Origin of the sequence: Streptomyces sp. Ru73 (genome assembly GCF_002920575.1) — a bacterium.
Classification (GTDB): Bacteria; Actinomycetota; Actinomycetes; order Streptomycetales; family Streptomycetaceae; genus Streptomyces.
In genome coordinates this window covers 1-40,487 of sequence record NZ_PQSQ01000074.1, presented here as the reverse complement: position 1 = coordinate 40,487, position 40,487 = coordinate 1, and the positions used below count along the sequence as shown (strand labels likewise).

Annotated in this window: 32 protein-coding genes and 4 tRNA genes; 20 read left to right on the top strand and 16 right to left on the bottom strand. The window is 72.3% G+C overall.

The features are described 5' to 3' along the window. The first annotated feature begins 551 nt into the window (after positions 1 to 551). The 12 genes from C3486_RS26490 to C3486_RS36995 all read left to right on the top strand — a co-directional run bounded on the left by C3486_RS26490 (position 552) and on the right by C3486_RS36995 (position 13,443). Positions 552 to 1,085, top strand: a complete 534-nt coding sequence (locus tag C3486_RS26490; protein WP_103835271.1) for a hypothetical protein — start codon at positions 552 to 554, stop codon at positions 1,083 to 1,085. Positions 1,086 to 1,328: 243 nt separating this feature from the next. After that, positions 1,329 to 1,934, top strand: coding sequence for a nucleoside deaminase (locus C3486_RS26485; protein WP_258053006.1), 606 nt, complete (start codon positions 1,329 to 1,331; stop codon positions 1,932 to 1,934). 341 nt (positions 1,935 to 2,275) lie between these two features. Next, a tRNA-Ser gene (locus C3486_RS26480) sits at positions 2,276 to 2,362 on the top strand. Positions 2,363 to 2,706: 344 nt separating this feature from the next. Beyond that, positions 2,707 to 2,871, top strand: a complete 165-nt coding sequence (locus tag C3486_RS37475; RefSeq protein ID WP_181138704.1) for a hypothetical protein — start codon at positions 2,707 to 2,709, stop codon at positions 2,869 to 2,871. Positions 2,872 to 3,019: 148 nt separating this feature from the next. Further along, positions 3,020 to 3,313, top strand: coding sequence for a Dabb family protein (locus tag C3486_RS26475; protein WP_030615632.1), 294 nt, complete (start codon positions 3,020 to 3,022; stop codon positions 3,311 to 3,313). Positions 3,314 to 3,845: 532 nt separating this feature from the next. Beyond that, positions 3,846 to 4,655, top strand: coding sequence for an RNA polymerase sigma factor SigF (locus C3486_RS26470; protein WP_103835270.1), 810 nt, complete (start codon positions 3,846 to 3,848; stop codon positions 4,653 to 4,655). A 212-nt stretch (positions 4,656 to 4,867) separates the two neighbouring features. Beyond that, the gene (locus tag C3486_RS26465; protein WP_103835269.1) at positions 4,868 to 5,707 is read left to right on the top strand and encodes an RNA polymerase sigma factor SigF; all 840 of its coding nucleotides are present in this window, start codon (positions 4,868 to 4,870) and stop codon (positions 5,705 to 5,707) included. Positions 5,708 to 5,833: 126 nt separating this feature from the next. Continuing rightward, entirely contained in the window at positions 5,834 to 6,619 is a 786-nt protein-coding gene (locus tag C3486_RS26460) for a hypothetical protein (RefSeq protein ID WP_103835268.1), read from the top strand. 75 nt (positions 6,620 to 6,694) lie between these two features. Beyond that, the gene (locus C3486_RS38610; protein ID WP_181138703.1) at positions 6,695 to 7,498 is read left to right on the top strand and encodes a hypothetical protein; all 804 of its coding nucleotides are present in this window, start codon (positions 6,695 to 6,697) and stop codon (positions 7,496 to 7,498) included. Further along, positions 7,495 to 8,229, top strand: coding sequence for a hypothetical protein (locus C3486_RS26450; protein ID WP_103835267.1), 735 nt, complete (start codon positions 7,495 to 7,497; stop codon positions 8,227 to 8,229). The genes C3486_RS38610 and C3486_RS26450 overlap by 4 nt, the downstream gene beginning before the upstream one ends. Then, entirely contained in the window at positions 8,229 to 13,076 is a 4,848-nt protein-coding gene (locus tag C3486_RS26445; protein WP_103835266.1) for a putative T7SS-secreted protein, read from the top strand. Before C3486_RS26450 ends, C3486_RS26445 begins: the two co-directional genes overlap by 1 nt. A gap of 7 nt (positions 13,077 to 13,083) precedes the next feature. After that, positions 13,084 to 13,443 carry a hypothetical protein gene (locus tag C3486_RS36995; protein ID WP_146075065.1) on the top strand — a complete coding sequence of 120 codons (360 nt, stop codon included), beginning with the start codon at positions 13,084 to 13,086 and terminating at the stop codon, positions 13,441 to 13,443. A 250-nt stretch (positions 13,444 to 13,693) separates the two neighbouring features. Here C3486_RS36995 and C3486_RS26440 read toward each other — a convergent pair whose 3' ends face one another. Then, complete coding sequence (locus C3486_RS26440; RefSeq protein ID WP_103835265.1) at positions 13,694 to 13,957, bottom strand: GntR family transcriptional regulator; 264 nt, start codon at positions 13,955 to 13,957, stop codon at positions 13,694 to 13,696. Positions 13,958 to 14,010: 53 nt separating this feature from the next. Beyond that, positions 14,011 to 14,274: a GntR family transcriptional regulator gene (locus C3486_RS26435; protein ID WP_181138706.1), complete on the bottom strand. Its 264-nt coding sequence runs from the start codon at positions 14,272 to 14,274 to the stop codon at positions 14,011 to 14,013. Positions 14,275 to 14,697: 423 nt separating this feature from the next. On the opposite strand from C3486_RS26435, the gene C3486_RS26425 reads away from it, so the two are divergent. Next, positions 14,698 to 14,997 carry a hypothetical protein gene (locus C3486_RS26425; RefSeq protein WP_103835263.1) on the top strand — a complete coding sequence of 100 codons (300 nt, stop codon included), beginning with the start codon at positions 14,698 to 14,700 and terminating at the stop codon, positions 14,995 to 14,997. Between the two features lie 127 nt (positions 14,998 to 15,124). Then, positions 15,125 to 15,349, top strand: a complete 225-nt coding sequence (locus C3486_RS26420) for a DUF397 domain-containing protein (protein WP_103835262.1) — start codon at positions 15,125 to 15,127, stop codon at positions 15,347 to 15,349. Positions 15,350 to 15,490: 141 nt separating this feature from the next. Here the strand turns inward: C3486_RS26420 and C3486_RS26415 are convergent, their stop codons facing one another. Then, positions 15,491 to 15,703 carry a hypothetical protein gene (locus tag C3486_RS26415; RefSeq protein ID WP_103835261.1) on the bottom strand — a complete coding sequence of 71 codons (213 nt, stop codon included), beginning with the start codon at positions 15,701 to 15,703 and terminating at the stop codon, positions 15,491 to 15,493. 325 nt (positions 15,704 to 16,028) lie between these two features. Here C3486_RS26415 and C3486_RS26410 point away from each other — a divergent pair, with 325 nt between their 5' ends. From C3486_RS26410 to C3486_RS26400, 3 genes are all read left to right on the top strand, one after another. Further along, positions 16,029 to 16,502: a MarR family winged helix-turn-helix transcriptional regulator gene (locus tag C3486_RS26410; protein ID WP_030615608.1), complete on the top strand. Its 474-nt coding sequence runs from the start codon at positions 16,029 to 16,031 to the stop codon at positions 16,500 to 16,502. An 11-nt stretch (positions 16,503 to 16,513) separates the two neighbouring features. Then, positions 16,514 to 19,135 (top strand): MFS transporter, encoded by a 2,622-nt coding sequence (locus tag C3486_RS26405; RefSeq protein ID WP_103835260.1) that lies wholly within the window; start codon positions 16,514 to 16,516, stop codon positions 19,133 to 19,135. A gap of 200 nt (positions 19,136 to 19,335) precedes the next feature. Further along, positions 19,336 to 20,172, top strand: coding sequence for a YceI family protein (locus C3486_RS26400; protein WP_103835259.1), 837 nt, complete (start codon positions 19,336 to 19,338; stop codon positions 20,170 to 20,172). Between the two features lie 221 nt (positions 20,173 to 20,393). Here C3486_RS26400 and C3486_RS26395 read toward each other — a convergent pair whose 3' ends face one another. From C3486_RS26395 to C3486_RS26355, 9 genes are all read right to left on the bottom strand, one after another. Beyond that, positions 20,394 to 21,167: a TetR/AcrR family transcriptional regulator gene (locus C3486_RS26395; protein WP_103835258.1), complete on the bottom strand. Its 774-nt coding sequence runs from the start codon at positions 21,165 to 21,167 to the stop codon at positions 20,394 to 20,396. 54 nt (positions 21,168 to 21,221) lie between these two features. Then, positions 21,222 to 22,850: an MFS transporter gene (locus tag C3486_RS26390; RefSeq protein WP_103835257.1), complete on the bottom strand. Its 1,629-nt coding sequence runs from the start codon at positions 22,848 to 22,850 to the stop codon at positions 21,222 to 21,224. Between the two features lie 134 nt (positions 22,851 to 22,984). Continuing rightward, a complete protein-coding gene (locus C3486_RS26385; protein WP_103835256.1) occupies positions 22,985 to 25,108 on the bottom strand; it encodes a glycosyltransferase family 39 protein in 2,124 nt (707 codons plus the stop codon). Then, positions 25,105 to 26,454: a bifunctional glycosyltransferase family 2/GtrA family protein gene (locus tag C3486_RS26380; RefSeq protein WP_258053004.1), complete on the bottom strand. Its 1,350-nt coding sequence runs from the start codon at positions 26,452 to 26,454 to the stop codon at positions 25,105 to 25,107. Before C3486_RS26380 ends, C3486_RS26385 begins: the two co-directional genes overlap by 4 nt. 26 nt (positions 26,455 to 26,480) lie before the next feature. After that, positions 26,481 to 28,079, bottom strand: a complete 1,599-nt coding sequence (locus tag C3486_RS26375) for a cell wall metabolism sensor histidine kinase WalK (protein ID WP_103835255.1) — start codon at positions 28,077 to 28,079, stop codon at positions 26,481 to 26,483. A 13-nt stretch (positions 28,080 to 28,092) separates the two neighbouring features. Beyond that, positions 28,093 to 28,845, bottom strand: coding sequence for a response regulator transcription factor (locus C3486_RS26370; protein ID WP_308461267.1), 753 nt, complete (start codon positions 28,843 to 28,845; stop codon positions 28,093 to 28,095). A 229-nt stretch (positions 28,846 to 29,074) separates the two neighbouring features. Then, positions 29,075 to 29,980, bottom strand: a complete 906-nt coding sequence (locus tag C3486_RS26365) for an amidohydrolase family protein (RefSeq protein WP_103835272.1) — start codon at positions 29,978 to 29,980, stop codon at positions 29,075 to 29,077. After that, complete coding sequence (locus tag C3486_RS26360) at positions 29,977 to 30,891, bottom strand: DUF2797 domain-containing protein (protein WP_103835254.1); 915 nt, start codon at positions 30,889 to 30,891, stop codon at positions 29,977 to 29,979. Before C3486_RS26360 ends, C3486_RS26365 begins: the two co-directional genes overlap by 4 nt. Before the next feature lie 13 nt (positions 30,892 to 30,904). Then, on the bottom strand, positions 30,905 to 31,951 hold the full coding sequence (locus tag C3486_RS26355; protein ID WP_103835253.1) for a GlxA family transcriptional regulator: 1,047 nt from the start codon (positions 31,949 to 31,951) through the stop codon (positions 30,905 to 30,907). Positions 31,952 to 31,995: 44 nt separating this feature from the next. On the opposite strand from C3486_RS26355, the gene C3486_RS26350 reads away from it, so the two are divergent. Further along, entirely contained in the window at positions 31,996 to 32,763 is a 768-nt protein-coding gene (locus C3486_RS26350; protein ID WP_103835252.1) for an NAD(P)H-dependent oxidoreductase, read from the top strand. Positions 32,764 to 32,821: 58 nt separating this feature from the next. Here C3486_RS26350 and C3486_RS26345 read toward each other — a convergent pair. From C3486_RS26345 to C3486_RS26335, 3 genes are all read right to left on the bottom strand, one after another. Further along, positions 32,822 to 32,894: transfer RNA gene (locus tag C3486_RS26345), tRNA-Arg, on the bottom strand. Positions 32,895 to 33,064: 170 nt separating this feature from the next. Continuing rightward, positions 33,065 to 33,137, bottom strand: a tRNA-Arg gene (locus C3486_RS26340). Between the two features lie 157 nt (positions 33,138 to 33,294). Beyond that, a tRNA-Ser gene (locus tag C3486_RS26335) sits at positions 33,295 to 33,388 on the bottom strand. 281 nt (positions 33,389 to 33,669) lie between these two features. Between C3486_RS26335 and C3486_RS26330 the strand changes: the two genes are divergently transcribed. Next, the gene (locus C3486_RS26330) at positions 33,670 to 34,140 is read left to right on the top strand and encodes an SSI family serine proteinase inhibitor (RefSeq protein WP_103835251.1); all 471 of its coding nucleotides are present in this window, start codon (positions 33,670 to 33,672) and stop codon (positions 34,138 to 34,140) included. Positions 34,141 to 34,451: 311 nt separating this feature from the next. After that, positions 34,452 to 38,690 (top strand): PAS domain-containing protein, encoded by a 4,239-nt coding sequence (locus C3486_RS26325; protein ID WP_103835250.1) that lies wholly within the window; start codon positions 34,452 to 34,454, stop codon positions 38,688 to 38,690. Between the two features lie 68 nt (positions 38,691 to 38,758). On the opposite strand, the gene C3486_RS26320 is transcribed toward C3486_RS26325, so the two are convergent. Then, positions 38,759 to 40,423 carry a long-chain fatty acid--CoA ligase gene (locus C3486_RS26320; RefSeq protein WP_103835249.1) on the bottom strand — a complete coding sequence of 555 codons (1,665 nt, stop codon included), beginning with the start codon at positions 40,421 to 40,423 and terminating at the stop codon, positions 38,759 to 38,761. Between the last annotated feature and the right edge of the window lie 64 nt (positions 40,424 to 40,487).

The following is a 40,487-nucleotide window of genomic DNA, read 5'->3' as shown; positions in this document are numbered from 1 at the left end:
GCGCAATTCCGCGCCGGGCAGCGCGGTCCCGGCGACGGGTAGCACGATTCCGCGACGCAGCCCGGCCCGCCCGGTCCCGCTGCGGGGCGCGTCGGGCGCACCCACGCGTGGCGCCTCCGGCCCCCTCCGCCTGCCTTCCGGCCGCCTCCCATCCGCCCCCGCCCGCCTTTCAGCTGCCTTCCACTCGCCTTCCACCTGCCCTCGTACCTGGCCGTTCCCCGCCCGGTACCTGCCCGGCACCTGCTCCAAAGCGCCACGCCGGGCCGCGTACGCGCCACAAATAGATCGTTCCGCGCCACCCTTCGGACGCCGCTCCGGAGTCCGTCCTCCGCCCCCTCCGGGCCGCCGTCAGGGGGCGGATCCAGCCCCCGCACGGCACCCGTACGGCCCCCGCGCGGACCGGATCTCGCAGAACCCGGGCACGACGCAGCGTCGAAGACGCCGCGCGAACGCGTTGTTTCTGCCACGATTCCGATGGGGCGGGGACACGGGGCGCTCAGGCGCCGCCCTCGCCCGGCCCGGATACGCCTCTGACCAGTGGGAGAGTCACGGTGTACTTCGCCGCACTGCTCGCGCGCACCGAAGACGGGTGGGAAGCGAGCGATACAGAGCTCGACGATGTGGAGACGCTTGCCGACCTGGCCGACCTGGCCCGGCAGGCGGCGGTCGACGACGACACGGTGGTGGCGTTCATCGAGCAGGAGGGCGCGTGGTTCGGCGTCGTCCGGGTGGACGGCGAGGACGACCCGCGCGTCTTCGTCTCGAACGCCGCCGCCGCGTCCCGCAGCTCGTACGGCGCCATGCTGACCGACGAGCTGATCGGCCGCGACGAGGAAGCCCCGGAGGACCTCGACGATCTGACCAACCTGGACGGTACGGAAGACGGTGAGCCCGAGGGCGCCGGGGACGAGGCGGAGACCGCCGCCGACGACCCGGTACCGGCGGGACCGCTCGGCGACGTCGAGCTGCTCGACGACCTCGGCGTCACCGGCAAGGACCTGCTGACGTTCGACAGCGACGGCGACGCGCTGGGCGAGATCGCCGACGCGCTGGGCTGCACGGACGTGCTGGAGGCGGTGCGGTGACGGCCGGGGAGCGGCGCACCGCCGGCCGCTCCCCGCGTCCACCCGCCGCGGGCCGGCGCGTACTCACCGCGGGACGCTCCGTCCCGCCGCGGGACCTCGTGCGCCCGCAGCAGGCTTCCGTATGACCGTTGCGGGGGCTGTGACCGTTGCGGGGGCTGCGTACGCCCGCGGCGGGGTTTTCGTATGCCCGCGGCGGGGCTGCTCCCGGGCGGTGTGCGGCGTGGCGTCGCCGACACTGTTGTCATGACCGACGCACAGCCCGCCGCGGTCCCGGCGGCCCCCGCACCCGATCCGTTGCGCGACCCGTGGGCCGCGCCCATGCGGCAGGCCCTGGCCGAGGCCGCGCTCGCCCCCGGGACCGGTGACGTCCCAGTGGGCGCCGTCGTGCTGTCCGCCGACGGCCGAGTGATCGGTACCGGCCACAACGCGCGCGAGGCCACCGGCGACCCCACGGCACACGCCGAGGTGCTCGCCCTCCGGGCCGCGGCCCGCACGCTCCAGGAGGAGGCGACGCGCGCGGCCTCTTCGGGAACGGACGATGGCGCCGCACCCGCGGACGGTGGCGCCGCACCCGCGGACGGTGGCGCCGTACGCCGGTCCACCGACTGGCGGCTGACCGGCTGCACCCTCGTGGTCACGCTCGAGCCGTGCACGATGTGCGCGGGCGCGATCGTGCTGTCCCGGGTCGACCGGGTGGTCTACGGTGCCCGGGACGAAAAGGCGGGCGCGGCCGGCTCCCTCTGGGACGTCGTACGTGACCGACGCCTCAACCACCGCCCCGAAGTGATCACCGACGTACTGGCCGACGACTGCGCGGCCCTCCTCACCGATTTCTTCCGCTCCCGCTGAACGGGGCCCCGGCGCGCCGAGCAGAACGCAGCACACGGCCGCCGCCCTTCGGGGGAGCGAGGCCCGCAGGACTGTAAGGACGGCGCTGCACCGGGCCCACGGGAGCGGGCCCCGCGGCACCCGGAGGCAGCCGCATCCGCATTACCTGGAAGGGACGGGGCCGCCGCTCTACGGATGGGACGGGGCCGCCGCTCTATGGGAGAGGCCGGGACCGCCGCTCTACGGATGGGCCGGGATCAGCGCTCCATCGACGCTCTCCGGAGGGCCGTTCCGGCCCGCTGCGCACGCGCCTCCCGGAACCGATTTCGGTGCACGGCCCCTCATGGGCTAGGCTCTGCCTCGGTAGCGTGTCCGAGCGGCCGAAGGAGCGCGCCTCGAAAGCGCGTGAGGGGGCAACTCCTCCGTGGGTTCAAATCCCACCGCTACCGCTCGCACGAAGGGCCCGACTCATCGAGTCGGGCCCTTCGTCGTATCCGGACCCCATGGCCCGCACCGCAGCCGGGAGGAGCACGGTGCGAGCCCCGCAGAGGGGGCCGGTCCCCGCCCCGCGGACTCCTGCCAGATCCGCCGGGCTCCCCTCCAGCCTGCGGCCCCGCCCCGGCCCAACGGGCCGCCGAACGGCCCCGATCGGGAGGACTTTCGTCCCCGCGGCCGCCCTGAGGTGGCTGAGGCGGCCCCGGCGCGGCTGTCTCCGTGGGGCCGGTGTGGTTAAACTCGCCCGACCGCACCGGGCGGGAACCGCCGGTCAAAGCCGTAGGGGAGACGGGGACGAATGGTGGAAACGAAGAAGATCGCGCTGTACGTGGTCGTCGTCTTCGTCCTGTACACGATCGTCACGTCCCCCACCCGGGCCGCCGATCTCGTCCAGATAGGGTTCGAGGGCATTTCGGACGCCGCCCAGGGCGTCGGCCAGTTCATGACCTCGCTGATCCAGTAGCTGACGCAGTAGCCGAGGGCAGTACCGCACTCCGCGGCCACCGTTCCCGGCGCCGGCCGCGGCGCCGCAGAAACGATCCATCGGGCGCGCCCGCCCGTAGGCCCACACTCCAGCACGCCCGTACGTACGCACTCACGGAGGCTCGCCCATGATCCGCCACCTGGTCCTGTTCAAGCTCAACGAGGGTGTCGAGCGCGACGAGCCGCGGGTCGCGGCCGGCGTGAAGGCGTTCCAGGAGCTCGGTGACCTCATTCCCGACCTGGAGTTCTGGGAGTGCGGCTGGAACGTCACCGACCGCCCGATCGCGTACGACTTCGCGATCAACTCGGCCGTCGCCGACAAGGACGCGCTGACCCGCTACCTGGAGCACCCGGCCCACCAGGCGGGCGTCCGCCAGTGGGCGGAGTTCGCCACCTGGGTGATCGCCGACTACGAGATCTGACCGCGGCCCGGAGACACCCGTCTCCCCGCCGGCCCTCGGGGCCGGCAGTGCCCCTCGCCCCCGCGGGCGAGGGGTTTCTTCATGCCTGCCCCGCGGCCGAAGCGCCCGAGGGCGCCCACGTCCCCGGCATCCGCCCGGCGCTCACCCCATCACCCCGTACAACCCCGCTCGCTTCCTCACCACCTTGCGCGCGCCCGTCACCGCCGCCTCCTCGCCGCACTCCGCTCCCGCTTTCCCACCCAACTGCCGCTCAACACGGCGTTATGCGGTGCTTGCACACAGTGCACATGTCTTGTGATGCTATGACCGCTTTTGCCGGACAAGTCCGTTATGAACGATCTCGTCCGGCGCGAGCCCGACCCGACACAGCCCGACCCGACACAGCCCGGCCCGGTGAACCCAGCCCGGTGAACCCGGTCCGGCACACCCGGCCCGACACCAAGCCCAGCCGACGACCAGCCCAGCTCCACCCGCAACCCAGCTAGACCCCCAGCCCAGTCCGACACAAGGCCCAGTCCTGCGAAGGGGAGGCGTGACCGTGACGGCCCGTACTGCACCGAAGGCGCCATCCCGCCAGAGCCGGAGTGCGGACACCCGGGCGCTCACCCAGGTCCTCTTCGCCGAGCTGGCCGGGCTGGAGCCGGGCACGCCCGAGCACGCCCGCGTACGCGACGCGCTGATCGAGGCCAACCTCCCGCTCGTCCGGTACGCCGCCGCCCGCTTCCGCAGCCGCAACGAGCCCATGGAAGACGTCGTACAGGTCGGCACCATCGGCCTGATCAACGCGATCGACCGGTTCGACCCGGACCGCGGCGTGCAGTTCCCCACCTTCGCGATGCCGACCGTCGTCGGCGAGATCAAGCGGTACTTCCGGGACAACGTGCGCACCGTCCACGTACCGCGCCGCCTGCACGAACTGTGGGTACAGGTGAACGGCGCCACCGAGGACCTGACCGTGCTGCACGGCCGGTCCCCCACCACCGCCGAGATCGCCGAGCGGCTGAAGATCGGCGAGGAGGAGGTGCTCGCGTGCCTGGAGGCCGGCCGGTCGTACCACGCGACGTCCCTCGAGGCCGCGCAGGAGGGCGACGGGCTCCCGGGGCTCCTCGACCGCCTCGGTTACGAGGATCCGGAGCTGGCCGGCGTGGAACACCGCGACCTGGTGCGCCACCTCCTGGTCCAGCTCCCGGAGCGCGAGCAGCGCATCCTCCTGCTCCGCTACTACAGCAACCTGACCCAGTCCCAGATCAGCGCGGAGCTGGGCGTGTCCCAGATGCACGTCTCCCGGCTGCTGTCCCGGAGCTTCGCCCGGTTGAGATCCGCAAACAGGATCGACGCCTAACCAGGACGGAGTACGGACCCCGCGGTCGCACCACGCCTTCCTGCAGGGATATGTCGACATGGCGCTACAGCGTGTTGCCGACATGTGACATTCTGCAGGAACCGCGTTTGCCGCGGCGCTGCCTCCGGTATTCAGGTGGAGGCTGAACTCTTCGCTCCGCAAGGGGCGGAAGAGGCGCACCGGCGACCCGACCGCGACCTCAAGGGGGTGGCATGTCCGTAGAACTGGGCAGCTCCAAGGTGCTCCCCGCACCAGCACCGCATGTGCACGACGACGACGTGCATGACGACGCCCTCAACACCCGTACGCTTTCCCGCTCCCTCTTCCTGCGGCTTGCCACGCTCGACAAGGACAGCGTGGAGCGTACGTACGTCCGCGACACGCTCATCGAACTGAACCTGCCGCTGGTGCGCTACGCAGCCGCCCGCTTCCGCAGCCGCAACGAGCCCATGGAGGACATCGTCCAGGTCGGCACGATCGGCCTGATCAAGGCGATCGACCGGTTCGACTGCGAACGCGGCGTGGAATTCCCGACGTTCGCCATGCCCACCGTCGTCGGCGAGATCAAGCGCTTCTTCCGCGACACGTCGTGGTCCGTACGCGTCCCGCGCCGCCTGCAGGAGCTGCGCCTGGCCCTCACGAAGGCCAGCGACGACCTGTCCCAGCAGCTCGACCGCTCCCCCACCGTCTCCGAACTCGCCGCCTGCCTCGGCGTGTCCGAGGAGGACGTGGTCGACGGCCTCGCGGTCGGCAACGCCTACACCGCCTCCTCCCTCGACTCCCCCTCCCCCGAGGAGGACGGCAGCGAGGGCTCCCTCGCGGACCGCCTCGGCTACGAGGACAGCGCCCTGGAGGGCGTGGAGTACCGCGAGTCCCTCAAGCCCCTGCTGGCCAAACTCCCGCCGCGGGAGCGCCAGATCATCATGCTCCGCTTCTTCGCGAACATGACGCAGTCCCAGATCGGCGAGGAGGTCGGCATCTCCCAGATGCACGTCTCCCGCCTTCTGACCCGCACCCTCGCCCAACTCCGTGACGGCCTGACCACGGACTGACGACGCGACGCCCCCCGGGCACCAGGGAAGCTCCCGGCCCGGGGCAGAACCACGCCCTCGCTCTCCCCTGCTTCTTTCCCCGTCGCACGCCTGTACACCTGACGCCCCGTCAGCAACACTGGCCCGATGCGACGGACGACAGTTGGCGCGTCGACGGGTGTGTTGCTGTTACTGGCTGCCCTGCTGGCCGCCTGCGGCGGCGGCGAGAACCAACAGGGCTACGTCGCGATGGGCCCGTCCGACACCAGCCGGGCCCCGGCCGAGCCGGTGGCGCCGACGGATGACGTCACCCTGACACCATTGGACGGCGGTGCCGGTGCCGGTGGCGGTGATACCGGCGACAGTCGCACCGGTGGCGGTGACAGAGGCACCGGTGGCGGTGGCGGTGACACGGGCCGTGACGCCGGCTCTCCGGGCTCAGCGGCCTCCCCCGGCGCGCCTGACGGCCACTCACCCGCCGCACCGGGCGACGGAGCAACCCACGAGCCCCCTCCGGACGCCCCGGAACCCTCGGACCGCCCCCATCCCCCGTCCGGCAACGGCGATGGCGATGGCAACGGCACGACCTCTCCCCCTCCCCACTCCCCCTCACCCGACGACGACTCCCCCGCCCTCCTCAAAGTCTCCGCCCCGGATCTGACCGACACCGACGACCGCTGGTGCGAAAAGGTCACCCTGCGCTTCCGCAACACCGGCGGCCGCCCCGTACGGTCCGGCACCCTCACCTTCAAGACCCACATCATCGGCGGCCTGGGCATCGACTGGGACACCCGCAAGACGACCCGCGACCTCCCGGCCCCGATCCCCGCCGGCGAATCGAAGAAGCACGCCTGGAAGATCTGCGTAGCCGCCTGGCGCGTCCCCCTCGGCATGCACATCGACACGAAGGACGTCGACGTGGAGTGGAAGTGACGGGCTGTTTCTCCGCCCCCGTCGGCTCGGAATGCCCTTGGCACGCTGTCAGATGCGAGTGCGAACATGTGACGCATGAGTTCCAGTGGGGCGGGGGACACCGCAGGTGCTGATGAGGGGGCAGGACGCCGACCGCGGCTGCAGGACCTGCTGCGCCAGGCCGATGCCGAGGCAGTAGCGCGGGAGCAGCGGACGGCCGACGCGCCTGCCGCCGGTACGGACGAAGAGCGGACGCAGGCGCACCGTACGCAGCAGGAACCGCAAACGCAGCTGTCGCAGGACCACGACGGGACGGCGGCCCACCGCCCCGACGCCGCGCCCGGGCAATCCGCTCCCGAGGCCCAGGAGCCATCGGCCCCGGGCGGCACCCCGACCGAAGAAACGGTCACCCGCGAGAAGCGGGCCTTCGCCGCGCGACTGGGTGAGTTCCGCCGTACGGCCGTTCTCGTCCCGTCCCTCGACGGGGACCTCATGACCGCGACCTACGGCGGCATCCGCTGGATCTACGCCTTCAGCGACGAGGCGGCTCTCGCCCGTTTCGCCGTCGCGGCCGGCTGGGAGCCGCCGCCCGCGGACGGCCTGGAGTTCCTCTCCGTGTACGGCGCCCGCCTGCTGGACGTGGTGATTCCTGCGACCGGCCGGCCGACGGGCGTGGCCCTGGACGTCGCGGACGCGGAAACGGGCGGCTGCGTCATGTTCCCGCCGGTACTCGGCATCGTCCCGGACGAGGCGGCCCTCGACGGGGAGAACGGCGAGGCGCTCGCGGCGGCCGCCGCTGCCGAGGACGAGGCCGCCACCGCTGCCACTACCGAGGCCGACGCCGGGGCCTCGGCACCGGACCGGGCCACCGGCGCGGGCGACGGAGGGACGACCGCATGAGCGGCCCGCAGCCCGAGATGAGCGACGAGCTGAGGGACCTCCACGTCTCGCCGTCCGCCATCAAGAAGATCACCGACGGCATCAACGGCGCCATCGACGAACTGCAGGAGGTCGGCCAGGCGGGCAGCGCGGAGGTCGGCCGCGGCTTCGCCGACCTCGCCCTGACCGGCATGGAGACCGGTTACGCCGATCTCACCGCGAAGTTCGCGTCGTTCTGCGAACGCTGGGAGTGGGGCGTGCGCTCCCTCGTGAAGGAAGCCCTGGACTTCGCCGACCGCGCGGGCCTCTCGGCGGGGCTCCTGCACGAGGCGGACGACTACATCAAGGGCACGCTGAAGGTCGGCTGGACGGCCGCGATGGGCAACCCTCACCTGTCCGAGGAGGAAGCCGTAAAGCGCAGCTGGGGCGACACCTTCGAGGACAACCCGATCCACAACCTGGCCAACCCCGACTACAGCGCCAGGTCCGCCCTGGAGGCGCAGCAGAACATCGAGGACACGTGGAAGGCCACGGCACACGACCTCGGTTCCGGCGGCATGATCGGCACGCAGTACGGCGCGTACGCGGAAGCCGCCGGTTACGGGGACGAGTACCGGGCCGCGGTCGACGACCTGGCCCCTGACGAGCAGCCCGACGGCGGCGGCCCCGGGGGGCACGGGGGCGGCGCCGAGCACGGGGACGGCGCCAGGCACGGGGACAGCAGCACTGAGCACGGGGGACGCAACAACTGATGGCCTGGGACGACTGGATACCGGACGGCGTCAAGGACGGCGTGAACGATGTCGCCGACAAGATCGGCGACGCGTACGAGGACGGCCAGAAGGCCATCGGCAGGGGCATCGACCACTACAGCGACCGGCTGGCCCACACCATGGACGAGGCCGGCTGGGACAGCGGCGCCGACTGGGTGCGCAGCAAGGGCGACTCGGTCGCCAACCGCCTCGGCGCCGAGGTCGACGAGTGGGACCTCGGCGAGACCGAGGACCCGAAGAAGCTGGTTCACGGCAGCGTGAGCAAGATCCGCGCCACGGCCAAGCACCTCACCGACTTCCAGAAGGCGTTCGACAAGGTCGCCTCCGGCATGCGGCAGCTGGACTCCGGTGAGTGGCGCGGCCAGGCCGCCGACGCGTTCCGCAAGAAGTTCGCGATGCACCCCACCAAGTGGGCGCACGCCGCCGACGCCTGCGAGAAGGCGGCCAAGGCGCTGTCCGACTTCGCGGACACCGTCGAGTGGGCCCAGGAGCAGGCCAAGGCCGCGATCGACGAGTACAAGAAGGGCCAGGAGGCCACCGCCAGGGCGCGTACCGCGCACGCGAAGGACGTGGCCGCGTACGAGAAGGACCTGCAGAGTTACAAGGACGCGCAGGACGCGGGCAAGGATCCGGGCAAGCGCCCCACCGACCCGGGCGACTTCACCCACGACCCGGGCAAGGCCCTGCGCGACGCCGCCCAGGACAAGCTCGACCAGGCACGCAAGCAGCGCAACACGGCCGGCGCCCACGCGGTGACCTCGGTCGACGCCGCCCTCGCCCACGCCCCGGAAAAGCCGGAGTTCACGGACCGGCTGGGCATGGAGGCGTACGACAAGATCGAGAGCGCGCCGATGGAGCTCCTGCACTTCCAGGGGGGCTTCGCGAAGGGCGCTTTCGGCATGGTGTCCTTCGCCCGCTCCCTCACGCCGATGGACTCCTACAACATTTCCCATCCGTCCGAATTCGCCATGTCACTGAATTCCACGGCCGCCGGCCTGGTCGGCATGGCGAACCACCCGGAGCGGCTCCCCGCCGCGCTCATCGGCACGGGCTGGAGCCATGACGCGTCGGAGGCCAAGGGCCGGCTGGCATTCGACGCCGTCGTGGACGTCCTCACGGGCGGCGCGGGCGCGGCGGCGAGCGGCGCGTCCCGCACGGGCAGGGCAGCGGCGCATGTCGCCGAGGACGCCATGGAACACGGTGGCGGCCGCGCGTTGCGCGAGGGGGCCGAGGAGGCCGGAGAGAGCTCGGCGCGCCGCCACTTGGACGATGCCGACGAGGGAGCAGGGGGTCGCGCCGACGACCAGAAGGTCTGCCTGAAAGACCCGGTCGACATGGCCACCGGCCGGATGGTGCTGCCGCAGACGGACCTGAGTCTGCCGGCCGCCGGTCTGCCGCTGGTCTTCCGCCGTACCTTCGAGTCTTCGTACCGCGCCGGGCGCTGGTTCGGACCGTCGTGGACCTCCACCGTGGACGTGCGCCTGGAGATCGACGCCCGGGGCGTCATCTTCGTGCGCGAAGACGGCTCCATGCTGTCCTACCCGCATCCCGTTCCGGGTGTTCCCACCTGTTCCGAGGACGGAGACGCCTGGCCCCTGGAGCGTGAAGCCGATGGTGGTTACGTCGTCACCGATCCGGCCACCGGCCGCACCTGGTTCTTCTCCCCGCCCGCCGATGGCGCCGCGGACGGCATCGCCCTGCTGGAACAGGTCTCGCACCGCGGCGGCCACTGGCTGACCTTCGCGTACGACACGGAAGGCGCCCCCTCGGAGATCGCTCACAGCGGCGGCTACCGGGTCCGGATCAGCACGGGCGGAGACCGTATCACTGCCCTCACCCTCGTGGGCACCGGAGACACGGCGGACGAGGGCGTCGACGTCATCCGGTACGGCTACACAGACGGCAACCTGGCGGAGGTGACCGGTTCCACCGGTGTCCCCCTGCGGTACGGCTACGACGACGAGCACCGCATCACCTCGTGGACCGACACGAACGGTTCCCGGTTCGACTACGAGTACGACGACCGCCACCGCTGTGTCTTCCAGTCCGGCGAGGCAGGTCACATGCGGAACACGTTCCGCTACGACGAAGTCGACGAGGCCACGGGACACCGCATCACCTCGGTCACGGACTCGCTCGGTCACACCACCCGCTTTCTCGTCAACGACCGCACTCAGATCGTCGCCGAGATCAGCCCGACGGGCGGTGTCACCCGCACCGAACGCGACCAGCGGAACCGGGTGCTGTCGGTCACCGACCCGCTGGGCAACACCACCGCGTACGAATACACCGCCGGCGGTGCACTCGCCTGCGTCATCCGGCCCGACGGCACCCGCGCAACCGCCACGTACAACGACCTCGACCTTCCCACCGAGGTCGTCGCCCCGGACGGTGCCGTCTGGCGTCAGGCGTACGACGAGGCGGGCCGCCGCACGTCGGCCACCGACCCGTCCGGGGCCACCACCACCTTCACGTACGACGAACGGGGCCACCTGTCGGGGGTCACCGACGCGAGAGGACACACCACTCGTGTCCGCTGCGACGCGTACGGCCTCCCGACCGCCGTCACCGACCCGCTCGGTGCCACGACCACCTACGTCCGTGACGCCTTCGGCCGCGTCGTGTCCCAAACCGACCCCCTCGGCGCGACCACGCACTACGAGTGGACCGTCGAAGGCCATCTGGCCCGCCGCACGGCCCCCGATGGCACGACCGAGTCCTGGACGTACGACGGCGAAGGCAACTGCCTCACCCACACCGATGCGAACGGCGGCGTCACCCGCTACGAGTACACCCACTTCGACCTGCTCACCGGCCGCACCGACCCGAACGGCGTCCGCCACACGTTCACCTACAACGCCCAGCTCCAGCTGACCAAGGTCACCAACCCCCAGGGCCTGGAGTGGTCGTACGCCTACGACCCGGCGGGCCTGTTGCTGTCGGAGACAGACTTCGACGGCCGCCAGGTGACGTACGACCGCGACCTGGCCGGCCGCCTCGCTGCCCGGACCAGCCCCCTCGGCCACACGACGGTCTACCAGTACGACAAACTCGGCCGCACAACGGCCAAGCGCACGGCCGACGGCGTGACCACCCGCTACACCCACGACCCGAACGGCCGCCCGCTGACCGCGGCGACGCCGGACTGCGAGGTCTCTTGGGCCCGCGACGCACTCGGCCGCATCACAGCCGAAACCGTCAACGGCCGCACGATGTCCTACGCGTACGACGAACTGGGTCGCCGCGTACGACGTACGACTCCGTCCGGCGCGATCGCGACGTACGCCTACGACGCGGCCGGCAACCGCACATCCCTCACGACCTCCGGCCGCACCCTCGATTTCACCCACGACGCGACGGGCCAGGAGCTCACCCGTACCCTCACCGACGGCCTGATCACCCTCCACCAGTCCTGGGACGTGACGGGGCGGCTGACCTCCCAGTCTCTGTACGGCGGCGGCCCGGGCGCCTCGGAAGCCGCGCCTACCGGCCCCGAGCCCCTCCAGCAAAGGGCGTACTCCTACCGCCCCGACGGCTACCTCACCGGCATCGACGACCTGCTGAACGGCCCCCGCCGCTTCGCCCTCGACCCCGTGGGCCGCGTCACGCAGGTCTCCGCACACAACTGGACCGAGACCTACGCCTACGACGAGGCCGGCAACCAGACCCACGCCGATTGGCCCCGCGAGCACGCCAGCGCGGAAGCGACCGGCCCCCGCTCGTACAACGGCACCCGCCTCACCCAAGCCGGCCGCATCCGCTACGAACACGACGAGGCAGGCCGCCTGACTCTGCGCCAGAAGCGCCACCTCTCCGGCAAGCGCGAAACCTGGCACTACACCTGGGACACCGAAGACCGTCTGACGTCCGTCGTCACCCCCGACGGCACCACCTGGCGCTACCTCTACGACCCCCTCGGCCGCCGCACCGCGAAACAACGCCTGTCCCCGGACGGCGAAACCGTCCTCGAGCAGGTGTCCTTCACCTGGGACGGCACGACCCTCACCGAGCAGACGATCTCAACGGGTGACACGACCCCCGCGGTCACGCTCACCTGGGACCACAACGGCCTCGCCCCCATCGCCCAGACGGAACGGATAAGTGCGGCCGAGGCCCCGCAACACGAAATCGACTCCCGCTTCTTCGCCATCATCACCGACCTGGTCGGCACCCCCACCGAACTGGTCTCCCCCGAAGGCGAAATAGCCTGGCGCACGCGCACCACCCTCTGGGGAACCACCACCTGGCCGAGCGACGCAACGGCCTACACCCCACTCCGCTTCCCGGGCCAATACTTCGACCCGGAAACCGGGCTCCACTACAACCATCATAGATACTATGATCCCGCAACCTGTCACTACGTAAGCCCCGACCCTCTCGGTCTGCAACCTGGACCAAACCCAGTCGCCTACGTCAATAACCCTTTCGCGTTCATTGACCCTCTTGGCCTTTCGGGCTGCCCGAAAGACGTCGCACTAGGAATCAGGGAACACGGCCTACGCGAGTTCGCTGACAGAAACAATTTCACCCACTACCTTGACGACTGGGAGACGTGGGAAGCAGAGGTGCGAGCCGCCGCCCACAATCCAGACGTCAGACTTCACATATCCATGGACGGATTCTCAGGCGCAACCGCGGAAGAGAAATTCATGAACGCTTATCGGGCAGGAATGGGAGATGACTGGTTCGCAACCGAGCGTGAGATGTACCACGTAGGCAAGGCGGTGCGCCTGGAGGATCGAACTTGGGATAGCATCACCTTTTACGAAAACGGCAAGCCAGTGACAATTCCAAAGCCAGAGTCCTGGCCAATACCCGGAAAGTGAGTAGGCGATGAAAGAAGTCGCATCATGGGAGCGCAAGTTTCAAGTTTGGCAATATTCCGTAAGCCACTCCACACTCCTCTTGCGCAGCGTTCACCCGCAGCTCTATGAAACACGAATTGACATTCTATTCCCTGCGGTATCTTTCATGCAGCTACGCCCCAGTTACGACACGCTCACAATCTCCGAAGCCGATGAAAGCGAAACGGAGGAGCTGCTGCCGAGCGGCGTCAACGCCAGCGAGCCCGGGAATCTTTACGTAATCAACCACGGGCAAGGTTATGTGATGGCACCCAAGTGCTCCTGGTTCGAAGACCAAGGAGATCACAGGGCTCCGTCGAAATTCGGCCCGCTGCGAGGTACGAAATAGAACGCGCCAAACGGCGGGTGAGCTCCGCTTCTCAGTCCGAGCGGGACAATGCGTAGCAGGTGACGCTTACCGCTATCGGTTGCAGCGACCTCGCGGAGAGCCCTGTGGGCGTCTCTCGTTCCCGCGAACTGGACCTCGCTGATGAGGTGGTGGGGTGGGTAGTCGCCGGTGGTGATTCGTTGGCGGAGGGCTTCGGCGATTTGGGTCCACTTGGGGCGGGTGGGGTCGAAGTCGGGTGGCGGTGGCAGGGTCATGCGTCCGCCGGAGTGGGCGTGAGGTCTTCCGGGGGGCGCTGCGAGACGAAGGTGCCGGCGCCGGGTTGGGTGTGGGTCAGGCCCTCCGCGCGCAGGCTGCGGTGCACCTTTTGGGAAGTGGAGGTGGCGATGCCGAACTCTGCCGAGAGAGCCAGGACGGACGGTACGCGGGAACCCGGCGTGTAAGTGCCGTCGGCGATGCGCCTGCGGAGTACGTCAGCGACCTGACGCCAGCGGGGCCGGTCCGGTTCGAAGTCCACGCGCCGGACCGTACGCCTCCTAGGCGCACGGAAGCGTTTCTTCGGGGCGCCCTTCACCCGTCGTGGGGACTCTCGGCCAGCTTCTCCGCTGCGCTCTTCGTCACGAAGGAGCCCATGCCGACCTGTGTCTGGATCAGCCCCTCGGCACGCAGTCCGCGGTGGACCTTCTGACCGGTGGACGTGGCGATGCCGAATTCCTCCAGCATCTCGGCCACGGACGGCACTCGCGTACCGGGTGGGTAAGTGCCGTCCTCTATACGCGCGCGGATGATCCTCGCCACTTGGCGCCATCGCGGCTCGTCCGGTGCAAACTCCATCACGGGACCAAGGTAAGCAGCCCACGCCATACCACGCGAGACGTAGCTACGGTGCCTAGGCAAGCTAGGGGTAGCAGACCGCGGTAGACCAGATGCCAAGACCCCGGCGGCTGCGGCAACAGCCCCGGGGTGTGGCCAACGCCGAACCAGTAACAGGAGCGTCGACATGCGTCACCGTATCGTTCGCGTCGGGACATGGGTGAGGGGTTTGTTCTCTCGGCCCGTACAGGCACCGTCCGTCGCCCTTCACCTCCCTCCTGCCGCCCCCGCAACCGGTATTGCTCCCCCGCGGACGGTCGACGAGTTGATCGACGGGGACGCGTCGCGGCTCGTGCGGCCGTATGTCGTCAGTTGTGAGCGGCAGGCTCGGGAGCGGGCCAGGCAGCTCTTCGCGTACGACGGTCAGTTCTCGGTGTACGCGGCGTGAGCGGCCACGAGCGGTTGCGGCTGCTCCCCTGGGCCGGGGGCGACGGGCGGCGGTGTTATCTGTCGACGGATGCGGACGGGGGCGGGTACGTCGCTCGGCTGGCGGATGAGGTGGAGGCCGTGCAGCTCGCCATGGGGGCCCGGATGGTCGAGCGGGCGAGTGAGGTGCTGGGCGCGTCGGGGCGTGAGCGCCGGGCTCGGGCCAATGAGCTGCGGTGCGTGGCGTACGGGCTCGCGGAGGCGCTGCGGGACGCGTTGCGGATCGCGGAGAGCCGGGGTGGGCGGATCCCCCGGTAGCCCTGCCGGGGCCCCCGGGGCCGGAGAACGGGGCCGGGCCTGCCGAATGGCTCATGACCTCATGCGGCGCGCCCGGGCGCGGGTGAGGGTGAGCCCAAGGAAGGGGGGTTCGCGAGAGGAGAGAGTGATGAGTGCCGCGAAGGATGAGCTGTACGCCCTGGACGTAGCGGACGCGCGGTGGCGAAAGAGCAGCAAGAGCCTGTCGACGGGAGACTGCGTTCAGGTCGCGGAGCTGGCCGGCGGAGCGGTCGCGGTGCGGGATTCGCGGCATCCGGAGCGCGGGGACCTGCGGTTCACGCCCCAGGAGTGGACCGCGTTCTGTGCCGGGGTGCGGGACGGGGAGTTCGACTGAGTAAGCCTGCGCACATGCATGAGGGCTTCTCCCGGGGGTGCCGACGAAGGGCCGTCACCCCCGGGAGAAACCCTGGAGTCGTACGGAGCGGGAAGGGGGACGAGGGGGGAGAGGGGCGCGGCCCCTCGCAGAGGCCGGCCGTCAGCTCAGCGCCAGCCAGGCCGCCGCTGCGATGATCACGATGGCGACCACCACGCCGATGATGATGCCCGCGCGGGGGCCCGAGGAGGACTGCTGGGCGGCCGCGGCGGCGCGGCGGGACTGGGGGGCGCCTTCGTCGACGAAAGCGCGGAACATCTGCGTGCTGCCGGCCGGGTCGTAGTTGCCGTCGGGCGTCTGCGGGTTGTTCGCCATAGGCCGAGACCCTAGCGAACCGGCGGGTAGAGGGGCACCCCTGGTCGTCCGTGTGCGGTGGCGGCCTGCGGGCCGCGGACGTCGGCGGGGAGCCGGCCGGTGGGGAGCAAAGCCTTCGAGGGGGCGTGAAGGAGTGTGTATGCCCTGGGGAAGGCGCCCGCACACCCGTCTGACCTGCGGCTTTGCCCGCCATAGTTGGGGGCTTGACTCATGCACGGTACATCTTTTTGCTTTCCTTTACCTCGCAAACGCACCATTCGTTTGCCTGTGGCAACCAAATGGTTCTATGGTTGCCTCAAGCAACAAAAGATGTGTGGAGGTGCCCATGGCAGCGCAGGGTCAGTACCAGGAGCTGGCCAGGCAACTCACCGCCATCGGCGCTGTGAAACGCGAACTCGGGCGCATCCTGCCCCACGACTGCCCGCCCGCCTCGGTAGGCGTGCTCACCATCCTCGACCGGTACGGCGAGATGCGGATGAGCAAGCTGGCCGAGCTGTTGATGATCGACATGTCGGTGACCAGCCGGCACGTCGCCCACATCGCGGAGCGCGGCTGGATCGAGCGGGAGCCCGACCCCCTGGACAAGCGTTCCAGGCTGCTGCGACTGACACCCCGCGGACGTGAGCTCCTCGCCGAGCTGGCCGTCCGCTACACAGACTCCCTCGCCCGGTACCTCGACGACTGGTCCGACGACGACGTCGGCCGGCTGAACGAGCTGCTCGCGAAGTTGCACGAGAGCTTCGGCGACTGCCGCACCCGGGCGGGACACGACCACACCACCCGTACATCAGCAGGATGAGAAGGAATTACATGGCTACAACCACACCAGCCGGTGTGCGGGGCGGCCACGCCAAGCACGGAGGCGGGGACGCCTCCGCCGGAGCCCCCATGACGCACCGTCAGATCATGGAGGCGCTGTCCGGGCTGCTGCTCGGTATGTTCGTCGCCATTCTTTCTTCGACGATCGTGTCGAACGCGCTGCCGCAGATCATCCACGATCTGAACGGCGGGCAGAGTGCCTACACGTGGGTCGTGACGGCCTCGCTGCTGGCGATGACGGCGACCACCCCGCTGTGGGGCAAGCTCTCCGACCTGTTCAGCAAGAAGCTGCTGGTGCAGCTGGCGCTGGTCATCTACGTCGGTGGCTCGGTCGTCGCCGGCCTCTCCCAGAACAGCGGCATGCTGATCGCCTGCCGTGTCGTGCAGGGCATAGGCGTGGGCGGTCTCTCCGCCCTGGCCCAGATCGTGATGGCCGCGATGATCTCCCCGCGTGAGCGCGGGCGGTACAGCGGCTACCTCGGCGCCGTCTTCGCCGTGGCCACCGTCGGCGGCCCGCTGCTCGGCGGTGTCATCACCGACACCTCGTGGCTCGGCTGGCGCTGGTGCTTCTACGTCGGCGTGCCCTTCGCGGTGATCGCGCTGATCGTGCTGCAGAAGACCCTGAAGCTGCCGGTGATCAAGCGGCAGGTCAAGGTCGACTGGGCGGGTGCCTTCTTCATCAGCGCGGCGGTCTGCCTGCTGCTGGTGTGGGTCACCCTGGCCGGCGACAAGTACGACTGGCTGTCCTGGCAGACCGCTGCCATGGTCGGCGGCTCCGTCGTGCTCGCGTTGATCTTCGTCCTCGTCGAGTCCAAGGCGAGCGAGCCGATCATCCCGCTGCGGCTGTTCCGGAACAAGACGATCACGCTGGCCTCGCTGGCCTCGCTGTTCGTCGGTATCGCGATGTTCTCCGGCACCGTGTTCTTCAGCCAGTACTTCCAGCTGGCGCGCGGCAAGTCGCCGACGATGTCCGGCGTGATGACCATCCCGATGATCGCGGGTCTGTTCGTCTCGTCGACCGTGTCGGGCCAGATCATCACCAAGACCGGCAAGTGGAAGGCCTGGCTGGTCTCCGGTGGCGTGCTGCTGACCGCGGGCCTCGGCCTGCTGGGCACGATCCGGTACGACACCGAGTACTGGCACGTCGCGATCTTCATGGCCCTGATGGGTCTCGGCATCGGCATGATGATGCAGAACCTGGTGCTGTGCACGCAGAACCAGGTCGCCCCGCAGGACCTCGGCTCCGCCTCGTCCGTCGTCACCTTCTTCCGCTCCCTCGGCGGTGCGGTGGGTGTCTCGGCGCTCGGTGCGGTGCTGGCAACCCGAGTCACGCACTACGTCAAGGACGGCCTGGCCGACCTCGGCCCGGCTGCCGCGAAGGCGGCGAGCCAGGCCGGCGGCTCCGGTGGCGGCATTCCGGATCTGGACGCCCTTCCGGCTCCGTTCCGTACGGTGATGGAGAGTGCCTATGGGCACGCTGTTGCGGACATCTTCCTCATCGCCGCACCCTGCGCGCTCCTCGCCTTCCTTCTGACGCTCTTCATCAAGGAGGTCGCCTTGAAGACCAAGGGTGGACTGGCCCAGTCCTCCGACGACGGCTCGGACGCCACGGCGCCCGAGAACACCGCGGACGCCGCGACCGCTCCGGCTGCCGCTCCGGCCGCCGCCTCGGCCCCGGCCGCCGCCTCGGCCACCTCGACCGAGGCACTGGAGCCGGCCCTGGTCGGCGCCCCGTCCGTCGCCCCGGACGAGCACGCCCCGTCCTGGGCGCAGCCCCAGCCGGCCGCGGCCGCCCAGGCCCAGCCGCTGGCGGCGTACGCCTCCGCCGGCGACCCCGGCACCCCGGAGGGCCCGGCCATCACCGGCTTCGTCCGGAACGCCGACGGCCAGCCGGTGCCGCGCTCCGCTGTCACGCTGATCTCCCTCAGCGGCCGCCAGCTGGGCCGCTCGGTGGCCCAGGCCAACGGCTCGTACGCGCTGAACGCCCCCGGCGCCGGCTCGTACGTCCTGATCGCGGCCGCCGACGGCCACCAGCCGCAGGCGTCCACGGTCGTCGTCGGCGACCAGCCGGTCGGCTACGACATCCTGCTCAGCGGCACCAGCGGCCTGCGCGGCCAGGTCCGCAGCGTGGTCACCGGCGAGCCGGTGGACGGCGCGATGGTCGTGGTCACCGACATCCGCGGTGAGGTGCTGGCCACCGGCAAGACCGGTGCCGAGGGTGCCTTCGTCTTCAACGACCTGGCCGCCGGTACGTACACCGTCGCGGTGAACGCCACCGATTTCCGGCCGACCGCCCAGCCGGTCGAGGTCAGCGGCCAGGGCACCACCCGCGTCGAGATCGCGCTGCAGTCCGGCGCCCGCGTCCAGGGCGTCGTGCGGGCCGGTGCGGACCGCCGTCCCCTGCCGGACGCGCGGGTCACGCTGGTCGACGCGGCCGGCAACGTGGTCGCCACCTCCACGACCGGTGAGGACGGCGCGTACGCCTTCACCGACCTGGACACCGGCGACTACACGGTGATCGCCAGCGGGTACCCGCCGGTGGCCAACGCGCTGTCGGTGGACGCGAGCGGCGTCGACGGTTACGACGTCGAGCTGGCCCACCCGGGCGACTGAGCCGGGCCGGGCGGTAGAGCCAACGGGGGCCGGGGCATCACGCCCTGAGAGCACAGCCCCGGTCGGGGGCGCGCGTTGAGCGGAGACGCGCCCCGGACCGGACCACAGGGCCCCGGCGGCGGCGGGCATCAAAGGCAGGGGACGGCCTGCTCGCCGCCGGCCGGGGCCCACATGTACCAAGCAATACATCGGGAGTGGGTATGAGTTCGACTGGCGCGGGCGTTCGGGCACAGGTCCGGACACGCGACGGCTGGGCGGTCAAGCACGCGGTGCTGACCGTCACGGACATGACCGGCACGCAGGTCCTGCGGGCCACGGCCGACGAGGAAGGCGTCGTGCGCGACGCGACGCCGCTCCAGCCCGGCCCGTACACGGTGATCGTGACGGCCGTCGGCTATGCGCCGGTCGCCTCGACCTCGATCGTGACGGCGAGCGGCCGGATGGACGTCGGCAACGTGACGCTGGCCCGCCAGGGCGGCGCCGAGCTGCCGCCGCCCGGACCGTGGACGATCGACCCGATGCACTCCTCGGTGGCCGCGGCGGCGCAGCACCTGGGCATCTCCAGCGTGCGCGGCCGGTTCACCGAGTTCGCGGGCCGGATCGACATCGCGGAGGACATCGAGAAGTCGCGCGTCGAGGCGGTCATCAAGGCCGCGTCGATCGACACCGGCAACGGCATGCGCGACGGCCACCTGCGCAACGAGGACTTCCTGGACGTCGAGACCTACCCGGAGCTGACCTACCGGTCCACGGGTCTGGAGGCGGCCGGTCCGGACCGCTGGATCGTGCACGGCGACCTCTCGCTGCACGGCGTCGAGCGCCCGGTGGACCTGAACCTCTCGTACCTGGGGACCGGCCCCGACCCGTGGGGCGGCACCCGGGCGGCGTTCAGCGCCACCGCCGAGCTGCGGCGCGAGGACTTCAAGATGAACTACAACCAGGTCGTCGCGGCGGGCATCGCCGCCATCGGCACCACCCTGCGGGTGGAGCTGGACATCCAGGCGGTCCAGGGGGAGACGCTGCCGATGGCGGGCTGACCAGCCCGCAGGGGGCCGTCCACGGCAGCGCCGCGGGCGGCCCGCGCGCATCGCTCCGGCCGGCCGATCACTCCCGACGGCCGGCCGGGTACGGGTAACGGAAAAGGCGGCGGCCGCTCCTTCGCGAGCGGCCGCCGCCTTTCGTATGGGTGTGCGGCCGGGCCTTTCGTGCGCGGCCGGGGCCGGCCGGGAGACCGGACCCGTCCGGAGGCCGGGACCCGTCAGGGCTTGCGGCCCCGGTCGCGCATCGCCTCGATGCCGGCGATCTGCAGGTCCAGCGCGAAGGCGAAGTCGCGTTCGCGCATCTCCCGGACGCCGACGCCCTGCCGGAGCTCCAGGGACCTGGCGGACATCTCCATCGTCTCGGCGAACTCCGGGCGGCCCTGGACAGCGCCGATGACCTCGTCGAACTGCTCGTCCAGCGACTTGCCGGTCTCCCGGCAGCGCTGCTCGTGCAGCCCCTCGACCGTGCTGAAGCCGTAGACGAACTGGAAGATCGCGCCCAGCGCGCCGGAGATCTGCTCCGGGCTGAGCCCGCTGCCCCGCATGACGCGCAGCGTCGCGTTGGAGAACGCGATCGCCCGCGGGCCCACGTTCAGGTACTCCCCCAGCAGCCGCGGCGCCCAGCGGTGGGCGACCAGCACCTTGCGGTACTCGGCGGCCAGGTGCCGCAGGTGGTCCCGCCAGTCCTTCTCCGGATCGCTCTCGTCCGGCAGTTCGATCTCGCCGGCCACCGCGTCGATGGCCAGCTCCAGCAGGTCGTCCTTGGTGTCGACGTACCAGTAGACCGACATCGCCGTGACGCCGAGCGCGGCGGCCAGCCGGCGCATCGAGAACTTCGCCAGCCCGTCCGCGTCCAGCAGCCGGACCGTGGTCTCCACGATCTTGTCCAGGTCCAGCCCGGCCGGCTGGTCCGCCTTCCGTTTCACCGGAGGACGTTCGGTCAGCCAGACACTCTCCCGCGGCTTTCCGGCGCGGCTGCCCGTCGCTGCCATGACCGGCCCTCCCTCATCGCTGAACTGGTCGTACGCGGTCCTGCCGCCTCGATGCTATTCCGCTTCGGCACGGGGGTGCCCCGTCCGTCCGGCGGCGTCCGGCGCGCCGCCCGGCCCCGGTACCGCGGTGTCCTCGGCCATCGTGACGGCTGTGGCGTCCGGGGCAACGGGCTGTGCGGCGGCGGCCCGTTCGGCGCGCTCGACCCGCCCCAGGAGGATGCCGGCGACCATGCCGCCCGCGAACACCGCGGCAGCGCCGACCAGTTGGCTGGTCTGGATGCCGGTCGCGAAGGCGTCGCGCACGGCCGCGCGGTCGGCGTCCGTACGGGAGGCGGCGAGTGCGGCCGGCAGCGAACCGGCGCCCGCCGCGACCGCCGGGAGCAGCGCGGCGAAGCGGGAGTTGAGCACCGCGCCGAGCACGGCGACGCCCAGGCCCTGGCCGCACTCCATGAGCGTGCCGTTGACGCCGGCGCCGACGCCCGCCTTGGCGGGCGGGATCGCGGACATGATGGCGTTGGCCATGGCGGGCATGGAGAGGGCGACGCCGATGCCCATGACGATCAGGCCGGTGAGCATGCCGCCGTAGGAGTCGGCGCCCAGCAGCGAGATGGCCGCGAGGCCGCCCGCGAGCAGGGTCATGCCGACGGCGATGGTGCGCGGGGTGCCGAGCCTGATCATCAGCCGGCCCGCGATGCCGGAGAAGTTCAGGACGACGGCGGTCAGGGCGAGCGGCGCGATGCGCACGCCGGCCTCCAGCGGCTCGTAGCCGAGCACCAGTTGCAGGTGCTGGGTGAGCAGGAACATCGAGCCGCCCATGCCGAACGCGACGAGGATGCCGCCCGCGACGGCGCCGACGAACTTGCGGTCGCGGAAGAAGTGCATGTCCAGCATGGGGTGCGGGGTGTGCAGCTCCCAGCGCGCGAAGACGGCGAGCGCGAGGACGCCGACGACGGCGGAGCCCAGGACGCGGCCGGAGAGCCAGCCGTGGTCGGGCCCGGAGATGATCGCGAAGACCACGCAGACCATGCCGATCATGGACAGCAGGGCGCCGAGAAGGTCGGGCCGGTCGCCGGAGGCGTTCTTGGACTCCGGTACCAGCTTCACCACGGCGACCAGGGCGAGCAGCGCGACCGGCAGGTTGATCAGGAAGATCGAGCCCCACCAGAAGTGGTTCAGCAGCGTGCCGCCGAAGAGCGGCCCGGCGGCGAAGCCGAGCGAGTTCACCGCGCCCCAGATGCCGATGGCCTTGGGGCGCTCCTCGTCGTCGAAGATCTGGACGACGACGGCGAGGGTGGTGGTGAGCAGCAGCGCGCCGCCGATGCCCATGCCGGCCCGGGCGGCGATCAGCTGCCCAGCGGACTGCGCGAAGCCCGCGCAGACCGAGCCGAGGCCGAAGAGGACCAGGCCGGCGGCGAGCATCTTCTTGCGGCCGTAGCGGTCGGCGGCGTTGCCGGCGGTGAGCAGCAGGCCGGACTGGACCAGTGAATAGGCGTTGATCATCCACTGGATGTCGGCGGTGGTCGCGCCCAGTTCCTTGTTGAGCGAGGGGACGGCGACGTTCAGGACGGTGTTGTCGAGGACGACGGTGAGCTGCGCGAGGCAGATGACGCCGAGGATGATCCAGCGCGCGGAGTGGCGCGGCGGGCTCCCGGTGACGGCGGCAGCGGAGGCCACGGGGGACATGCAGGCTCCCTGTACGGATGTGAGCGGATTGGCTTACACCGTACAGGGATCTCTTATACGCCGTACATTTCATTTTCGGCCGCGGCCCGGGGCACGGAGAGGCGGCTCCGCGCCCCGGGGGGGCCGCTGCGGTGCTACTTCTTCGGGCTGGTCAGGTCGTAGAGCGTCGTGCTGCCGACGGTGACCTTCTCGAAGTTCTTCGCCACCCAGGACGTGATCCTGGCGGAGGTGCCGGAGCTGCCGCCCGGGCCGCCCATGCCGCCGCCCAGGAAGTAGTGGATCCTCCCTTCCTTCACGTACTGCTGGAACTGCTTCAGCGTCGGCGACGGGTCGCTGCCGTTGAAGCCGCCGACGGCCATCACGGGCCTGCCGGTCGCCAGCTGGTAACTCGCCGCGTTCTGCGAGCCGATGGACGCGGCGGCCCAGGTGTACTCGTCCGCGTCCGCGAGCAGCTCGGCCTTCACCTCGGTGCTGACCTGGGCGCCGTTGAGCAGGCCGCCCATGCCGCCGGCTCCGCGCATGGCGCCGCGCTCGCCGCCGGCCCGGCCGGGGCCCGCCTGCTGCTTCGTGCCGCCCGGGCCGGGCCACTGATTCGAGCCGCCGGGGAACGCCTTCATGCCACCGGGCGGCTGCCCACCGGGCCCGGCCTTGGCGTTGCCCTGGGCGCCCGGCATCCCCGGCGGGCCGCCCTTGCCGCCGCCCGGCCGCCCGCCGCCCATGCCGCCGGGGCCGCCCATGCCGCCCGCGACCGACGGGCCGGCCGTGATGATGGAGCCGGTGTGCGGGGTCGTCACCGTGTTCAGCGTGTACGCGACCGGCCCGGCCAGCGACGTGACGAGACCCAGCCCCGCCGCGCCGACCGCGAGCCGCCGCCCGGCACCGGACGTACCGCGCCCGAAGACCGCCAGCGCGACCGCCGCGAACAGCCCGCCGACCAGCACGGCCCAGCGCAGCCACGGCAGCCAGCTCGGCGACCGGTCCAGCAGCACGTACGACCAGACCGCCGTCACCGCCACGGTGAGCGCGAGCACCGAGGTGGCGGCCACGTGCCCCCGCCGCTGCCACAGCAGCGCCGCGCCCATGCCCACCAGCGCCGCGACGTAGGGGGCCAGCGCGACGTTGTAGTACTGGTGGAAGATCCCGGACATGAAGCTGAAGGTCACGAAGGTCATCAGCAGGGCGCCGCCCCAGACCCGGAACGCATTCCGCTGCTGCGCGGCCACCGCGTCCGTCGCCCGGCGGGCCCGCCACAGCACGGCCAGACCGGCGATCAGCAGCAGGAAGGCGGCGGGCAGCAGCCAGGAGATCTGGCCGCCCATGTCGGAGGAGAAGAGCCGGCCGATGCCGGTCTCGCCCCAGCCGCCGCCACCCCGGCCGCCGCCACCGCCGCCGACGCTGCCGGTCTCGTTGCCGTTGATCCGGCCCAGGCCGTTGTAGCCGAAGGTCAGCTCCAGGAAGCTGTTGTTCTGCGAACCGCCGATGTACGGGCGCGAGGACGCCGGCCACAGCTCGACGATCGCCACCCACCAGCCGGCCGAGACGACCAGCGCGAGCCCCGCGAGCAGCGTCTGGCCGATCCGCCTGCGCACGGTGGTGGGCGCGCAGAGCAGGTACACCAGCGCCAGCGGCGGCAGGATCAGCCACGCCTGCAGCGTCTTCACGAGGAAGGCGAAGCCGAAGCAGAGCCCGGCCAGCACCAGCCACTTGGTGCGCGCGTCCTCCAGGGCGCGCAGCACGCAGGCGATCGCGCAGACCATCAGCAGGCACAGCAGCGCGTCGGGGTTGTTGAAGCGGAACATCAGCGCGGCGACCGGGGTGACCGCCAGCACGCCGCCCGCGAGCAGCCCGGCGCCCGCGCCGAAGCGCCGGCGCACGGTGGCGTACAGCACGCCTACCGCCGCGACGCCCATCAGCGCCTCGGGCACCAGGATCTGCCAGGCACCGAGCCCGAAGAGCCGTACCGACAGGCCCATCGGCCACAGCGCGGCCGGCGGCTTGTCGACGGTGATGGAGTTCGCCGCGTCCGAGGAGCCGAAGAAGAACGCCTTCCAGCTCTCGCTGCCGGCCTGGACGGCCGCCGAGTAGAAGGAGTTGGCGTACCCGGAGGCACCCAGGTCCCAGAGGTAGAGCGCGGCGGTGACGGCCAGCAGGAGCAGCAGCCCGGGGCGCGCCCAGCGCGGATCGCCGGGTCTCGCCGGCGTACGCGGCGCGTGCGGCGCATCCGTCCGCCGGTCCTCGTGCAGGGGCGGTGCGGTCATCGGGAGCTCCTGGAATCGCCGGTGCCCTGCTGGGCGGGGGTGGTGCCCGGGAAGACCCAGGCGCGGAAGAGGAGGAAGCGCAGGACGGTCGCGGCGAGGTTCGCGGCGATCAGTACGGCCAGTTCCGTGGCGTGCGAGGGGGTGCCGGTCGCCGCGTTCAGGGCCGCCAGCGAGCCGCTGGTCAGGGCCAGTCCGATGGCGAAGACGACCAGGCCCTGCGCCTGGTGGCGGACCGCCCGGTCGCGGCCCCGTACGCCGAAGGTGAGCCTGCGGTTGGCGGCGGTGTTGCCGAACGCGGAGACCAGCAGGGCCAGCGCGTTGGCGGCCTGCGGCCCGACGCCCAGCCGGAAGAGCGAGTACAGCAGCAGATACGCCACCGTGCTGAGCACGCCGACCACGCAGAAGCCGACCAGCTGGCGGGCGAGGCCGCCCGGTACGCCGGACAGCTGCCGGTCGCGCGGGTCGTCGCCGAAGGGCCGGGCCAGCCGGTCCAGCGGCAGCGCACCGGTGGCCAGCGCCCGTCCGACCCGCCAGACGCCCTTGAGGTCGTCGGTGGCGGTCTTCACGATGTGCACGGTGCTGTCCGGGTCGTCGACCCAGTCCACCGGCACCTCGTGGATGCGCAGTCCGGCGCGCTCGGCGAGCACCAGCATCTCGGTGTCGAAGAACCAGCCGGTGTCCTCCACCATCGGCAGCAGCCGCTGGGCCACGTCGCCGCGGATGGCCTTGAACCCGCACTGCGCGTCGCTGAAGCGGGCGGCCAGCGAGCCGCGCAGGATCAGGTTGTAGCTGCGCGAGATGAACTCCCGCTTGGGCCCGCGCACCACCCGCGAGCTGCGGGCCAGCCGGGAGCCGATCGCCAGGTCGGAGTGGCCGGAGATCAGCGGGGCCACCAGTGGCAGCAGCGCGTTCAGGTCGGTGGACAGGTCCACGTCCATGTACGCCAGCACGGGCGCACCGGACATCGACCAGACCGTGCGCAGCGCCCGGCCGCGGCCCTTCTGCTCCAGCCGTACCGCGGTGACCTCGGCGATCTCATTGTCGAGCCGGGCCGAGACCTCGGGCGTGGTGTCCGTGCTGGCGTTGTCCGCGATGGTGATCCGGAAGCCGTACGGGAACGTGCGGGTCAGGTACTCGTGGAGCCGCCGCACGCACGGTTCGAGGTCGCGCTCCTCGTTGTAGACCGGGATCACCACGTCCAGGACGGTCGTGGTCCGGCCGGGGCGCAGGTGCTCGCGCGGCGGCAGGGAGTCCAGCGGGACGGAGGCCGGTGCGGGTCCCGGAGCGGGGGCCTGGGAGTGGCCCGGGGCCGGAGTGGGGCCCGGGGCCGGCTGTGTCGTCGTCATGCCGCCGACGTTCGTCGGCCCCGCTGTCACCACCGTGTGGTGAGGCTGTGTCCTGCCTGTGAGTCCGCGGCGGGGCCGGTTTCCCGTGCCATGGCGGGGCCGGAGCCGTGCGCCACGGCGGGCTGTTCACCGGGCGTCTCGGCAGGCTGGTCACCCGGTGCCTCGGCGGGCAGCCGGACCGTGAAGACGGTCCGTCCGGGCACGCTGTCCACGCCCACCTCGCCGCCGTGCGCGGCCACCACGGCGCGGACGATGGCCAGGCCGAGGCCGGTGCTGCCGGCGGCCCGGGAGCGCGAGGCGTCGCCGCGCGCGAAGCGTTCGAAGACGTGCGGCAGCGTCGCCGCCGGTATGCCGGGGCCGTCGTCCTCGACCTGGAGCAGCACGGACGGGCCGTGCCGGGCCACCCGCGCGGTGACGGTCGTGCCCTCGGGGGTGTGCGTACGGGCGTTGGCGAGGAGGTTGACCAGCACCTGTTGCAGGCGTGCCGCGTCGGCCCGTACGAGGGCCGGCGCGTCGGGGAGTTCGAGCCGCCAGCGATGTGCCGGGCCGGCCGCGCGGGCGTCGCTGACCGCGTCCACGACCAGCGGCGAGAGGTCGGTGCTCGCGTACGACAGCGGGCGTCCCGCGTCCAGCCGCGCGAGCAGCAGCAGGTCCTCCACCAGCCCGGTCATCCGGGTCGCCTCGGCCTCGATGCGGCCCAGCGCGTGCCGGGTGTCGGGGCCCGGCTCCTCGCGGCCGCGCCGGGTCAGTTCGGCGTAGCCGCGGATGGAGGCGAGCGGTGTCCGCAGTTCGTGGCTGGCGTCCGCGACGAACTGCCGTACCCGCGTCTCGCTCTCCTGCCGGGCGGCCAGCGCCGAACCGACGTGCCCCAGCATGCGGTTGAGGGCCGCGCCGACCTGGCCGACCTCGGTGCGCGGATCGGCCTCGGCGGCCGGTACCCGCTCGTGCAGCGCCACCTCCCCCTCGTGCAGCGGGAGTTCGGAGACGCGGGTGGCGGTCGCCGCGACCCTGCGCAGCGGGCGCAGCGCGAGGCCGACCATCGAGGCGCCGGCGATGCCGGCCGCGACGAGTCCGGCGGCGGTCACGCAGACCTCGACCGTGATCATCGTGCCGACCGTGTCCTGGACCTGGGCCAGCGGGAGCCCGATGACCACCGAACCGTCCTTGGTGGACTGGACGCGGTAGTCACCGAGGCCGGGCAGGGTGGCGGTGTGCGGCGAGCCGTCCCGGGGGACCTCCGCCAGCGCCCGGAGCTGGGCCGCGTTCAGCGGGTCGAGATGGTCGGCCGGGTCGCGGCTCTTGACGTCGTTGTTCTTCGCGCCCTGCGTGATCTCACCGTCGGGCGTGACCCGGCCGCCGACCGTGCCGGTCGGCTGGCCCGGCATCGCGACGAAGTCCAGGTTCCGCTGGGGCGGAACGTGTGCCGCGATCGGGCCCTGCGTGCGCCATGCGGCGTCGTTCAGCTGGTGGTCGAGCTGCTGCTGGAGGTAGGAGTGCAGCGCGATCGTCGTGACCGTGCCGATGACCGTGGCGACCACGGCGATCAGCGTGACCGCGGCCACCACCAGCCGGGTGCGCAGGGACCAGGGACGCCGGCCGGAACGGCCGCCGGGGGTACGGGACATGAGCGCAGGCCGCCTACTCGGCAGGCTTGATCAGGTACCCCGCGCCGCGCCGGGTGTGGATCATCGGGCTGCGGCCCGCGTCGATCTTCCGGCGCAGGTAGGAGATGTACAGCTCGACGACGTTGGCCTGGCCGCCGAAGTCGTAGGACCACACCCGGTCCAGGATCTGGGTCTTGCTGAGCACCCGGCGCGGATTGCGCATGAGGTACCGCAGCAGCTCGAACTCCGTTGCCGTGAGGTGGATGTCCACTCCGCCCCGCGAGACCTCGTGGCTGTCCTCGTCCAGCACCAGGTCGCCGACCGTGAGCACCGACTCCGAGCGCACGGCGGCGGCACCGGCCCTGCGCAGCAGGCCGCGCAGCCGCGCGACGACCTCCTCCAGGCTGAACGGCTTGGTGACGTAGTCGTCGCCGCCCGCGGTCAGCCCTGCGATGCGGTCCTCCACGGCGTCCTTGGCCGTCAGGAAGAGCACCGGCACGTCGGGCAGGTCGCGGCGGAGCCGGCCCAGTACGGTCAGGCCGTCCATGTCGGGCAGCATGACGTCCAGGAGCACCGCGTCCGGTCGCCATTCGCGCGCGGCCCGCAGCGCGCTCGCGCCGTCCCCGGCGGAGCGGATGTCCCAGCCTTCGTACCGCAGCGCCATGGAGAGCAGGTCGGTGAGCGACGCCTCGTCGTCGACGACGAGCACGCGCACCGGGCTCCCGTCGGGGCGCAGCAGTTCCGGTTGCTTCTTCACGGCGGGCGGCGATCCGGCAGTGGCAGTCATACCGGCAAGCCTGGCCCCGGCCTCTGAGAACCCCCTTTCGGGTGTCTGTGAATTTCCTGAGAAACGCAGGTGGCGGCGGGCATGACCGGCTGGGCCGCCCCCCGCGCGGTCCAGCCGGTCCCACTGGGAAAAGCATGGCAGGGGGCACTGACAATCGGCCCTGCGCGCGAGCGGCGCCGGGGTTCCCTGACCCGCTCGCCGCACCGGCCGGACGCCGGAGTTCCGCTGTTCAGAGCCCCAGCAGCCGGGCCGCGTTGCCGTAGCAGACCCCGCGCAGCCAGTCGTCGCCCAGCTCCACCCGCGTCAGGGCCTCCAGCGCGTGCGCGTAGCCGTACGGGATGTTGGGGAAGTCGCTGCCGAAGAGGACGCGGTCGCCGAGGTCCGCCAGCCGGCCGCGCTCCGCCCGCGGGAACGGCGCGGCACGCTCGGCGAAGTCGGTGAAGTTCATCGTCGTGTCCAGGTGCACGCCGCCGTACCGCTCGGCCAGGTCCAGGAAGTCGGTGTACTCCGGCATGCCCATGTGCGCGATGACCAGCCGCAGCCGCGGGTGCCTCGACAGCACCCGGGCGACCGGCTCGGGCCCGGTGTGCTTGCCGGGCGCGGGCCCGGAACCGCAGTGGATGACGACCGGCACCCCGGCGTCCTCGATCAGCCCCCACACCCCGTCGAGCCGCTCGTCGGCCGGGTCGTAGCCGCCGACCTGCACATGGGCCTTGAAGATCCGTGCGCCGCCCGCCAGTTCCTCCCGTACGTACGCCTCGGCGCCGTCCTCGGGGAAGAAGGTCGCGGTCCGCAGGCAGTCCGGGGTGCGCGCGGCGAAGTCGGCCGCCCAGCCGTTCAGCCAGCGCGCCATGCCGGGCTTGTGCGGGTAGATCATCGAGGTGAAGGCGCGGACGCCGAAACCGCGCAGCACGGCGAGGCGTTCGTCCTCCTCGTACCGGTAGGTGATCGGCCACTCCCGGCCCACCAGCGGCCCGGCCGCGTCGAAGTACGCCCAGACCTTGGCCATGACGCGTTCCGGCATGAAGTGCGTGTGCACGTCGATGAGTCCGGGGAGCCCCAGCCCCCGCCAGAACGCCACGACCCGCTCGTCCCCGTCGGCCGCCGCCGCGCCCGGCCCGTCCGTCGCCTTCAGAACAACCCCTCCTGCCGTCCCTCGTCCGCGCCGCTGTCCGCGCGGACCACCGCCGCCGTGGTCACCTTCCCGGCCGCGGCCCGCAGCACCCGTCCGGCCAGCAGCCGGGCGTCCACCACGAGCGCCGGTGCCGCGTCCCCGGCCCGTCCCTCCTGTCCCAGATACAGGTCGGCGCCCGCCGCCGCCATGACCTGGCCCACGATCTCGTCCCCCGCCCGCAGCGCACGGATCTCCGCCACGCCGCCGGGCGCCGCCGGGATCCGGTCCAGCCCGAACACCTCGGAGTGGTCCACGTACGCGTACGGCGCCGCCCGCAGCGCCTCCGGCCAGCCCGGCAGCGACCGGGCCTCGGCGTGCAGCACGGCCAGCGCGGCGGCCCGCTCGGCCACCGGCGGCAGCGCCCGCCGCGCCGCCCGCTTCTCCGCCTTCCCGAACCGGTCCCGCACCGCCAGCGCGCTCCCCAGCAGCGCCTCGGCCCGGCGCGCCGCCATCAGCGGCCCCTGCCCCAGCCAGGAGTACCCGACCGCGCCCTGCTCCAGCAGCCGTGCCGCGCCCCGCTCGGCCGCGGTGATCCCGACCTTCAGCAGGCCGGGCCCGAAGTACGCCAGGTAGACGCCGTACGGCCGGGGGTCGTCGGCCATCGTGTCGGCGGCCACCGACCGCGAGCGGTCCAGCCGCGCGCAGTCCGGGCACTGGTCGCGCGCGCCGGCCCCGTCGAGCACAGCGGCGCGCGGGCAGGCCGTCCACCGCCCGGCCCGCCGTACGCCCAGGCAGCGGCGCTCCCCCTCGACGGCGAACGCCAGCCGCCGGCCGGCCGGCAGCGCGCTCCGCCGCTCCTCGGCCCGCTCCGGGTGGTACCAGCCGAGCCCGAAGGCACCGTCCGACCACCGCGGACCCGTGCACCGCCACATCGGTCCGTCCCCCTCACACCACGGCCGGTACCGGCTCGGCGCGCTCCGGTGCGGCCGCCGGTCCCCGGAACGTGCTGCGGTACTGGCTCGGCGACACGCCCAGCGCCGCCTGGAGGTGCTGCCGCAGCGAGGCGGCCGTGCCGAAGCCCGCGTCGGCCGCCACCCGGTCCACCGAGAGGTCGGTGTCCTCCAGCAGCTGCCGGGCCCGCTCGACGCGCTGCTGGGTGAGCCACTGCAGCGGCGAGAGCCCGGACTCCTCCCGGAAGCGCCGGGTGAAGGTCCGTACGCTCATCGACTCGCGCGCGGCCAGCTCGCGCAGGGTCAGCGGGCGGTGCAGGTTCTCCAGCGCCCAGGCGCGCGCCGCGCCCGTCGTGGCGAACTGCCGGCTCGGCACGGGCCGCTGGATGTACTGGGCCTGGCCGCCCTCCCGGTGCGGCGGGACGACCGTGCTGCGCGCCACCTCGTTGGCCACGGCCGAGCCGAAGTCGCTGCGCACCATGTGCAGGCACAGGTCCACGCCGGAGGCCACGCCCGCCGAGGTCAGCACGTGGCCGTCCTCGGTGTAGAGCACCTCCGGGTCCAGGCACACGGCGGGGAAGAGCCGCCGGAAGTCGTCCGTGGACCGCCAGTGGGTGGTGGCCCGCCGCCCGTCCAGCAGGCCCGCGGCGGCCAGCACGAAGGCGCCCGTGCAGATCGAGGCGACCCGGGTGCCGGGCCGGATGCGGCCCAGCGCAGCGGCGAGCGGCGCGTCGAGCCGCCCCTCCGGCGTGTAGTCCTCGTGCGCGGCCGGCACGACCACGGTCTGCGCCTCGGCCAGCGCCTCGGGGCCGTGCGCCACGTTGATCGTGAAGTCCGCCTCGGTCCGCACCACGCCGGGCTCGACGGCGCAGGTCACCACCTCGTACAGCGGCTCGCCCGCGGCCGATTTCGCCTGGCCGAAGACCCGGTGGACGATGCCCAGCTCCATCGGCAGCATGCCGTGCCGCACCAGTACGGCGACCCGGTGCCGCCCGCTCTCCGTGAAAGCTCCCATGGCCCGATCCTTGCACACCATGGCCATCAGGCCACTCGTTTCGGGACGACCGCTCGCCGACGATCGTGCCCATGAAGATTTTCTGGCTCTACGCCCACCCCGAATCCCGCTCCCTCAACGGCGCCCTGAAGGACGAGGGCGTCCGCGCACTGGAGGCCGAGGGCCACGAGGTACGCGTCTCCGACCTGTACGCGATGAAGTGGAACCCGGTCGTGGACGCGGACGACTACGGCCACGACCGCACCGAGCGCCTCGATGTCGCGCGGGTCTCACAGCAGGCGTTCGAGAGCGGCCGGCTGGCCCCCGACGTCGTCGCCGAGCAGGAGAAGATCGACTGGGCCGACGCGGTGATCGTGCAGTTCCCGCTGTGGTGGTACGGGATGCCGGCCATCCTCAAGGGCTGGTTCGACCGGGTCTTCGTGAAGGGCTTCGGCTACGGCGTCCTCGGCGAGGACGGCCGGACCCTGCGCTACGGAGAGGGCCGGCTGGCCGGCAAGCGCGCCATGGTGGTCCTCACCGCCGGTGCCTTCGAGCCCTCTCTCGGCCCGCGCGGCATCAACGGCAGCCTGGAGTCCGTGCTCTACCCCCTCCAGCACGGGACCTTCTGGTACACCGGCATGTCCGTACTGCCGCCGTACCTCGTCCCCGCGGCCAACCGGGTCTCCCCCGAGCAGTACGCCGCCGCTGCGAGCGGCCTCCGCGAGCGGCTGCGCACCCTCGCCACCACCCCGCCGCTGCCCTACCGCACCCAGAACGGCGGCGACTACGACGAGGACCTGGTGCTCCGCGACAACCTGGCGCCGGGCCGCACGGACCTCGCCATCCACCGCAGCTCCTGAGCAGGCAGCACAAACGCCGGAGGCCCCGTCGATCTCTCGACGGGGCCTCCGGTCGCTGTGCGCTCGGCAGGATTCGAACCTGCAACCTTCTGATCCGTAGTCAGATGCTCTATCCGTTAAGCTACGAGCGCTCGGCCCTCCGGCGGTCTTCCCACCGGTCGGCGTTGCGGAACCACTTTACATGACCTGCGCGGCAGCTCGCTCCGGCGCCGGCGCGCGGCCCCGCGAGCCACACACCCGCCAGATTATTTCCATGAGAAAACCCCCGTCCGGGTGAACCGGCGGGGGTTTCGTCACGGTGTGCGCTCGGCAGGATTCGAACCTGCAACCTTCTGATCCGTAGTCAGATGCTCTATCCGTTAAGCTACGAGCGCTCGGCTTTCCGGTGGCTTTCCCACCGGTCGGCGTTGCGGGAACAACATTACATGACCTGCGCCGGTGCGCGAAATCCGTTTCCCCTACCGCCGCTGAGCTGCGAAAACGCCGCACAGACGACAACGGAGCCCCGGCCTGCTGGCCGGGGCTCCGTGCTGGCGGAGGCGGAGGGATTTGAACCCTCGATGGGCTTTAAGACCCAAACCGCATTAGCAGTGCGGCGCCATAGACCGGACTAGGCGACGCCTCCACGCACCGCCACCCGCGCGAACGCGATGTGGTGTGTGCAGATGATGGCACAGCTCAGCGTGCTGTCACCAATCGAGCCCTACGGTACTAGGCGCGCGGGCCGCTGAGCAAAGCACTTCCGGCGGCAAACGGCGCGAACCGGCGCGCGGCGGAGTGGCGCGATACGCACCGCATCCGTGCGGTTGCGCAACGTACGGACCGGTGGAGCGTTAGGAGAGGAAGGGGGACCGTCCCGGCCCCCCGTCGTCCCCGTAGTCCCACCCCCACGCCCTGGAGAGTCCGATGGCGCCGCGCCGTATCGCCGTTCTCGTCCTGTCCGCCGCCGCCTGTGCCCTCGCGCCGGCCCTCGCCGCGCCCATGGCCGGCGCCGTCACCCCTTCGGAGCAGGTCCGGCAGGCGCCGATCCCGCTCTCGAAGGGCGGTGACCACCTCACGGTGACCGTCACCAAGTCCGGCGACGCCGGGCTGGACGGCACGCACGAACTGAAGTGCCACCCCACCGGCGGCGACCACCCCAAGGCGGAGGAGGCGTGCCGGGCGATGGACAAGGTGACGCGCTGGGGCAAGGACCCCTTCGCGCCGGTGCCGCCCGGCACGAACTGCACGATGCAGTACGGCGGCCCGGCCACCGCGCACGTCACCGGCCGCTGGGCGGGGCGCCCGGTCGACGCCACCTTCAAGCGGGACAACGGCTGTGAGATCGACCGCTGGGACAAGCTCGTCCCCCTGCTCCCCTCCACCGCGGCCCAGTAGGACCCGGCGGAACGTCCGGAAGACGACGTCAGAGGCGGGAAGCGGAGCCGGGAGCGCCGGAGGAAGGGCGTCCGCTTCCCGCGGACACCGGCCGGGTTTCGTGGCCAAGTAGGGCGCCAGATCAGGACGCGGGGCACATGTCGGGCGTGCGCCGAGTCGCACAGGGCCGTGGCATTACCTCCTCGTCATCCGCCTCCGCGTCCCCGGCCGGTGCCCGTAGACTCCCTTCCAGTGACACGCCACGGTGGGTTTCAGTCACACACCACGGTGGGGTGCCGGCAAGATGCGGTCATCAGGGAGGAAGCGTCGTCGTGAGCAGCAGGCCATCCCGAGGCGCTGCTCGCCTCGCAGCCATACTCGACGCCTTGCCCGACGCGTTGCTGCTGGTCAACTGCAACGGCACGGTCGTCAACGCCAACACCATCGCGCTGGAGATGTTCGAGACGCCGGGGACGGCCCTGGTGGGCCGCGGTCTGCTGGACCTGCTCCCGACGTTCGACTCCAAGCGCATCCCCGGCTCCATGCGTCGCCCGGACGACGCCACGCACCAGGGCGGGCGGCAGAAGCCGACGCGGATGATCGCGCGGCGCACGGACGGCACGGAGCTGCTGGTCGAGGTCACCAGCGCCAACCTGGAGGACGGCCGTACCCCGTACGAGTCGGCCTTCGAGGCGGCGTACGCGGACCACCGCACGGGCTACACCGGCAACGAACTGCTGATGCTCGTCGTCCGCGACATCTCCGGCCAGCTGGACATCGAGAGCGAACTGGCCCGCCAGCAGCGCCAGACGGAGATGATCCTGCGCGCCGCGGCCGAGGGCGTGGTCGGCGTGGACGCCGAGGGCAAGGTCGTCCTCGTCAACCCGTCCGCCGCGCAGATCCTCGGCTACCGGGCCAGCGAGCTGGGCGGCAAGGAGCTGCACCCGCTGATCCACCACTCGCGCGCCGACGGCACCCCGCTGCCCTGGGCCGAGACCCCGCTCGCCGACACGCTCAAGTCCGGCCGCAAGCACCGGGTGCGCGGGCAGGTGCTGTGGGCCAAGGACGGCCGCGCGGTCTCCGTGGACCTGACGACCGCTCCCGTACGCGACGGCGACCAGCTCGTCGGCGCCGTCATGACCTTCACCGACCGGCGCCCCATGGACGCCATGGCGGCCCGGCAGAGCCAGCTGCTCGCCGTGCTGGACCGGTCGCTGCGCGGTCCGCTGGAGGAGCTGCGCGCCGAGCTGGGCACCCTGGCGTCCGACCCCGCGGGCCAGCTCTGGCCCGAGGCCAACCAGGTCCTGCACCACCTCACCGCCGGCTACAGCCGGATGACGACGCTGGTGGACAACGTCCTGAGCTACCAGCAGCTCGACGCGGGCACCGACAAGCTGCAGCGGACCGAGGTCTCCCTGGACACGGTGGTCGCCGCGGGCGTGGAGGGCGCGGTCGAACTGATCGGGCCGGGCCGCGCGCAGTTCGCGGTGCACGCCCCGCCGATCGAGGCCGAGGTCGACGCGGCGCGGCTGGCCCAGGCGCTGTCGCACCTGATCGCCGATGTCGCGGGCGTGGACTCCACGGGCAACACGCCCGCGGGCGCCCCGCCGGCCGGCGACTCCACCATCGTGGTCGCCGCGGCCCAGCGCGGCTCGGTCGTCCGCATCGAGGTGCGCGGCCCGTACAGCGGCGGCGACCCGGTGCACGGCCCGATCGTGCGCGGCATCGTCCGGCTGCACGGCGGCGTGCTGCAGACGCACGAGGTGCCGGGGGGCGCGGGCGGCAGCGCGTACGTACTGGAGGTGCCGGTCAAGGCCGACGGCTCGGCCGTACCGGCCGGGCACCAGACGGCCGGCTCCGACGGCACGGTCGAGACGCCGGCGGCCGGTGCCGGCACCCCGACCCCGGCCGGCGGCACGGACGGCGGCACAGCGGGCGGCCGGCGACGGGCCCGCGGCGGCACGGACGGCGCCGACGCGACGGCGGGCGACGGGACTTCCGAGAGCACGGGCCGGGGCGTGCCCGCCGCACCGAACGGCTCGGACGGCCGCGGCACGGGCGGGTCCACCGGTGGTACGCCGGTGGACCCGCGGGCCCATGCGGGCATGCCGGGCGCCGAGGCCGTGCCGCCGGGCGGACGGCGCCGGGGCCGCCCGGAGGCCGAGTCCGCCGGGTCCGGGCTGCCCGCGCTGCCGGCCGCGGCCGGTGGCGAGCAGCAGGGCCGGCCGGCACCGCAGCAGCCCGGTGGGCGCCGGGCGCGCCGGGCGCTGTCCGACACGGCCGGACGCGCCCTCCCCGAGCAGGTGCCGCCGCACGGGACGGGCCAGGCTCCCGACGCCGCGCAGCAGGCCGCGCAGGGCGGCGCAGGGCAGCAGCCCTCGCAGTCGTCGGCAAGCGCGCTGACCCCGGCCGCCGGGCCGGGCCGCCCCGCTCCGGGACAGCCGCACGGCGGCCGCCCCGGCCAGGACAACGGGCAGGCACAGCCCGGCGGTCAGGGCCCCGCCGGGCTCAGTCCCGCACGCGCCGGCGGCGCCCCGGCGGCGCCTGCCGGGCAGCAGGGTCCGCGTACGCCCTTCGCGCTGCCGCCCGCCGCGGCCGACCAGCAGCCCGCGCGGGTCCCGCAGCCCCAGGCCCCGCAGCAGCCCGGTGCGCAGCAGCCGCGCCCCGCGCTGCCCGCTTCCGGCGGCCAGACGCCCGGCGGTCCGGTCCAGGACCCGCGGGCGGCCGGTGCGCAGACGCCCGGCCGGGCCCCGTCGCCCGGTACCCCGCAGCTGCCCGCGCAGGCCGGTCCTGCGGGGCCCGAGGGCGCGGTGCCCGCGGGGACCGGCAGGCGCCGGGCCCGCCGGGCTCCGGAGCAGGAGGCCACGGGTACGGACGCCGGTGCACGCGGTGCCGCGCTGCCCGCCCCGCACGGTGCCGCCGGACAGGCCGGTCCGGCCGCCGGTGGTGAGTGGGACGCGCCGACCGGCCGCCGCAGGGCGCGCCGGGCCGCCGCCGAGGAGCGGGCCGCAGCCGCGATGGCCGACTCCGAGTCCTCCGGCACGTTCGTGGTCGGCGCCGAGGGCCAGGTCACGCACCCCGAGGACGCCTCGGCGGCCACGGCTGCCCCGGCACCGACGGGCCGCCGGCGCGGCCGCCCCAGCCCCGCCGAGGCCGCTGGACCGCAGGCCCAGGAAGCGCCTGCCGGCCGGCAGCCCGAGGCCGGCGCGCCGGGCGACGCCGGTCAGGGCACCGGCCAGGGCGGACCCCAAACCAACGGAGCCAACGGGGCCAACGGTCAGGGCGGGCCCCAGGGCAGCGGTGCGCACGCGCCGTCCGTCCCCGGGCCGCGCCGGTCCGCGCCCGGTGAACAGCCTGCCGGGCAGCCGGGTGCCGCCGGTCCCCTGCCGCTGCCGGAGGAGGAGGGCGGTCCCGCGGCCGGGCAGTCGCACGGCCGGGCGTTCAGCGTGCGCACGCTCGGGCAGGGCGTGCCCTTCTCGCAGCAGATCGCCGATCAGCACCAGCCCGCGAACGGGCGGCCCGGACGGCACGGCCAGCCCGCGGCGGCCGGTGACCCGAACGCCACCGGCGGCGGCAACGGCACGCTCGGCGGCGGCGCCGGTTCCGGCCGCCGCCGGAAGCTCGCCGCGCCGCCGCAGGACGACGAGCGCGGTACGGGCGCGGACACGCCGCCCGCCGCCCGCGGCCAGGGCGCGCAGCCGCACCCGCCGCTGATGGAGTCCACCGAGGGCCGCGCCTTCGCGATCTCCGCGCCGGACGAGGGCCAGGAGGGCCCCGAGCCGCTGGACGGCCCGAACGGCGCCATAGAGGTCGTCGACCGGCAGCCGCCGCCGATGGACGACGAGCTGCCGCCCGAACCGCTGGACAATCCGCGCCGGCTGCTGGTCTGGCCCGCGCCCGACCCGTCGACCCAGCAGGCGCTGAGCGACCGCGGCTACCGCCCGGTGATCGTCAACTCCCGCGAGGAGGTGGACGCGCAGATCGCGGCGTACCCGGCCGCGCTCTTCGTCGACCCGCTGACCGGGCCGATCACCCGCAAGGCGCTGCAGTCGCTGCGGCAGGCGGCGGGAGCGGCCGAGGTGCCCGTGCTGGTCACGGCCGGGCTGGCCCAGGCGACCCGGGAGGCGGCGTACGGCGCCGACCCGGCGGTCCTGCTCAAGGCGCTCGCGCCGCGCGACAGCGAGCAGCATCCGCCGCGGGTGCTGCTGATCGAGGAGAACGACGCCGTCGCGGGTGCGCTCACCGCCTCGCTGGAGCGGCGCGGGATGCAGGTGGCGCGGGCCGCGACGGACGCGGACGCGGTCAGCCTGGCCACCCAGGTCGCGCCGAACCTCGTGGTGATGGACCTGATGCAGGTGCGCCGCCGGCGGGCCGGGATCGTGGACTGGCTGCGCGCGAACGGCCTGCTGGCCCGCACCCCGCTGGTCGTCTACACCTCCGCCGAGATGGACCCGGCCCAGCTGCCGCGGCTGGTCTCGGGCGAGACGGTGCTGTTCCTCGCCGAACGGTCCACCAGCCAGGACGTCCAGGGCCGGATCGTCGACCTGCTCGCCAAGATCGGCACCAACTGACGCGACGGGCGGCCGGCCCGAAAGGACCGGCCGCCCGCTCGCGTCTCACGCCGTACCGACGGCGCCGGTCAGCCGAGCTGCGTGACGTCCAGCCCGCCGTCCGCGTACTGCTTGCGCAGCACCTTCTTGTCGAACTTGCCCACGCTCGTCTTCGGGACGGCCGGGATCACCGCCCAGCGCTCGGGGACCTGCCAGCGGGCGATGCGGCCGGCGAGGAAGTCCTTCAGCTCCTCGTAGCCGGCCGTTGCGCCCTCCTTCAGGACGACCGTGGCGAGCGGGCGTTCGCCCCACTTCTCGTCCGGTACGGCGACCACGGCTGCCTCGGCGACGGCCGGGTGGGCCATCAGGTGGTTCTCCAGCTCGACCGAGGAGATCCACTCGCCGCCCGACTTGATGACGTCCTTGGCGCGGTCGGTGAGGGTGAGGTAGCCGTCGGGGGTGATGGTGCCGACGTCGCCGGTGCGCAGCCAGCCGTCCGGGCTGAACTTGTCCTCGGGGCGGAAATCCTCGCCGTCAGCGCCGCCGTAGTACGCGCCCGCGATCCACGGCCCGCGCACCTCCAGCTCGCCGGCCGACTCGCCGTCCCAGGGCAGGTGTTCGCCGCCGGGGCCGGCCAGCCGGGCCTCGACGGAGGCCGGGAAGCGGCCCTGGGTGCAGCGGTAGCGCCACTCGTCCTCGCCGGTCACGCCGGCCGGCGGGTGCGCGACGCTGCCCAGGGGCGAGGTCTCGGTCATGCCCCAGGCGTGCACGACGCGGATGCCGTGCCGGTCCTCGAAGTCCTTCATGAGGGAGGGCGGACAGGCCGAGCCGCCGATGATGACCGTGGACAGGCTGGACGGGCCCTGGGCGCCCGCCGCCTTTCTGGCGTCCAGTTCGGCGAGGAGCCCCTGCCAGATGGTGGGCACGGCGGCGCCGATGGTGGGCCGTACGGTCTCGATCATCTCGGCGAGCGGACCCGGCTGGAGGAAGCGGTCCGGCATCAGCAGCGAGGCGCCCGCCATGAAGGCGGCGTGCGGCAGGCCCCAGGCGTTGACGTGGAACATGGGGACGACCGGGAGCGCGATGTCGCGGCCGGTCAGCGCGAACGCCTCGGCGCTGTTGACGTGCATCGAGTGCAGGTAGAGCGAGCGGTGGCTGTAGACCACGCCCTTGGGCTCGCCGGTGGTGCCGGAGGTGTAGCAGAGCGCCGCGGCCTGCCGTTCGTCGGTCTCGGGCCAGTCGTACGTCTCCGGGCGGCCGGCCAGCAGCTCCTCGTAGTCGTGGACCTGTGCGGTGCCGCCTTCGAGGACGGAGCGGTCGCCGGGGCCCGCGACGACGATGTGCTCGACGGTGGGCAGCTGCGGGAGCAGCGGGGCGAGGAGCGGCAGCAGCGAGCCGTTGACCAGGACGACCCGGTCGGCGGCGTGCTGGACGATCCAGGTCAGCTGCTCGGCGGGCAGCCGGAGGTTGAGGGTGTGGAGGACCGCGCCCATGGCGGGGATCGCGAGGTACGCCTCCAGGTGGACGCTGTTGTTCCACATCAGGGTCGCGACGCGTTCGTCGCCGCGTACGCCCAGTTCGTCGTGGAGCGCGTGGGCCAGCCGCGCGGCGCGGGCGCCGGTCTCCCGGAAGGTTTGGCGGTGCGGCTCGCCCTCCCCGGTCCAGGTGATCACCTCGGCCTCGCCGTGCACGGTGGTCCCGTGCGCGAGGATGCGGGTCACTGTCAGCGGTACGTCCTGCATCGTGCTCAGCACCGGGGCCTCCCGAAGACCGGTTACGGGCGAGTAGATTTCCGCTGATTCTGCTGCCGTACCGGGC

Coding starts and splice junctions, on each gene's coding strand:
- C3486_RS26485 (WP_258053006.1), top strand. CDS start 1,329: ATGACCGACGCACAGCCCGCCGCGGTCCCGGCGGCCCCCGCACCCGAT.
- C3486_RS37475 (WP_181138704.1), top strand. CDS start 2,707: ATGGTGGAAACGAAGAAGATCGCGCTGTACGTGGTCGTCGTCTTCGTC.
- C3486_RS26475 (WP_030615632.1), top strand. CDS start 3,020: ATGATCCGCCACCTGGTCCTGTTCAAGCTCAACGAGGGTGTCGAGCGC.
- C3486_RS26465 (WP_103835269.1), top strand. CDS start 4,868: ATGTCCGTAGAACTGGGCAGCTCCAAGGTGCTCCCCGCACCAGCACCG.
- C3486_RS26460 (WP_103835268.1), top strand. CDS start 5,834: ATGCGACGGACGACAGTTGGCGCGTCGACGGGTGTGTTGCTGTTACTG.
- C3486_RS38610 (WP_181138703.1), top strand. CDS start 6,695: ATGAGTTCCAGTGGGGCGGGGGACACCGCAGGTGCTGATGAGGGGGCA.
- C3486_RS26450 (WP_103835267.1), top strand. CDS start 7,495: ATGAGCGGCCCGCAGCCCGAGATGAGCGACGAGCTGAGGGACCTCCAC.
- C3486_RS26445 (WP_103835266.1), top strand. CDS start 8,229: ATGGCCTGGGACGACTGGATACCGGACGGCGTCAAGGACGGCGTGAAC.
- C3486_RS36995 (WP_146075065.1), top strand. CDS start 13,084: ATGAAAGAAGTCGCATCATGGGAGCGCAAGTTTCAAGTTTGGCAATAT.
- C3486_RS26435 (WP_181138706.1), bottom strand. CDS start 14,274: ATGGAGTTTGCACCGGACGAGCCGCGATGGCGCCAAGTGGCGAGGATC.
- C3486_RS26420 (WP_103835262.1), top strand. CDS start 15,125: ATGAGTGCCGCGAAGGATGAGCTGTACGCCCTGGACGTAGCGGACGCG.
- C3486_RS26415 (WP_103835261.1), bottom strand. CDS start 15,703: ATGGCGAACAACCCGCAGACGCCCGACGGCAACTACGACCCGGCCGGC.
- C3486_RS26410 (WP_030615608.1), top strand. CDS start 16,029: ATGGCAGCGCAGGGTCAGTACCAGGAGCTGGCCAGGCAACTCACCGCC.
- C3486_RS26405 (WP_103835260.1), top strand. CDS start 16,514: ATGGCTACAACCACACCAGCCGGTGTGCGGGGCGGCCACGCCAAGCAC.
- C3486_RS26400 (WP_103835259.1), top strand. CDS start 19,336: ATGAGTTCGACTGGCGCGGGCGTTCGGGCACAGGTCCGGACACGCGAC.
- C3486_RS26395 (WP_103835258.1), bottom strand. CDS start 21,167: ATGGCAGCGACGGGCAGCCGCGCCGGAAAGCCGCGGGAGAGTGTCTGG.
- C3486_RS26390 (WP_103835257.1), bottom strand. CDS start 22,850: ATGTCCCCCGTGGCCTCCGCTGCCGCCGTCACCGGGAGCCCGCCGCGC.
- C3486_RS26385 (WP_103835256.1), bottom strand. CDS start 25,108: ATGACCGCACCGCCCCTGCACGAGGACCGGCGGACGGATGCGCCGCAC.
- C3486_RS26380 (WP_258053004.1), bottom strand. CDS start 26,454: ATGACGACGACACAGCCGGCCCCGGGCCCCACTCCGGCCCCGGGCCAC.
- C3486_RS26375 (WP_103835255.1), bottom strand. CDS start 28,079: ATGTCCCGTACCCCCGGCGGCCGTTCCGGCCGGCGTCCCTGGTCCCTG.
- C3486_RS26370 (WP_308461267.1), bottom strand. CDS start 28,845: ATGACTGCCACTGCCGGATCGCCGCCCGCCGTGAAGAAGCAACCGGAA.
- C3486_RS26360 (WP_103835254.1), bottom strand. CDS start 30,891: ATGTGGCGGTGCACGGGTCCGCGGTGGTCGGACGGTGCCTTCGGGCTC.
- C3486_RS26355 (WP_103835253.1), bottom strand. CDS start 31,951: ATGGCCATGGTGTGCAAGGATCGGGCCATGGGAGCTTTCACGGAGAGC.
- C3486_RS26350 (WP_103835252.1), top strand. CDS start 31,996: ATGAAGATTTTCTGGCTCTACGCCCACCCCGAATCCCGCTCCCTCAAC.
- C3486_RS26330 (WP_103835251.1), top strand. CDS start 33,670: ATGGCGCCGCGCCGTATCGCCGTTCTCGTCCTGTCCGCCGCCGCCTGT.